Here is a 45144-nt window from a genome sequence, read left to right as displayed (position 1 = left end):
TCGACAACAGCCAGTGTTCAGAGGCCACGAGCCCCTACCCCGCAGGCAGAGACCGCGTGTCGTGCCCGGTCAAGATCGAAGAGCCCCATTGCCAGAACATGCAACGTTTCGCTTAGGTCTAGTCACAGAGCGTCCGGCGGCGTAGCTTCTGTCAGGTCTCCTCGGGTGAAATGCGTCAGGAGGGGTGGGGGGCGTGGCGCACAAGAACCGCGAGTTGGCCGTGCAACTACTTGGCGGCTTTGGTGTCCGGCGTGGCCAAAGGCGACTGAACCTGCGGCCAAGTGCGCGACGATTAGTTGCCCTGCTTGCCGTGGAAGGCGCCTCGGCGCGGAGTGATGTGGCAGCCCGCCTGTTCGAGGATCACACCTTCGAACGGGCCAGCGCCAATCTCCGGACCATTATGTGGCGGGTGCGTAAGGACGCCAGCGGCCTGATCTTTGAAGAGGCAGATGGTTTGTGGATTGATGCAGACTACGTCGACCTTGATGAAGTGCTGCGGTGGAGCCAGGCGACGATTCAACGTGAGGCATCACTGGCTTCTCCGCCTCCACAAATCGGTCGGGAGTTGCTGCCTGGGTGGGGCGAGCCATGGCTCGTCGCTCCACGCGAGCATCTGCACATGCTGCAATTGCACGCCCTGGAGGCTTCGGCCGAGCGTCTCCTGATGGCCGGGCGATTCGGTGAAGCCGCCGCCAACGCGCTATGCGCGGTATCAATGGACAACTTGCGGGAGACCTCGAATCGCCTCCTGATTGAGATACTTATTCGCGAAGGAAATATCGCCGACGGGTTGCGGCGCTACAGGGAATATGAGCGAATGTTCTCCTCCGAGATGAATGCGAAACCCGGAATAGCAATGCAAACGCTTGTAGCGCCATTGCTGGCCGCAGGCTATATCGCCCCAGATCGTCGATAGCCAGCATAAGTAGTACAGCCCTGGCCAGGTCCGAAAACGCAACCTTGCGAGGGTTGCCTGGCGGGCTGGACTCTGCGCCCCGCCTTTGACGGTGTCCGCCTGGCCGAGAGCCCCGTGGCAAGGCAAGTGACTTCTTGCGGTCCGCCGCAGCGGCGATGGTGCTGAGACGCTTCCATGACGTCAGCGTGACGACGGTGAGGCGCGGACTAGTGAACAGCTGAGATTGAATTCTCCATCTGCCGCGACGATTGTGCGCACATCGCTGAGGCGCATGGCTGTGCATGATCAGTAAATCTGCGGGCCACGCCGGCTCGTGGACCACTGACTGGAAGGGCAGAGCGATGAGAGTCCGCAGCGTGTTAGCAGGGATGCTGGGTGCGTTGGCGCTCGTTGTCGGGGTCGCCGGGCCAGCTGCCGCGGCGAACAAGGATGGGGTATGCGAGGCGAGCGAATTTTGCCTCTTCTACCAATATGCCGGGCAGGTTTCCTCATTCCTTGATTTCCGGTACAACGATCCTGACCACAGGAATGATCGCTTCAAAGGCCCCGGTGCCGGCTACAATGCGACCGTAGCCGACAACGTACGGTCCGCGTGGAACCGGCACTCCTCTGCCTACGGGCTAATCAACGAATTGCTGAACTGTTCGCCGTCGGGTGCCTTCGACGTCATCGTCCCCGGGGAACTCGCGAATGTGAATGAAGCGGTGAGGGACAACAACTGGTCGAACTGCTGGACGACCTAATGCGCCACGCGGCCAGGCGGCCTCTTCGACGCCGTCACAGACACCGCATGGTGTCTGTGACAGTGGCTGTTCTGATGGCCGGATGTGGTCTCCAGGAAACTGACCTGCCCGTCCCTGAGCCGACTGTGGGGTCCATTGGCACGCTGGTACATACGAAGGGTCTTCTACTTCCCCTCGACGCTTACATATTCTCGTTCAAAGAGTATCGCCTGCTGGGCGAGGCTCAGCGGCTGCTCCTCCGCCGATGCATGCAACGGTTCGGTATCTCCTACCAGACTCCGGCGACTCCGCCGCTCGCAGGAATTGGAGTCCAGACAAGAAATGAACGTCGATACCTCGTCACTGATACGGCCGAAGCCGGCCGATACGGGTATCGCGTCCCTACATTCAGCGATCGTGAGCCGCCGCGGTCGCCTCAGGATGACGACCCGAGAGTCGTAGCCGTTCTGACCGGCGAGGGCGGTGGCACGTCGCACAACACTAGCCTTGTGCCATCCGGCGGCTGCGTAGGTGAGTCCCAGCGCTTGTTGCGCCGAGGCGCATCAGACTCCGCGAGCGAGGACATTGCAGAGCCCATGGCGATGCGGAGCTGGGAACAGTCTGCAAGAGATTCGCGAGTCCAGGAAGTATTCGCACGGTGGTCGGAATGCATGGAGCGCGCCGGCTTCCGCTATGGGACGCCGCTCGAGCCTGCTCGAGACCCGCAATTGCAGAGGAGCTTGTCTCCCGCTCAGATCAATACGGCGGTGGCGGACACGATCTGCAAGAAGCGCCACAACGTCATCGGTGTCTGGGCAGCCGTCGAGGCTGCCTATCAGCAGCGTCTCATCGAGGCGAACAAGCCGGCGCTCGAGGCGCTCCGGGCGGCGAACGCGGCACGACTCAGGACGGCTTCTGCTGTTGTGGGCCACGAATAGGTGTGAGTCGTCGCCCCCAGTGCTTGGCAAGCCAGCGCACCGTTCGGGCTCGGTGGTTAGCGTCGATGATGCGGACAAGAGGACGTAACGTGGATACACAAGCCCGCCGGTGGGAGGGGACCTTGCCTCAACGACATCGGGTTGTTGCCCAACTGATCCGCCGCAGCGTCGCTGGAGGCGAGTTTGGTCTTGGCGGCGATCTGCCCTCCGCGGCCGAGCTCGCTGAGCGCTACCGCGCCTCGCCGGACGAAGTGCGGCTGGCCCTCAGGCATTTGGCATCCGAGGGACTGATCGTGTGCGATGACGACCAGCGCGCCGCCGTGCGGCAAATGCCAATACAGGCACACACCATGTCGACCTCGGCCGGCCTTCAGAAGCCGCCACGTAGCCGGGAAGACCAGTTCGATGCTGAGGCAAGGGAAGTCGGCCTCACCGCCACCCATCGAACCGAGACAAGTGTCAGTCACTCGTTTCCAGAGGCTGCCGATCGGCTTGGGGTCGAAAGCGGACAGAACGTTTTCCACCGGCGAACCGTGCGGCTCACAAACGAGGAACCTTCGGTTCTGGAAGACGCTTACTACCCCGACGACCTCGCGACGTACACCGAAGGCAGCGTCGCCGACATCGAGCAGCATCTCCACGCCCTCGGATACCGCCAAGTGGCGTGGACAGACGGAATCGAAGCACGGTCGGCGACTCCGGAAGAGGCAGAACTCCTCCGGCTGGAACGTGACCAACCGGTGGTCGAGCACACTCGAGTCCTGCACTCGATGAAGATCGGCGAACGGCAGGTCCGTCCGGTGAGCTACATTCGGTCGGTCTTCGCCGGGGATCGTAATCGGCTGATCTACCGGCACAAACAGACGGATGTGCCGCTGATGGACGAGCCTGGATCCACCGTCGACTGACGATCGCACGACGATCGTTTTCTCGACACTCCCTCGGTGGTCCTCCTGGTGTGAATGTCCGAACTCGTCTGCGCTGGTGGCCGGGTAGTTGGGGTGTGTTTGCAGGCGGCTTTGGAACGTCGGCGTGTCGCGAACTCGTCTGCACCGGGGTGCGTTCTGCTCGTACTGGTGTTCACGACGGTGGGGATTGCGGAATGGCCGACGACCAGGCGGTGGTGGAACGGGGTGTGCTGAGCGCGGATGCGGCTCGGTGGGAGCTGGCGGTCCGGCGTGCCGGAGTGATCGGCCGGCTTGCTCAGCGGGATCGGGTGAGTGTGGCGGCTGCCGATGAGGCCGCCGCCGAGTTGGGGGTGTCGCGGCGGCAGGTGTATGTGCTGGTGAAGCGCTGGCGGGCCGGCGAGGGGCTGGCGTCGGATCTGCTGCCAGGCAAGTCGAGTGGGGGCCGGGGTGGTGAGCGGCTTGCCGACGAGGTGGAGGCGGTGGTCCGGAGTGTGCTGCGGACGCGGTATCTGACCAGGCAGCGCCGGTCGGTGGCGTCGATCTGCCGGGAGATCTCGTGGGAGTGCAAGGCGCGGGGGGTGCGTCCCCCCTCGCGGGGCGCGGTACAGCGGCGGATCGCGAGGCTGGAGCCGGTGAAGGCCACGACCGCGCGGGAGGGTCGGGACGTGGCTCGGGCCCGTCAGTCGGCCGGTGGGGCTCCCCCGCCGGTGACGGGTGTGCTGGAGCGGGTGCAGATCGACCACACGCCGGCGGATGTGATCGTGGTCGACGAGCGGCACCGGATGCCGATCGGCCGCCCGTATGTGACGGCGGCGATCGACGAGGCGAGCCGGTGTGTGCCCGGGCTGGTGGTGACGTTGGAGGCGCCGTCGGCGACCTCGGTCGGGTTGTGCCTGGCGCATATGGCGATCGACAAGCGGGCCTGGCTGGAAGGGCTCGGGGTGGATGCGGTGTGGCCGATGAGTGGCAAGCCCGGTGAGCTGTATGTGGACAATGCCGCGGAGTTCAAGAGCGAGGCGCTGCGCCGCGGCTGTGACCAACACGGGATCCGGATCAACTACCGGCCACCGGGCCGGCCGCACTTCGGTGGGATCGTGGAGCGGTTGATCGGCACGATGATGCGGATGCTGCACGAGTTGCCGGGCACCACGTTCTCCAACACCGGTGAGCGCGGCGACTACGACAGCGACGCGAAGGCCGTTCTGACACTGCGGGAACTGCAGCGCTGGCTCGCGTTGGCCACAGCCTGCTACCACGGCGAGCCCCACGAGGGCCTGGGCGGAAGGACTCCGGCCGGGGTGTGGGCGGAGCGGGTCGCCGAGGCCGGGCCGGCCATCACGGTGACGAACGAGACCGCGTTCCTGGTCGACTTCCTGCCGGTGCTCCGCAGATCGCTGACCCGGACCGGTTTTCAGATCGATCACGTGCAGTACTACTGCGACGCGCTCAAGCCGTGGATCGCCCGCCGGGAGCGGCTGGGGAGGTTCGTGCTGCGCCGCGACCCGCGCGACATCTCCCGGATCTGGGCGCTGGACCCCGAGGGCACGACGTACGTGGAGGTGCCGTACCGGACGTGGTCGCGGCCGGCGATCAGCGTGTGGGAGCAGCAGGCCGCCGTCGCCCGGTTACGGGAGCTGGGCCGCGCCGAGGTCGACGAGAACGCCCTGTTCGCAATGGTGGGCCGGATGCGAGAGATCACCGAGGAAGCCGCAACCACCAGTCGCAAGGCTCGCCGCAACACCGAACGCCGCAGATCGAACCCGCCCAGGAGCCACACCACGGCCCCGGTGCCGGATCCACCGAAGTCCGATCCCGGCGTTGTCGCCGCGGCGCCGTTCGAGGTGATCGAACAGTGGTGACCAGCATGGACGCTGAGGACGGATCCGTGGAGCTGTCGCACCTGCGTCCGTCGGCGCAGCGGATCGCGTGGCTGCCCGATGAGGAACGGCTGCGGTACGTGCGGGCGGACCGGTGGATCGGTTACCCACGCGCGACCGAGGCGCTGAGGCGGCTGGAGACGATGCTGACCTGGCCGGCCAAGCAGCGGATGCCGAACCTGTTGCTGATCGGGCCGACCAACAACGGCAAGTCGATGATCATCGAGAAGTTCCGCCGCTCTCACCCGCTGGTGTCGCGCCCGGACCGGGAGGAGATCCCGGTGCTGGCGGTGCAGATGCCGTCCGAGCCGTCGGTAGGCCGCTTCTATACCGCGCTGCTGGCCGCAACCGGCGCACCGCTGCGGCCCCGGCAACGGGTGCCCGAGCAGGAGCAGCTCGCGCTGGGTCTGCTTCGGGCGGTCGGCGTTCGTGTCCTGGTGATCGACGAGCTGCACAACGTCCTGGCCGGGCGCGGCGAGGCTCGCCGGGAGTTTCTGAACCTGCTTCGGTTCCTGGGCAATGAGCTGCGGATCCCGCTGGTCGGTGTCGGCACCCGGGACGCCTACCTGGCGATCCGCTCCGATGACCAGTTGGAGAACCGGTTCCAGCCGTTTACGCTGCCGCGCTGGGAGCCCGACGAGGACGCCTGCTCGCTGCTGGCCAGCTTCGCCGCCGCGTTCCCGCTGCGCCGGCACTCGCCAATCGCGACCAGCGAGATGGCCGGCTATCTGCTCACTCGCAGCGAGGGCACCATCGGCGAGCTGGCGCACCTACTAACCGACGCCGCGGTCGCCGCGATCGAGTCCGGCGAGGAGGCCATCAACCAGCGCACCCTGCTGATGGCCGACTACGCCGGCCCCAGCGAGCGGCGCCGGCTGTTCGAGCGCGAACTGGCGTGAGCACACACCGCCACGGTGGGAAGCGGTGGCCGCTGCACCCGCGTCCCGAACCGGGCGAGGCGTTGTCGTCCTGGTTGGAGCGGACCGCCCGGCTCTACGGCATGTCGGTGGCGGTCCTGCTGCGGCACAACCTTGGCTCGGCCTCGGCACTGCTGGGCGATGCCGAAGCGGCGAGCCTGGACTGGGATCCGCCCACCGCGGTGCTCACGGCGCTGGGCGAGCGCACCGGCGTGCCGCCGGGCGAGCTGCGGCGGATGACGATGGCCGGATGGGTGCCCTGGCTGACCGACACGCTCGACGCCGGCGACCATCGCCAGGCGGTGTTCGACACCTACGTCCGCCAGGACTCCGTGCTCCTGGCCCCCGGCGAAGCAGGGTGCAACACAGCGCAGCGATTCAGGACGTGGCGCGGCCCCTGGCTGCCCGCGCACCCGCTGCGCCGGGTCTGCCCGGAGTGCGCGAAGGATCCACAGCGCGGCACCGCGCTGATGTGGCGGCTGCCGATCATGACCGGCTGCGCAACGCACGCCTGCCGGCTCGAGCCCGAACGCGACGTCAACCTGGCCGCGCATGGCTTGGCCCCGCTGATACCGGCATCGGTGGATCCGCTTGTCGTCGAGCTCGACCGCCGCACGCACGAGGGCGTGACCACCGGCATGGTCACGCTGCCCGGCCGCGCGGTGCACGTTGGCGTGTGGTTCCGGCTGCTGCGCACTCTGTTGGACGAGGTGAGCATGTCGCTGTCGCGGGTCGGCGTCCGTTCCCGCCTCACCCTGGAGCGCGTCTGGCAGGCCACCGGTCGTCCCGTACGCGCTGGTCTGACCGTGTGGCGCCCGTACGAACAGCTCGACTGGCCGCTCCAGGAGGCGATGCTGCACGCCGCCGCGGTCGCGCTGCGACTGGCCGCCGACCGGCGCATCGCCCCACGGGGGACCCTCGGCTCGGCGCTGGCCGAACCGCCGCACGAGCGCGTCTACGACGGCGACGACCCCCGCCCCCGGATGGCCGTGCCGGACCTCACCACGGCCGTCGACGCCTGGCTCGCCACGGCCCGCACCGGCCCCGAACCCGCTGGCCACCTGCTGCGGCTCCTCACCGCGTTCGACCCCAGCCCCGCCAACTTCGCCAAACAGCTCCACTTCCTGATCAGCCAGGCTGGCATCCCTGCGGAGTTCCTCCGCCCGGAGCGACTCAGCCAGTGACAGCCGTGACACCTGCGGCGCCTGCGGTCCGCAGGTAGCTGTAGACGGTTTCGCGGCTGATGCCGAATTCCTTGGCCAGCGCGGATTTCCGCTCACCGGCGGCGGCGCGCTCACGCAACTGGCCCGCCTGCTCGGGGGTGAGGGCGGGTTTGCGGCCGGTGTAGACGCCGCGCTGTCTGGCCGCGGCGATGCCCTCGCGCTGGCGTTCGAGGATCAGGGCGCGCTCGAACTCGGCGAAGGCGCCCATCACCGACAGCAGCAGCGTCGCCATCGGCGAGTCCTCGCCGGTGAAGGTGAGGCTCTCCTTGACGAACTCCACCCGCACCCCCTTGCCCGTCAGGGTGCGTACGATGCGGCGCAGATCGTCGAGGTTGCGCGCGAGCCGATCCATCGAGTGCACGATCACCGTGTCGCCGGCGCGGACGAACGCCAGCATCTCGTCCAGCTTCGGCCGGGCGGCGTCCTTCCCGGACGCCTTGTCGGTAAACGTCCGCTCGACCTCGATCCCGTCGAGCTGCCGCACGGTGTTCTGGTCGACGCCGCTGACCCTGATATAGCCGACTCGCATGCTCCGGTTCCCTTCGCATCCCGAAATGTCAGGATGGACTCTAAGAACTCAGCAGACATGCGTCAAGAAAGTCGACTTAGGACTCTATCCTGACGCTCCTCGGTCCCCAGCACGTGTGGTGCTGGGGCGTACCCCAACCGGACACGGCTTCTTATGTCTGTGGCCGTCGCACCGGGTGGCGAGAAGTGAAGCCCAAGACGGTCGGGCTGACGCGGCCGCCCAGACGCGACAAGCGATCCCCGTCGGCTGCCTCAACCCCACGAGCAAGCGTGGCCGGGTGCACCTCGACATGCTCGAGCGGAGGGTAGACCGCATCGGCGGCGTAGCCCGACGTGATGGTGGCACCCGGGCACGCCAAACACCGGTGCGCCCTGCCGCACTGGAAAGCAGCGTAGCCCAGCTCACCAGGCAGGCGACCAGCAACTGGGCAGCGAAGCGGAGCAGGTCACTGCCGGTTGTCCCTCGTTGAGATCCAGTGGGAAAAGGCCTCACGAATGGAGTCAACGGCCCTCGATATGTCGTCGCTGGGCTGAGAGGTCGCCAGGGCTGCGTCGAGAGCCATCACCGTGTCGACGTCGAGGTGGAGGGTAAGGAACGAATCAGGGTCAAGCGGCGATTGCTGACGTCGCCAGCCCGAGCCGCTCCACCTCCTCAATGATCGCGGATGCCTTCTGTTCATCGACTCCGAGGAAATCGATCGACCAGTACTCGTCTTCAGAGTTCACAGTCATCTCCCGATCACGTTGAGAAGCGCGTCGGTCGTCGCCGTGCGCGTGTTCTTGGAGCCCAGCTCCTTGACCGACGTCGCGATCTTCCACACCCCGCCACTGTGGGCTGTGGTGTCCTGGACAATGTAGGAGCCGCCACGCTGGAAAACGCGCTCTCCCTTGACGACGTAGATTGCTCCGCGAGGACCCGAGGTCTTGGCCAGGTCTGCTGCTTGGGACGTCGTCAAAGGCGTCGTCTTGCCTGTCACCTGGCTCGACAGGGGGATGTTGCAGGTGTTGTGGACGAGGATGGCGTCGTCGCACCGTCTTCCGCATGTGGAACAACCAGATCTCCGATTGACTGATTGCCTGCCGCGGCGGGGGGCGCTAGCCAGTTGTCGCGGATGGTGGCGACTTGACTGCCAGAACGGGTACGTCGGCCTCGAGCAAGACTCGCTGGGCATGGCTGCCCAGGAGGAGTTTGCCGACCGGGCTGCGATGGCGTAACCCGATGACGATCAACGAAGCCGAGTGCTCTTGGGCTGCCTGCAGGACATTCTCGGCCGGATCGGGCAGCCGCGCCTCGTGCAGCTGATACTCGATGCCACCGTGGTCCAGTTGCCGCAAGGCGTCCGAGTCAGAGCCAGTCGTGGGTGTGGCATCTACCACCACGAGGCGCTGGCCGTGATTCTGCGCTTCCATTGCGCCGTGGTGGAGCGCGGCTTTGCCCTCCGGGCCGCCGAAGTATCCGATAACCACTGTCATGGATGTTCCTCGTCTCAGAACGACGGCAGGATGCCGGTCGGCAGGTGGACTGGCAGGAGTAACGGCAGCACCGCCACCAATGCCGCGGTCACCAGCGTGTAGACCACTACGACACGTATACGCGCGCGGGCGACGTACAGCAGAAAGGCCGGAACGAACAGCAGAAGCGCCGCGACGTAGCCGCCGAGTGTCACCAGCAGGAGGAAGGTGGCCATCCAGGCGAAGGTTCTCGCCGCGACCTTGACGTCGGGAGCAAGTTTGGGCACTTCCTCCGCGGGCTGCCTGGCTGGCCGGCGTGTTCGACGGCGCAGCTCCCGCCAGACCAGGTAGGCACCGACCAACAGGCCGAGTGTGCAGATGAGGCGTGGCACCAGGCGCGCCTCTGCGGAGAACGAACCAGCGGTGAGGAAGCCGATCGCGAACACCGCCAGCGCGCCGAACGCGGTGAACAGCGACCACGTCGAGTCCGCGAGTTCGCCTTCCTCCTCGGCCGGCGGCTGACGATCCTCGTCGTCGTGGTCCAGGTTGCGTCGCGCGCGGACGGCGCGCACGAGACGCAGCACGGCGGGCGCCAGCAGCACGGCAAGGAAGACCAGGACCCATGGCCTGAGGAGCCACCCGAAGCCGTCGTTGAGGGTGTCGGTCAGGAAGTAGTAGCGCTCCAGCGGGACCGCGAGGACGAAGCCGATCAGGAACGGAGCTCGCGGGAACCCGGTCGACTTCAGCAGCCAGCCGAAAACGCCAAGCGCCAGCATCACCCACAGGTCACCCAGTTGACCGCCCTCCTGGAACGCTCCGAGCAGCATGACCACGACGAGGCCAGGACCGAGCACAGCGAAGGGAACCAGGGAGATCCGGGCCAGACCACGAGTGCTCAGGAAGCAGAGCAGGGCGCCCAGCACGCTCGCGATGGCGAACGACCAGACGATCAGGTACAGCAGATCCAGATGGTCGGTCACAATCGACGGTCCTGGCTGCACGCCGTATGTCAGCAGCATGCCCATCAGCATCGCCGCCGGCACGCCGCCCGGAATGCCGAACAGAAGTGTCGGGATGAGGTCACCCGCCTCGACCGAGTTGTTGGCGCTCTCTGGGCCGACGATGCCCCGAGGATCACCTTTGCCGAACTCCTTCTTGTCCTTGGCGGTCGCCACGGCCTGGCCGTAGGCGAGCCACGTGCCGGCGGTTGCCCCGATACCTGGCAGCACCCCTGCCCAGATACCGATGAGCGCACCTCGCAGTACATGGGTCCAATGCGACAGCCACTCCCGTACGCCGTCCAGCCAGCCGCCGCCGACCTTGACGATCTGCTCGGGTTTCCCGCGCTGCCCAACCCGTGACGCGATCTCAGCCAGCCCGAAGACGCCGAGGGCGACCGCGACAAGCGACAGCCCGTCGCCGAGGAAGAGGCTGCCGAAGGTGAACCGGTACTCCGCCGTCGTCGGCGAGGTGCCGACCATGCCCAGCAGGAGTCCAAGCAGTCCGGCAGTCAATCCCTTCGCTACGTTGCCACGCGACAGCACGGCGGCCAGTGCGACGCCGAGCACGGTCAGCATGAACAGTTCAGGACTCCCGAAGGACAGCACCAATGGCCGCGCCAGCGGAATCGCGAGCGTGAGACCGACAGCCCCGAGCAGCCCGCCAGCCATCGACGACAGGAAGGCCAGCGTCAGGGCTCGGCCGGCTTGTCCCTTCTTCGCCATCGCATAGCCGTCCAGCATGGTGACACTGGCCGATGCTGATCCTGGAGCCCCCAGCAGTACGGCGGCGACAGTGTCGGAGGTGTGAACGACCGCGAGAGCACCGATCAGCAGGGCCAACGCTTGAGGTGCGTCCATGCCGAAGGTGAGTGGCATGAGCACGGCGACCGCCCCAGTACCACCAAGTCCGGGGATGAGGCCGATCACCAGGCCGGCCACAACACCCACGAGCAACATGACGAGCAGAGACGGATCGGTCAGCGATGCCAGGGCCGACAAGGCAGCTTCGCCCATGGGAATGCTCCTTCTTTCAGCCCAGCTTCACGTTGTACTGGGTTCTGAGCAGGTCGAGGATGTAGCCGCGGACGCTCTCGTCCACGGTGTAGGCGTTGCGGACCCGGTCGGCCAACGCCTCGTCGGCTTCGAGCGGGTAACCGCCGAGCACCTTGTCGGCCTTCTTGCGGAAGCCGGGATCCTGTCCTACTTCCGCTGCGGCGGCCCGTAGTGTGTGGACGGCCTCGACCGGAGTATCGGCCGGGACCCACATCGCCTTCTGGTAGGTGTAGGTCAGCCCCAGTAGCGTCTTGTACGCCTCAAACGCCGGGCCCGTGGGTGCTGAGCCCCGCAGTTGCCGGTAGACCTCCGGGACTGTCGGCAGCTTGGGGAAGTTGGGATCCCGCACCACCTCGCCGTTCGCGTCCAGTTGCCCGAACGACATCAGGGGCACCGCCGTACCATCCTGAATGATCGACTTGACCGCGGACGGCCAGGCTGACGTGGTCTGGTAGTCCAAATCCACCTCGCCGCGCTGGAGGGCCAGGTTGACCGGTCCGCGGCCCTCGAAGCCGAACACCGCCTTCACCCTGACGCCCAGGAGGTCGAAGGCGACCAAGGTCGTCAGATCCAGGCCGGTAGCGCTGATCCCACCGAAGGTGAGCGGGTGATCCCTGTTGATCAGGTCCCGGACTCCCCGTACGCCGGCTGCGGAGCGGGCGTAGACCGCGCCACCGGTGCCGTTGGCAACGAGTGGGACCAGGGAGTTGAAGTCGTACTTCACCTCAGTCCGTCGCAGGACCCAAGGAACGACGGTGGTCGCGGTGCTGACGAGCACCTCGGTGCCATCCTTGGGCGCCGATCTCGCGAACCTGTTGGTGCCGATGATCCCTTCGCCGCCCTCGTCGTTGACCGGCGCGAAGCCGGGCTGACCAGGCACGGCGCGCATCATCTCCTGACCCACGAAGCGGGCCCAGGTGTCAGTCCCGCCGCCGGCCGCCAGCGGAATCATCACTTCCACCGTCTCGCCGGTGAAATCACCGTCGGTTGTTGACGGCTTCCGGTTGAACTGGTCGCTGCCGACCAGGGCCGCCGCGACGGCCAGAGCCAGGAACACTGCCATCACGGCGATCGCTGCCGATCGGCGTGGAGCCCCAGGCTCCGCAGCCGTCTCGGTCACGGGGCTTTCGACTACATTGCTCATCGGCACGTCACCTCCTCATCGTGCAGTTGGGTGCCGGCGGTCACCAGAGTCGGCCCCGGCAACTCGTCGCCGGGAAGGACCAAGGTGGCTTCGGCCAGCCGCCGGGCCGTCCGTGTCACCGCCACCGCGAGGTGCCCGTCGTGCTGACCGGTCCAGGTGCTGACGACACCCGCAGGCGTGCTCAGGTCGAAACGGTCGGTTGGGAGGTCACCGGCCAGGTCGTGGATCACTGTGCCGACCGTGCGCGCAGCGAGGGTCAGCCCAACACTGCCGGTGATCGCCAGTGCGGGATGCACGCGTCCCATCGACAGCATCCGAACCACAAGCTGGGCTCGCCCATCCGCGGGAGGCGCCACCAGGGCCAGCTTCGGCACAGCTCGAGCGGCTGCGGCCGGCGTAGCGGCCATGCCCATGGCGACCGCGGCCGCGCGTCGGACATCCTCGATCTTGCTCAACAGGGCCGGCCGCGCATCGATGTCGGCAGGGCTCTCGTGGCCGGTCAACCCGAAGGCGGTCGCAGGCACGATCACGACCGGCGCGCCGGCATCGACCATCGTCGCCTGGTAACTGTCTGGTCCAACCTGCAGCGGATCGGCGTGTTGCCCCGTCGGAAACAGTCGCCCGGTCGTGCGTCCGGCAGGATCCACGAACCACATCTTGATGCCGGTACCGGGAAACGGCACTCCAGCGATCCAATCCGTCGCGATCTCGTCAAGCGACCCACCGGAGGTCGGCACTTGCTGCACGATGAGTTGGTCCGTGTTGGTGTTCCGCACGCGCACCGTGCTCACTTCGTCGCCTACCGTCACCCAGCCACGGCGTACGGCGTACGGACCGACGACCGCGGAGCAGTTGCCGCAGTTGCTGCCCCAGTCCACGACTGCCTGCTCGATTCCGACTTGGGCGAAGGTGTAATCGACGTCCGCTGCGTCGTCAGTCGAACGACTGAGGATGACTGCTTTGCTGGTCGTCGATGTCCCGCCCCCGACACCGTCGATCTGCCGTGGGTCCGGGCTACCGAACAACCGCAGCAAGACCTCGTCAAGGCTGCGGCCGTCCACGTCGAGACTGTCTCGCTCGAAGACCCAACACTTGCTCGTTCCGCCACGCATCCACGTGGCCACAACCTCCGGCACGGCTCGCCTCCTCAGCTGTCTCGTGCCGACGATCATGCGGCGAGGGCAGCCTGAAGCACCATCACTAGAATCTGCATACCCATTTAGTGATACTTAAGGCTCTCGGAGGAGTCATGCTCGACGTACGACGCTTGGCCCTGCTCGCGAAGGTGCTGGATACGGGATCGATGACTGCTGCCGCCGAGGAGCTCAACTACACCCCGTCCGCGATATCGCAGCAGCTGCGGAGGCTAGAGATCGAGGTCGGGCAGCCGCTGCTGCAGCGGCTGCCGCGCGGTGTTCGGGCCACCGAGGCGGGCTCCGTACTGGCCGCTCATGCTCGACGGATACAGGCTCAGTTGTCAGCCGCCGAGGCAGACCTTGCCGAGGTGGCAGGCCTACATCGCGGGCAGCTGGACATCGGTACCTTTCCGACGGTCGGAAGCTCGTTCCTGCCGCTGGTGGTCCGGCGTTTCAAGGAAAACCACCCACAGCTGAAACTCGCCGTGCACAGTGCGCGTCTGGATCGGCTGACCGAGATGCTCGCCAACGGCGAGATCGGCCTGTCCCTGCTGTGGGACTACGAATGGAGCCGTGTCTCGCCCGACGACTTCGCACTCACACACCTGCTGGATGACCCCACGGCCCTGGTTGTCGCATCCGACCATCGACTGGCCCGCCGCAAGCACATCAAGATGTCCGAACTCGCCGACGAGGAGTGGATCGTCCGGGAAACGGACCACCCCGTCGCCGAAGTACTCGAGCGAAGCTGTCGCCAGGCTGGGTTCAAGCCCAGGATCGCGTTCCACGCCAACGATTACCAAGAAGCACAGGCGATGGTGAGTGTGGGCCTCGGCATCGCTCTCGCGCCCCGGACCGCGGTCGCGAACCGGCACCCCGACGTACGCGTGATCTCGCTCGGCAGCACAGCGCCACCACGGCGAATCCTCGTCGCACGACGCCGTGACCGGGTCAACGCTCCCAGCGAGATCGCCATGCTAACCGTCATGAAGGCGGTTGCTGGTAGCTACCGGCCCAACTCCTGAGGTTCCCCTTTGGCCGGACCCGTCCAGCCGGTCTCGCGGAGGAACCGGCGCTGCAGGTTGACCAGCTTCTGGTCGTCCAGGAGCAGGATCCGGATCTGGCCGCCCTTGCCGTGGACCAGGACGTGCTCGTTGCCCGGGGTGAGGTCGAGATCCTCGACGTACACGCCGAGGGCCATTCGCCGCCCTCGGCGTCGCAACCGCAGACGGCCTCTACGCCCTCATCGCCACGGCCGGCGGTCAGCCCTTGCCCCACTCATCGAACCGATCACAGTCCCCCTGAAGTGGGCATCGGTCCTGGTGCTACTCGCCCTCGCCACCCGCGGCGCCACCACCCAACACCGCCGACTCCACTCACGGGAAGCCTCAACCACCAGTCCACCAAACCCATGCCGCGCGTACTTCGCCTGCTCGCCATGACAATGCTCAACCCCACCACCGTCATCTACTTCACCGCCTTGGTCCTGGGCAGCCAAGACGCCACAACCCCAACCTCATTAAACAGTCAGCCTTCGTCCTGGCCGCCTTCGCAGCTTCAGCCTCCTGGCAACTGGCCCTGGCCACCGGTGGCGCCCTTCTAGGCCGCCTACTGACCACACCCACCGCCCGCCTACTGACAGCCCTACTGTCCAGCCTGCTGATCACAGCCCTGGCCCTACACCTACTCCTGGCCACCCTGCAATTGAACAACCACCATGCCCACAGCAGCCCCGCACGGCACATCCAGGCCGTGTGGGGGTGCTGAGGTAGAGCACCGCGACCGCCGGCGGCCGGCAGGCCGGATCGATCCGGCAGTACGGCCGGCCAGGTCGATACGCGCAGCGCAACCAAGTGAGCGGTGCGCAGCTGCTCGATCAGGGGTCCATCGAGCGGGGTGGCCGGCCCGCCCGGTAGCAGAACTCAGGTGTGCAGGGGTGGGGCGGTAGATGAGCTGTTGGGTGTGGCCGTCGAGTGTGTGGCTCTCGATCAGCTCCAGGTCGAAGTCGGCCGTGTCCTCGAAGATCCGGTCCTTTCCGCTTTGGCTTCGGCTGTTGATCACCGGGAAGATCGTCACCTGGACGCGATCGATCAGGCCGGCGGCCAGCAGCGCCCGGTTCAGCGTCAGGCTGCCGTGCGAGCGCAGCGGCAGGTCCGACTCCTCTTTGAGCCGGGGCGACGGCCTCGACGGGGTTGCCGCTCAGAACGGTCGCATCCGGCCAGTCGAGCGGTCCTTGCAGCGTGTTCGACACCACCGTCGTCGGCAGGTTCCTCATCCGGGTGACCCACGGGTCATGCACCTCGGCCCCCGTCGGGGCTCGAGGCCAGCATCGACGCGAACAGCCGATAGGTGTTGGCGCCGAGGACCAGCCGCTGCTCCTCGCCGTACTGGGCGAAGCGGTGATCAAGGAACTCCGGGCCCTGCTTCCCCCAGTAGCCACCATACGTGCCGCTGGGGGAGCCGTAGCCGTCAAAGCTGGAAAAAATGTCGAAGGTAAAGGGGCTCTTCGCAGTTGAGGGTGTAGCGCGGGTCGGCGCGGCGGTGCCGGGATAGACGTCGAGGTCTGCCGATGATGCCGGTTCCTACGCCAGCCACCCGAAAGACCTCGACGTGTACAACTTTATGAATCGCCCCGGGTTCCGTGGAGGCCCTGGTCCTTTCGGTGATCCGTCAACCGTTTGCTCAGACGGGAAGTTCGGTGATGCTGAGGGCGAAGTCCAAGTTCCCCACCCCGTGGTTGGCGAGGCCCACCGTGACCACGCCCGCTCCTTCCAGCCAGTGCGCCATTTTCAGGCCGCCAACGTCCAGCGGGCGCAGCCCGAGGCTCTCGATGAACCCCTCCACATTTGCCTTGGCCTGCGGATTATCGCCAGCGAGGAAGACGTTGGGCCGGCCCTTCTCCAGGACATGACGGAAGACGGTGTTGAACGCCTTCACCACGCTGGCGCTGGCCGGGGCCGCCTTGGCGACTTCCTGCGCGATCGAGGTCTCCTCGCGGTGAGCTAGCCCGTCGAACGTGGAATTGAAGGGATTGCTGATGTCGACAATAACCTTGCCCGCGAGAGCGTCTCCGTACTGGGCAACGACCGGCACGACACGTCGTAAAGCAGAGCCAGGATCACAATGTCCCCGGCCGGGGCGGTGCCCCATTCTCCCGTCGTGGTGCGGCCGCCGAGCGTCTTGGCGAGGGCGTCGGCCTTGGACTGATCGCGGCCCATGACCTCGACGGTGTTGCCGCCCGCTACCGCCCGCGCGCCGATGGTGCCGGCCATGTTCCCGGCGCCAATGATGCTGATGTTGCTCATGAGACGTCCTGCCCTAGTCGTTGGTTGGTCGGTTCAGAGGGCGGTGGTGCCGCCGTCGGCGACGAGTTCCATGCCGTTGACGTAGCTGGAGTCGTCGGAGGCGAGGAAGAGAGCGGCGACGGCGATCTCCTCGGGGCGGCCCATCTGGCCACGGGGGATGAGGGACTCGAACTGCGCCTTCGCCTCCGCGTCCATCACCTCCTCCATCATCGGCGTGGCGACCTGGCCGGGAGTGAGGACGTTGACGCGGATGCGGCGGTCCTTGAGCTCGTTGAGCCAGACGCGGGCCCAGGCCTGCTGGACGGCCTTGCTGCCGGCGTAGACGCTCCAGCCGGGGAAGGCGCCGAGGGAGGCGTTGGAGCCGGTCATGAGGATGGAGCCGCCGTCGTTGAAGAGTGGGAGGGCCTTCTGGACGGTGAACAGGGTGCCGCGGGCGTTGAGCCCGAACCATGTGTCGAACTGGGCCTCGGTGATCTCGCCGAGCAGGGCGGGCTCGCCCCCGCCGGCGCTGGCCCACAGCACGTCGATGCTGCCCTTCTCCCGCTTGACCGTGTCGACCAGGCGATCCAGGTCGTCCAGGTTAGCGGCGTCGCCCTGGACGCCGGTGACGTTGCGGCCGATCTGCTTCACGGCCTCGTCCAGGGCGTCCTGCCGACGGCCGGTGATGAAGACGTACGCTCCCTCGTCGACGAACCGCTTCGCGCCAGCCAGCGCCAAGCCGGTCGTGCCGCCGGTGATGACCGCGACCTTGCCGTCAAGCTTTCCCATGTTGCTCCTCTTGGGTTGGTGGTGCCGTGCGCACCTGGACGTTACGGTGTTATGTAAACCGCTCTGTGTGCTTACGCTACCAGACTATGTACACCGGTCGTTACCAATCCCGGGTACTATGGACCCATGACGGAGTTGGAGAAGGGCCCCAAGGGCCGCCGCCGCGGCCGAGGCGCCCGCGAGCGCCTCCTCAGCGCGTCCCAGCAACTGTTCCGCGAGCAGGGGATCAACCGCACCGGCATGGACCAGCTCTGCGCAGCGGCCGAGGTCTCCAAGCGCACGGCCTACCAGCACTTCACCGGCAAGGACGAACTCGTCACCGAGTGCCTGCGCCAGTTCGACCCCTCCGTTCTGTCCCACGTGTTCGACCGCACCGACCTCACGCCGCGCGAGAAGCTCCTCTCCGCCTTCGACATCCCGCCCACCACGCCGCTGTGCCCCTACATCGCCACTGCCGTCGAACTCCACGACCCCAAGCACCCCGCATCCGAGTACGCATGCGACTACAAGAAGGCCGTCGCCGCGCGGCTCGCCACAGCCGCCCGCGAAGCCGGCGCCACCGACCCTGAACAGCTCGGCGAGCAACTCGCACTGCTCCTCGATGGCGCCGCGGCCCGCACCCGCGTCCTCAACGATGACGCCTTCCCTACTGCCGCCGCCATCGCCGCCGTCCTCATCGACAACGCAATCCCCACCACAGCCAGCGATGACCGGCGACGGGAGGAAGTGTCAAGTGTGCCGGGATAGACGTCGAGGTCTCCCGATGATGGCGGTTCCTACGCCAGCCACCCGAAAGACCTCGACGTGTACGACGCCACCTCTCCTGCCGGCTTCACCTGTCCCGACCTGAACAAGTTCGCTCGCCTTGACGAGCTCGGCCTCGAGGTCACCGGCCAGCGACTCGAGCCCGATCGCGCGGTGCTCGCGTGCCGCGTGGTGGAGCCTGACCAGTGGTGCCGTCGCTGCGGCTGCGAGGGCCGGGCCCGCGACACCGTGACCCGGCGGCTCGCGCACGAGCCGCTCGGTTGGCGACCGACCATGCTCGTGGTCACGGTCCGCCGCTACCGGTGCACCGGCTGCGGGCATGTGTGGCGCCAAGACACCAGCCTCGCGGCCGAGCCGCGTGCCAAGTTGTCGCGCCGCGGTCTGCGCTGGGCACTGGAGGCGATCGTGTGCCAACACCTGACCGTCGCCCGGGTCGCCGAGGGACTCGACGTCGCGTGGAACACCGCCAACGACGCCGTCCTCGCCGAGGGCAAGCGGGTCCTGATCAACGACACCACCCGCCTCGACAGGGTGAGGGTAATCGGGGTCGACGAGCACCTGTGGCGCCACACCCGGCGCGGCGACAAGTACGTCACCGTGATCATCGACCTCACCGCGATTCGTGAGGGCACCGGCACAGCCCGCCTGCTCGACATGATCCAGGGCCGTTCCAAGCAGGCGTTCAAGACCTGGCTCGCCGAGCGGCCAGAGGCCTGGCGCGAGCGGGTCGAGGTGGTCGCGATGGACGGCTTCACCGGCTTCAAGACCGCCGCCAGCGAAGAGCTGCCCGACGCGGTCGCGGTGATGGACCCCTTCCACGTCGTCCGCCTCGCAGGCGACGCACTCCACCGCTGCCGACGCCGGGTCCAGCAGGCCATCCACGGCAACCGCGGCCGCAAGGAGGACCCGCTCTACCGAGCACGACGGACCCTGCACACCGGCGCCGACCTGCTCACCGGCAAGCAGACCGATCGGCTCACCGCATTGTTCGCCGACGAGCAGCACGTCGAGGTCGAAGCGACCTGGGGGATCTACCAGCGGATGATCGCCGCCTACCGCGAACAGGACCGGCGGCGCGGACGTGAGCTGATGGTCAACCTCATCGAGTCGGTCAGCCACGGAGTGCCGAAGACACTCACCGAGATCATCACGCTGGGCCGCACCCTGAAGAAGCGCGAGGACGATCTTCTGGCCTACTTCGACCGCCCCGGCACCAGCAACGGGCCCACCGAGGCCATCAACGGCCGACTCGAGCACCTACGCGGCTCCGCACTCGGGTTCCGCAACCTGACCAACTACGTCGCCAGGTCCCTCCTTGAGGCCGGCGGCTTCAGGCCCCCACTACACCCTCGGTCGTGAAGAGCCGGTAAAGGTGGCGCTCATGATGGTCTCCTCGGGTTCAGTGGGCGCCGTCGGCGGCGGCCCTTCACCCCTACTACGAACACATCGACTCCGATCCGACACTGCCCCAAATCAGGTGTTGATGGCTGATCGACGAGTCGACACCTCGGCGGCCCCGGGCTGGCGCTGGGCCCGATTCTCGAACCGCGCGGCTGGATCACATGCCACAGCTTCAAGCAACTCCAGCATCTGTCCGCGTCGGCCGATGTCGCGGACGCAGTTGCTCAACTACTTCAGCCACCAAACCCACCGCCGCCGAAACGGCACCCGGACACCTCAGTGCAGACGAGTTCGAACAGCCGTGCAGCCGACTTCAAACATCGACAATCGGCGTGCACAGATGCCGAGTCGGTGTCGCGAAAACGTGTCGAGAAGTCGGAGTGTCGAACAACTTGCCCTAGGCCCTTTCTCGTACAGTCCAGGGCATGACGACCGTCGCGGACCTCGCCCAGCTGGAGCTCGACGGTGATCCGATCGACCCGATCGGCGGCGGAGGCGCGCTGATCGGGTACGCCCGGGTCTCGACCCGCGACCAGAAGCTCCACCGCCAGGTCGACGCCCTCACCGCGGCCGGGTGCCACCGGATCTTCGAGGAGAAGCTCAGCGGCAAGAACATCGACCGGCCCGAGCTCGCCAAGTGCCTGGACTACCTGCGGCCCGGGGACACGATCGTCGTCCTCGAACTGTGGCGTCTCGGCCGCAGCCTGCAGGACCTGATCTCCATCGTCGGCGAACTGCGCCGCCGCGGCATCGGGTTCAAGTCCCTGCACGAAGCACTCGACACCACCACCCCCGGCGGCCGGCTCGTCTTCCATGTCTTCGCCGCCCTGGCCGAGTTCATCCGCGAACTCATCGTCGAGGGCACCAACGAAGGCCTCGCCGCCGCGCGAGCCAGAGGTGTGCGGCTCGGCCGGCCACCGGCGATGACCCTGGAGCAGATCCAGTCCGCCCGCACCCTGCTCACCCAGCCCGAGAACAGCGTGTCCTCGATCGCCAAGCTGCTCGGTGTGAGTCGGTCGACGATCTACAAGTACGTGCCGGATCTCACCAAACAGCCCACGCTTCCGCTCGAGGCCGAGCAGCAGCCTGAGGCGGCCGCGATCATCGAGGCACCGCAGCCGGCTCAGCCGGCGAGTGAGCCCGTACCGACTGGCCGAGGGCCAGCATGTCCGACCTGCGACTACCGGCCGACCGACTCGCGCGAGCTCGAGCTGCACCGCGACGATCTCGCCACCGTCTGGCTGACCCTCGACCCCGACGATCCCGGGCGAATCATCGAGCGGAGACACTGCGAACGTTGCCAGCCACACCGGGCGCGCATCGTCATGTGCGGGCTGTTCGACACCACCGTCATGCTCGGCGACGACCTGGCCGTCCCCGAACCCTCTCCCCTCCCCCAGCCAGCCGTGCAGTGGCTCGCCACGAACGCCTGGCGTCAGCACGACGGCGACTGGTACTGCGGCAAGCACACGGACGGCGCCGGATGAGCACCGATGACAGAAAGTTCGACAAACACCGGATCCTGCCGCTGGCTCAGGAAGCGGAGTCCGCGGCCTCTTTGCTTGCTCACGGCATCGACCTGGTCCGCCGAATAGGCGCTATCGAGCCCTCGCCCATGTTCGCGTGCCTCGCGATGGGGGCGGAGAAACTCCTCAAACTGAGCATCGGGCTCTTGTCCTGGGAGACGACCGGTGCGTGGCCAACCCAATCCGAGATGCGTAACCGCCTGCGCCACGGCATCGGCACAATGCACGCCCGCACCTTGAACGAACTAGGTGATCGGCTCTCCGATCCCAGCACCGCAGGCAGCGCACGCAAGGCCATCTCGGCCCTTCGACAGGAGGTTATCGACGACCCGATCGCCACGTTCGCACTGATGGCTCTGTCGGACTACGCCCAGCAAGGCCGCTTCTACAACCTCGACATCCTCGCGGGAGCCGACCCCCTCGCACCGTCGCCCAGCGACCGGTGGAACCAACTCGAGAAGGACGTCCTCACTCTCAACCCAACCATCGCCGCGATGATCGGCACCGACAGATGGATCGCCGAAGGTCAGCCGCTCATCAACAATCAGATCGCAGACTCGCTGCTTCGATGGTGGCGGTTGCACCAACGATCCTGGAACACAGGAGCACTCGGTCGCCAGGCCCAGCTCTGGTCGACGCGCCTCGGCAACCCCTGACAACGAAACTGCCTCCCACACGGACCGAAGAACCAAGGCTGCCCCGGCACCGCCCGCCCGGGCAGCCCGAAAGCTGCTGCTCCCTACGATCAGTGCCGCCCAGCACGGTTGTGATCGAGGTCGACCCAGCCCATGACGGTCCGGTCGCCGCGCATCACCGGTTCGAGATCGTGGTCGCGGGTGACATCGTGCGGGTCGATAGCGTGGGTGATCGCGAGCATCACGCCGCCTTCGTTCTCGACCAGGTCCCGGGCTTGCTGGTTGAGGGTGACGTCGTACGGGCCGAGCATCCGATTGTCGAACACCGCGCTCAGCGTCTTCCCGTGCAGAACCGCGGACACCCCGGCGACTGGGGAGTCCATTGCGACCGGCGGCGGCTTCAGCCCGGCGTCGCTGAACCCGCCGTTGGGGATGACCTTCCACTGGCCCAGCGGGCCCCGGTCGAGGAACACCTGCTCCAGGCCGGGGTTGACCAGCAGGAACGGTTTCAGCACGGGCTCAGTGGCGTCAGCGATCACGATGGGGAGCAGGAGGCACGCCGTGTGGTGAGACAGTGTCGAGTGCGGGCTCATCGGCACCAGTACGTCGTCGTTCCAGCGCGATGGCCGGCACTTTGATGTGGTGCAGGCTGGCCGACGCGAAGGTCATCATGTCGTCCACGCTCAGCGCGGGCTGATGGCCAGTCAGGGACCGATTGCAGGTCTGGCAGTCCATCGTCCACAGACTCGCCAGCACGTCCCCCAGCGCCTCGCCGAGCCGCTCCCGGACCTCCGGCCCCACCACCACGTCTTCACGTACCGTCATGCGCTGTCCCCTCCCAATAGCTGGTCAGCTGGGACAGTAGCCGCCGCTGGCGACAGTTCGCGCCGGGCGCGTGTCGCCATGCAGGAAGTTCCGGGCCTCAACAGTTGGTCGAAGAACGTTGCGCCATCCGCTCCCCCACTGTGGAGGGATCTTGTTCGCCGCGCCTGATCGCAACTTCGCTCGGCATAGCCGATTCTGAGTGCAGCATCCCACCACCAGGAGAACCTGCAATGGTCCAGCGCACCGAGATCCAGCTCATCGACGACCTGGACGGCAAGGAGATCCCCACAGGCAAAGGCGAAACTGTCCCCTTCGCGCTCGACGGGACGTCGTACGAGATTGACCTGCGAGCAAAGAACGCGGCCGCACTACGCAAGACGCTCATGGCGTACGTCGCCGCGGCGCGGCCAGTGAAGTCCCCACGTGCTGCCCGCCGGCGACGGGCTACAGATCCGGATGCTCGCCAGATCAAAGCCTGGGCACGCGAGAACGGATACGAGGTCGCCGACCGTGGCCGCGTTCCCGGCCATATCCAGGACGCATACCACGCGGCACACTGACGCCCCGGTAGAGACCCCAGAGCGGCCTACCTTGCGGCTGGGGACAGCTTCGGGAGTTCTCGGCCAACAACGGCAGGTCCAGGCAGGAGAAGAGGCCGGCAGCCAGCTCCGGAGACTCAGGAACTCGTCGACTGTTGGTTACCCGAATACCTGGCTGGCCAGCCACGGCTGGCGTAACGCTGACGGTCGTTGGCTGCGCCACGCACACAACCTCTGACCTCGAACGAGTGGCGCATGCTCGCTTCTGCCGGTCAACCTGCTGCTGCTCGCAGCTGCCGCGCGAGCAGGCGAGCTGACCGGTAGGTGAAGGCTTCCTCGGCCTGGGTGATGATCCGCAGCTGGGCGAGGCGGCGGCGCAGCAGGGGCCGGATCCAGATGTAGCGGCGCCACCCGACCCGGTACTGAATCGTGGTGGAGAACAGTTGCACGACCAGCCACTCGGCCGGCACGATCCCCGACGTACGAACTGGTTCCTCGTCGTAGGTCCCTTCGCGGCCGATGTTCATCGCGGCCGGCGCTGTGGCCGGCGGGCTGGCCCAGGCCTCCCGGGCGTGGATGGTCACCTCGGTTCGCAGAAGCTCGAACGAGCCGGTTGTAGATCCGGCCGAGCTCGGTGCTCTCGGCACCGACCCAATCGGTGGCGTAGGCGAGAGCCTCCTGGATCTCGGCACCGAGCGCCTCGAGTCGCTCCAAGGTCTGCGGCTCGTCGTTCACCCTCCGCCGCACCCGAAGCGGAACCTGCCCCAGGCGTTCAAGGCCTTCGCCGCGTCGGCGTAGCCAGCCCGGATCGTGTCCGTGCGCGCCCCGCTGCGATCGAGGAGTTTGGTGGCCAGCGTCCCGATGACCGACAACCCGAAGGCGACTGTCACCATGGTCGACCAGGCGGCCGCACTGGCTGGATCCGGCATCGGTCACTCCGAAGGGTCGACTGCGTCGACCTCAGCCATTGTCAGCCGCGGTGGCCCAATGCGAGCGTGGCGGAACGGACCTGTGGTCGAGGTCAGCAGGCAGCGTCGGAGGCCCATCGCCGTGCCACGACTTGACCAGGGCCTGAGCCTGGCGGGCTCGGTTCACCATGTCGATGTGGACGGGATCGAACCACCAATGACCCAGGTCGTCGCGGGTGGCAGGGAGCCGGCCGCAGCGGCGAGCTGACGAGTGCGGGAGGACTCAGGCCGAGGCGATTCGCGGCCGATCTGGTGTTGATGTACCCCGCCGGCCCGGTCCGCGGCCGCGGACTCTGTGGGCGAGCAGGGAGGGCGGCGGCGAGCGCCCGTACGTCGGAGGGGTAGACCAAGCGTTTTGAACCGGGCCACGAGGGGCAGCTTGCCCTCGGCAACCATCTCGCGGACGGCAGCGACAGGGCGGTGCAATCGCTGAGCGGCCTGGCCGAACCTGATCGGCTCGCCCTTGGCGTGCACGTCGCGTACCTCGGAGAGCAGCAGCCCGCGGGAGGTGTTCGGTGCGCCGTGTCATCGTAGTCTGCCGCGGGTATCGGCCTTGGTGCCGGCGATCATCAGCAGTGGACGCGGCGCGAGCCAGCTGTTGTTGCGGTACGGCTCGAATTGCGCGATCAGATCAAACCGCGCCGCGCCCCAGCCGGTGGAACGGGGATGGTGACCGATCGGGGTGCGGTATTAGCCATAGCTCGCTCCGAACATGCTGCCGGCCGGGAGCGAAGTCTGCCTCAGCCTGGGTCGAGGGCAGCAGGTTGGCGGCAGCAGCGGCCGCCAAACAGCAATCCCCGAGGATCGCAAGCACATACGCAAGTGGCAAGGGTTCTCTGAAAGGCTCTCGAGGGAGTCGACGCGGCGCCGTTCAGTCGGCCGTCAGATCGACCGGACCCTGGGCAGACTGAGAGGCGCCGTTCGATAACCGATCAAATTTCGCGTCTGGTCCAAAAGTTCGTCACTCGAAGCCGCTTGACAGTCGGTGAGGTTGTGCTTACGGTCTCGTGGTTGACGGCTCAGTACAGGAAGGAGAAGATTATGTCAAGCGTTCGTCTCACAAAGAGAGACAAGCTCACGACTGAAGAGGACCGTAAGCGCTCCTATCAGGCGACTTTCGAGACGCCTAGTGGCCAGTTCACGTTGACACGCTCCTACCAGAGCGACCCCAAGCCTGTTCAAACGCTGGGGCACAGCAAGTAGCGAGCAATCGCCGTTGCATCGACGGTCCGGTCACCAAGGGCCAGTCATCACGGGCCGGCCCTTGGGGCCATCAAATGTCGCAGCGTCGCGAAAGGCCGCCGCCTGCGATCTCTGATGTGAGTTAGCCAGTGCTGCGCTTGGAGGGTGCAAGCACCATGACCCGAGCAGATACCCTCGCCCCAGCGGAAGTCGCGGCAGAGGGGGCCACAGCAGATACGTTTGAGCTCTCACCTCTTTTTCGCGCCGAAAGACGATCGACTGACGGCGGTTGCTTTGCCGTCGCGGCGGGTCAGGGCGCGACTCGTCAGATCTACGATATCGATGGCGACGATTCGGGAGGCATCCTCACGTGGCTGCTGTCGGTGTCGGCTGCGCCGCTGGACGACCTGGAGAGATCCGTTGCCCATCGACTTGAAGTAGAGCCGTCACGTGCGCACGAGCTGTGCGAACTCTTGATAGCGGCCCAAATCCTGGTGAGTGGGGCAGATGCTGCTAGGCTCCGCGAGGCGGGCCGACGTTGGGAAGCCTGGGGCTGGCGAGATGCGTTCGACTTCCACGCGTCCTTTCATGGCGACAGCTTCATGGCCTACGGCACCGAGCAATTCCGCGACTTGATCGATGAACTCGTCGCGGACGCCCAAAACATTGGTCCGCAGCCGTCGCCGTACAAGGAGTACGAGGGACGGGAAACGATTCCGCTGAGCGGGCTCCGGGAACTGTCCGGTCATGGTGTGACGCTCGAGAAGGCGCTCCTGGACAACTGGCCGGTTGCCTACTTCAACCATTCTGGCGTCGAGCTGAACGACGTTGCGCAGCTCCTCGTCGCAGCGTTCGGTGTCCTGCATGAGGTGAATGATGCCTTCCTCGGGCCGCACCTCCTCAAGGCCTATCCATCTGGCGGAGCTCGGCACCCAATCGAGGTCTACCTTGCCGCAAGGGATGTCCACGGGCTCGCACCGGGGATCTATCACTACAGCCCCGGCTCGCATGTTCTGGTTCCTGTCAACGGCGCCTCCGCACTTGATCCCATGAACGACGCATGTTTCCAGAAGCCAGGCATCGAGACGGCGTCAGCAGTTCTCTTCATGACTGTTCGCTGGTTCCGCCACAGCTGGAAGTACCGGTACCCCCGCTCGTATCGCATGGTGCTGATCGAGGTCGGCCACGCGATCCAAACTGCCTGCCTCGCCGGAGCTTTGACGAACGCGCAGGTCTATTCGTCGTACGCGATCAATGACGCTGCGATCTCCGACATGCTGGCCCTGTCCGACGATTGCGAGGAGCTTCCAGTGATGGCCTTGGCTCTGGGGATGGGAGGTGTTGTCTGATGGGTACCGCAGTCGAGGAGTCCGTCCGCTTTCGATGAGCTGGCTGAGTCCTGGCTAGTCGTTGATCCCGAGTTGCTCGTGCGGCCATCGCTCGAGGTGCCTGGTCAACTGCAGCTTGTCTGGGGTGAAGGTTCCCGGCGCGAGGAGTTCATGACGGATTCGTCGGCACTCGCTCAATGGGTGATGACCCTGCCATCTCCGATCCAAGGCGCGACGTTCGTTGCGAACGCGGCTGAGAGGCTGGCGCTGACTCCACACGATGCGAGCCGCCTGCTTGACGTCTTCGTGCGTTATGGCCTGCTGTCGCCGGAGCACCGTTCGCCAACGGCAGCGGAGGAAGCCTGGCGACGGCTCGGCTGGGGAGATGCGCTGACCTTTCATCGCGCAACACGCGGTTTGCGGTGGCGGCACGTGTATCCAGAAGGGGCAGAGGTCTACACCTTCTACCACGTCGACAAGCTCGTCGTACCGGACGAGCCGCGGCCGGGCGTCGAAGATCCGGAGCATCCACAGGAGGTGATCTTGCCAGCTCCCGCACGGCAGTTCAGCACCACGGAGCTCCGCGACGTATTGCAGGCACGGAGAACCTGCCGTAACTTCGCGCGCACATCGATCGACCTTGACGAGCTGTCGACGATCCTCCATTGGTCGTTCCGTCGTATCGCAGTTGTCGACTCAGCGCGGTACTACGCAACGCGCGTCGCGTCCGAATCGGGCAAGGTCGGCGACGCCTATCCGTTCCTCACCGTGCATGTGGTCTTCGATCCAGTTCAAGCGTCGGCAGCGGGTCTGGGCGGTCGGTGGCTTTACCGGTACAGCCCCCAACGTCATGCGCTGGTACCGGTAGGGCAACCTGAATCCCCATTGAAGTCCGTGTCCGAACTCCTGTGGGGTGTCGACTTTGCCGATGGGGCGCCGGCAGTGTTGATCCTGTCCATCAACTGGGCTCAGTACATGTGGAAGTACCGGACCTCGCACTTCTATCGGATGGCTCACTACGATGTCGGAGGGTTCGCGCAGACCGCACTCCTCGTAGCGACTGCCATGGGACTGCGATCCTTCGTCACGCCGGCCATCGACGACGACCGTCTCGTTAACCTCCTTCACGTGACACCCAGCGAGCAAGATCCTACGTACCTGATTGCCGTCGGAGGTCCCCGGTCGCGGCACCGCGCGCCGGGCCCTGAGCCAGCAGGTCACGAACCTGAGGAACTCTCATGACCGTATTGACCGAAGAGACACAACTAGGCTCGGTACTGTGCAGTTTCGCTGAGCATGATGAGTTTGGCTACTCGCCGTCGATCGTTTCGCGAGCCCTCGCAGTCTTGGCCTCGGGCGTGCAATCGCTGAGCGGCTACCTCGACCCTCCACTGCAGGATCGAGTTTCCAGGCTCCCGTTGGATTGGTTGTGCATCCTCGAGCGCGATCCGGTCGTGAGGAGCGCAACGGAGCAAGCCCTCTCGGATGAGGCCCATGCTGGCACGGTTGCCCCGGACTGCGCACTCTCTGAGCTTCTCACCGAGATTCTCGATTCGCTTGCGCGTAGGTCAGACCAGCACTCAACAGGCGAGGCCATGCCGCAGCTTCCCACCGTCGCGGCGATGACCGGGACGTGGCGGATTGGTCCGCCGGCTATCTCCGATGCTGTGCATGTTCTCAGCCCGAACATGGAGGATTCGCCTGTGTCCTCGACTTTCTGGCGCATGTTCCGTGAGTTCATTCACGACAGCGAGCATCCTGAGGACGAGCTGCTAAGCCCCGCGCCAAAGCACGTCGACGTGCTGCAGACGGCGTTGAACACGCTCTGCGAGGTCGTCCCTGAACTTGCGTCTGGTGTGTTCGCCCACGCGCCGACCTTGTGCATCGTGACAGACGATTGCACGTTCAAGAGTATGAGCCATCGACAGTTTCCTGGAACGATCTTCCTGTCTGAGCGGTCTCTCGATTCCGTGTGGACGACCGCGGATGCGTTGCTGCACGAGGCTCTGCATCACAAACTCCTCGACCTCCACCTCATCTCCTCGATGGTGCGCGCCGAGGTCGCTGGCGACGACTTCCCGATGGTCGTCTCACCCTGGAACGCGCCACCCAATGAATGGATTCTGGGGCGAGCACTCTTTGCCTTCCATGTTTACGCTCACCTGACAGCGTTCGCCGCATGTGCCCGAGTCCGCAGGTCTGACAGCAGTCCGTCGGTGAGCGAGCTAGCCCAGATGCAGTCTGTGGCGGGCAGGCGAGCGCACTATCTCGGCTCGCGTGTTGTGGAAGTCGGTGAGCCGGTGCTCAGTCCACGAGGCCATCGACTGTGTCAATGGTTGATGCACCAAACGATGGCGCTCGACGACGGGAGCTTTGCTCTTGGTCCGATCTGATTCTGAACTGAGTCAGGCTCTACTCCGCATCGAAGGGGTGTGCACGGTGGAAGTTTCGGCGGAAAAGACCGAGACGGCGCTGGCGTCGGTGAGCCACATGACCGATGACCGCTGGTGCCGATGGTGGACGCATGACCGCCTCGGCGGCGACCAGACCGCCGAGCGGCGGAGTTCTGCTGCGCTGGTACCAATCCGGGAACGGCTTCTCGATCGTGCGCGCCTCCGGCCGGCCGATGTGGTCTTGGACATCGGCACTGGGACCGGTTTCGTTGGATTCGGAGCGCTGAAGCGACTGGGCGAGGAAGGTCGGGTCATCTTCAACGACTTGTCTTCCGGTCTCATCGACACGTGTGTACGGCGAAGCGAGCAGCTTGGAGTAACGGACAGGTGTTCATTCGTCGTGGCCGACGCTCAAGACCTGGCGGGTGTGGAGAGCGAGTCCGCGGATGTCGCGACCGCCCGGTCGGTCCTTTGCTATGTCGCAGACCAAGCTGCTGCATTCGCTGCTATTGCTCGCGTGCTGCGACCGGGTGGGCGTCTATCTCTCTTCGAGACGATTCACGTGCGGCAATTGGCGGTTGGCGCACCGACCATGTTCGGTTACGTCGTTCCGGGTCTCGACAGGGCAGCGGCCTCCGTCGAGGCGTGGTTGCGAACCTCGACAGAGGGAGGCTCAGACCAACCAACATTCGACGAGATCGATCTCCTGGTCTGGGCCGACATGGCTGGCCTGGCCGACGCCATCGTCGACGTAGACCTTCGATTCACGACTAGCGCTGCTGTCCTGACGGATTGGTCCGCGTTCCTCGCGTCGCGGCCGCGCCCTTGGAGTCCGACGATCCGCGAAATCATGTCTGGCGCACTCGATGCCCAAGACATGACGAATGTCGAGGACCGGCTCCGGCCGATGGTCGAGCGTGGTGAGGTGCCCAGGCGTATCCAGTCGTTTGCCTACCTCACGGCCGTGAAGGCAGCGTGAGGGCGGCGGCTTGAGGCCGCGGCCATGGAGGCTGAGACAGTGCCGACGCCACAAACCGCGAGAAGCAGAGCTCGCCGTCTGCTGAGCCGGTTGTGGAAGCCGACAGAGGCGACGAGCCTGACGACGCTGCTTCGCCGGCGCGAGTTCCGACTCCTCTTCAATGCAAGACTGATCACCTATATTGGTGACTCGGTGTCGCCGATCGCGGTCGCCTTCGCAGTTCTGGAGGCTGACGGCTCGTCCGCCGATGTCGGTTTTGCCCTGACGGCTCGGATCATCCCTCTTATCCTGCTGGTACTCCTCGGAGGCATTCTCGCCGATCGAGCGTCTCCCATCTCGGTGATGATGTTCTCCGACCTCGTCCAGGGCGTGGCTCAGGCCGGACTGGCTGCGCTGCTACTGACGCAGCACGCATCGATCGGTTTGATTGTGGTCAGCCAGATCCTGTACGGCGTCGGATACGCCCTCCAGATGCCGTCGCTTGACGCACTTATCCCCAGGACTGTCGACAAAGAACAGTTACAAGCCGCGAACTCGGCGTTGTTCCTGGCACTTGGTATTGCTTTCATCGGCGCTCCTGCAGTTGGCGGATTCGCCATTGCGAGCGTCGGAGCCGGTGTCGTCGTCGCCATCGATGCCGCGACGTTTGTAGTCAGCTTTGCCCTTCTCTGGTCACTGCACAGGGTTCTACCGATCAGTCGTGTACCTGCGGAGCCTGGCCTGCTGCACAGCTTCAGCGAAGGCTGGGCTGAACTCCGAGCCCGCCCATCGATTGGGATCGGCATTATCTTTGGCGGGACGTATGGCGCTGCATTCGTCGCGTGCATCTCGGTCGTTGGGCCTGTCAGCGCCGTCGAGTGGCTCGGCGGAAGCGCGGGATGGGGCCTCGTGATGTCCTGCGTCGGGCTAGGACTGATTGGCGGCGCGGCGATGGCCATGAGGCTGGAGTTCGTCCACCCGCTGCGCGTCGGGTTCTTGATCCTCGTGCTTTCAACACCCCTCATGTTCACGATCGGCCTGCGCGCTCCGCATTGGCTCGTTCTCGCTGCCGCAGTCATCGCCGGCGTATCCATACAGTGGTTCAACGCCCTGTGGAACACTGTGCTCCAGGCGGTCGTGCTGCCCGATTTCCGTGCCCGAGTCAGCTCATACGACTCGCTGGTCTCCTGGTCCCTCCGGACTGTTCTATACTCGGTGGCCGGCCCGATAGCACTTGTCGCCGGCCTGCGCGCGACATGGATGTACGTGGGCGCACTCCTCATCGCCCTGTGCCTGCTACCGCTGCTCTCGCTCGAGGTACGAAACCTACGACTCTCGGCTGAGGAGCGACCGCCGCCGACAACAGCCGAATGAGCCCGACGCGCCAGATCGCGCCGACGCCAAGCCCGCCAGCGTTGCCGCAATTGCCTGGGTTTGCGGTCGTCACGGACTTCACCACCGAGTCCCAGATGCTTTGGTCGGCATCCGCCAGGGAGCTTGATCGCCGCGGGCGACTAGCGCGCTAAGCTGCGAACTATGCCTCCAAAGTGCGGGCCGATGGCACCTCGCAGGCGTCAAAGTTGCACCTTCGCGGGTCAGTGCGCGGGCCTGACCTTTGCCCGCATCCAGGACGGAATGTACGGGTCGGTCCTAGGGAACTCGGTCAGGTCGTCGGCCTAGGTCTGTGGGTCGACGGGGATTGACCAGTCGGCAGCCAGCCGAGCCAGCCCTCAGCGTGCGACACCCGCCCGGCCGCGTCGGCAGCGTAGAGGTAGCGGTCGTCGACGAGGTATACCGAGGACGGCTCCGGCGCCATCAAGTGGTCATACCACGGACCAGCTCGGCCCGAGTCCTCGTTGTGCAGCGGCAGGTCGGCGTACTGCTCCAGCACCCGCACCGGCTCATCAGGCCCGTAACCAGCGGCTGGCATGTCAGCCGGATCGGCCCGTTGCTCCGGCCGGGGAACGCTCATTGGGGCGATCAACCACGGCAATCACCGTAAACAGCTGAACGGCTCAGCACTGCGACTGCGGCCATCCCGACAGCAGGTGTCCATGTCGGCGGCAGTGGCCGTTCAATCGCTCGCCAAATCGGGGTCTGGATCGGGCTCGGGCCGATGGGCGGTGCGGGTGCAGCCGAGGCGTGAGGTCCATTCTCTGAGGCGGCGCATCGCTGGTTCTAGGTCGCGGTGGAAGGTGATGGGGTCCGAGGGGGATGCGTCGTCGAGGTAGCAGGCCTCCCAGAGGGTGCGGAGGGCGGAGAGTTCTTCGACCAGGGAGCCGTGTTCGGACCAGCAGGGTGGGAAGACCTTGTGGTCGAGCCGGTAGCGGGTGTGCAGCCAGTCGACCCAGTTGCGGAGGCGTTCGAGTTCCTCGGTTGTCGCGTCTGGGTCTAGGTCTTTCCAGCGGACGACGAGCGGATCTGCGAGATCGCCGGCGTTCAGGCTGAGTGCTCGGATGAGGTCGTGCTCGGTGGTCATTCTGTCGGTCCGCCGTGGGTCGTGGCTTGGGTGATGCTGCGGTGGATCTGGTCGGCGTCGAGGCGGTCGGTCCATGGCGTCATCTGGAGCAGGATCGGTGGGGCGGTGCGGGCCAGGAGAATGCCGGTGCCGAAGGGCAGGGTCCGGATGACGTCGGGCGGCAGGATGGGGATACGGCGAGTGCTGGTGGAGATGGTGCGGCCGCCGTCTGCACCGCGGCTCCAGTTGCGGATCTCGTCGTCTCGTTCTCCGCAGACGGCGGAGAGGTCTTGGAGGTCTCGGGGTTGGGCTGAGCCGCCGAGGATGAGGCGGAGGGTGGCGGCGTCCCACATGGCTGCGGCTGCTTGGTCGCCCCAGCGTTCTCTGGCCTGGGCGAGGGACTGGATCACTACCAGGGTTGAGATGCCGGAGCCTCCGCCGTCTGCCATCAGCGATGGGAGGGAGGGTACGGCGCAGAGGTTGGCGATCTCGTCGAGGACCAGGGCGAGTGGTGGTTCCATCCGGCCGCCTGGGTTGCGTGCGGCGATTTGGCGGGCGGATTCGGTGATGTCTTCCAGGAGGGCTGCGATGAAGGAGGAGGTGGCGCTGGCGCCGACTCCGGTGCCGAGGAGGTAGATGGTGCCTCGTTCGGCGAGGAAGGTCTTCGGGTCGAGGCCGGTGCCGGGTGGTGGGTCGAAGGCTTTGCGTACGGCGGGGTCGGCGAGTGCGGACAGGGAGGACCTGACGCCGGCCCAGATGGCGTCGCGGGTTCGGCCGTCCATGCGGACGATGCCGTCGAGGGTGTCGCCCCAGCCCTCGGCGGCTTCGGGTGCTCGGTTGAGGATGGTGACGGCTTCGATGGCGGAGGCTGGTTCGAGGCCCCAGCGGTAGAGCTGGCTGGTGCCGGAGCCGTCGATGGCTGCGGCGTGGAGCAGGCCACGCAGGGCCATCTCGGTTTGGCCGTGCCAGAACGCTCCGTCGGAGACTCCGCCCTTGGTGAAGCCGGCACCGGCTGCGAGGCCGCTGGCGTGCACGATTGCGGTGGTTGGGTTTTCGCAGCCGCGGACCGGGGACCAGCGGATGCCTTCTCGACCACCGAGTCCTTGCGGGTCGAAGATCGCGACCGGCCCGATCTGTCGACGGAGTGTGAGGGTGGCGGCGAGGTTGTCTGGGCGGGTCGAGGTTGTCACGACGGCGCCGGGGGCGTCCAGGATCGCGCCGATGATCTGGTGCAGGCCCTTGCCGGATCGTGGCGGTCCGAGGTGGATCTGGGAGTCTTCGACGCTGGCCCAGCATTCGCGGCCTCGCGACTGGCCGAGCTTGACGCCGACTTCGTCCGGTACCCCGCTGGGTGCAAGCGGTCGTGCGGCGCGGCCGCGTCGCAGTACTTGCCGGCGACCGACCGCCAGTTCGACTTCGGCACGGGTGGCGAGGCCACGCCGGGCGGCCAGTGACCTCATGCGGCTGGTGGTTCGGGCCTGGTGGTGCTGGGCCCAGCGCCGCGCAACCTCGATACCGGCCAGCGGCACCGCGGCCAACGAAGCGACGACAACCCAGTACAGGACGGCCGGCAGGCGACGGGGATCGAGGTTGAAGGCCGTCGCTGGGTGCGCCGGGTCGATCAGCACCTTGATCGCCGCGGTCCAGTCGGTTCGGACCCACTCCCCTGCCACCAAGGCGCTGCTGATGCCGCCGGCGGTGTAGAGCACGAGAGTTGCTGCCAGCAACAGTCCGGCACCGACGAGAGCGAAGTCGGCGAGGCCGTCGGAGTGCTTGCTTGTGCCGAGGTTCATCGGCGTCACATCCTCGCGTCGGTGTCGAACAGCTCAGCCTCCCGGGCATGCCGGACGAGCTGGACGACGAACGACCTGTTCGGCAGCCGCCACAACGCCCGTCCCTTCGGCAGCTTCGCGATGGTCGCGATCTCGACATCGGTCAGTCCGAGGAGCGTGGCGGTCCGGGCGAGCTGGTCGGGTTCTTGCCGGAGCATGATCCTGGTCGAGCAGTCGGCCAGCAGCCCCTCAGCCAACGCGCGTGCCTCGGACCCGAGATCGCCGACCGCGGCCAGGTCGGACAGCCGGTGAACGATCAGCACATTGGCGACGCCCCAGGCGCGGGACAGCTTCCACTGTTCCTGCATGCGGCGCAGCAGCGCTGGATCCCGCATCACGCGCCAGCCCTCGTCGTACACGATGAACCGCTGCCCACCCGCGGGATCGGAGACGGCGGCCTCCATCCAGGACGACGCGCACGCAAGGGTCAAGCGCAGCGCCAGGTCGTTGCCTCCAGCCCCGATCCAGGACGAGTCCAGCGTCACCATCGGCAGCGACGCATCGAACTGGGTCGTCGACGGCCCATCGAACATGCCGGCCAGGTCCCCATGCACCATCCGTCGAATCGCATGGGACACCTCACGCCCTTCCGTGGTGAGAATCCGCACGCTCGTGCCGACCGCGGCCGCCCGATCAGCGTCAGGTTCGAACAGCGCCACCACGACGTCGGGGATCGTCGGTTCCGCCGACGTGGTGACCGAATCCAGCGAGAGGTCCAGGCAGGTGTGCTCGATTGCGGACAAGGGCCGACCCAGCGTGGATTCGGCCAGGGTTCCGAGTAGCGCACGTCTGCGTGATCGCACGACACGTTGCCACTCGCCGACCGGTACTGCGCTGGGTCGTGTCCCCGCGTCGAGCGGGTTCAGCCTGGTCGGCAGACCGGGGCCGAGCTTGATCGCTGCTCCGCCGAACGCCTCGGACACCGAGCTCCACTCCCCCTTCGGGTCACACGGGACGTAGGCCTTGTGGCCGAGCGCGATGGACCGGGTGATCAGGGCCTTCGCGGTCGAGGACTTGCCGCTGCCGATGACGCCGGCGAGCAACAGGTTGGGGTTCGTGATGACGCGGGCCTGGTAGAGGACCCAGGGGTCGTAGACGAACGAGCCACCGCTGAAGACGTCGGAGCCGATGTAGGTGCCGTCCGATCCGAGCCCGCCTTCGGCCAGGAACGGATAGGCGACCCGCAGCACCCTGGTGGTCGCCCGGTGCGGGTCCACCAGCAGCGGCAGCCGCCGATTGGCCGAATACGGCGCACTGGTCCGTGGCGCACCCGCCGTCAGCGGGTCGCTCTGTGGCTGGTCCTGCTCGGAGCGACGGCCATTCGTGCGCGCGGCCTGCAGCGCGCGGCGGTTCGCTGCGCGCCGCTTCCGGCCTGCTCCGGCGGGCTCATAGAGGACCGCGTCCAGTGGCCGCCGGGTCATCCGAGTCCCACCCCGAACGGAAGCGCGGCCGCGAGGAATCCCTCGACCTGCTGCCCAACGAGACGACGCAGGTCCAGCAGGGCTTGTGAGGCCGCGATCTCGATCTCGGCACAGGCCTCGTCGAGTCGTTCCGCGTCGTCGGCCGACACGACCAGCAGACCGAGCCAGCGGAGGTCGCCGTGTCCTGCGGCCAGGTCCTTCTCGCGCTGCGCGACGTCGGCATCGACCTGGCGGTCCTCTTCGGTCTCCAGCTGCCCGATCCGTGCCCGGGTGGTGCGGTCGGTGATGCGTTCAACGCGGTGCCGCCGCGCGTCGCGTAGCGCCTTGCTGATCGGGATGGGCTGCAACACCAGGGTGAACGTGCGGCGGATCCCCGGCTTCAGGAGCAGCGGACTCAGGAACGACGGTGTGGCCCGGACGCGCGGCCACTCGGAGATGACGTAGACCCGGTGCAGCGACGAGTCCGTCCGCAGGTGATCCCACTCCGCGTCGATGGCCAGCGGTCCCGCGCCGGCGGGGTCGAAGTTCTCCGTGCTCGGGATCGTCCGGGTCGCCGCAGGATCGAACGCCACCCGAAGGCTCATCGCGAGTTCCTGCGCGTTGAGCCAGCAGCCCGCCACCCCAGCGGCCGCGAACGAGGTCTGGAACGCTCGCGCCTCGGACTCGAGCACGGCCATCGCCCCGGAGATGCCGCCACCGTGCTTGCGGACATCGCGGGAGATCGCATCGAGGTTGAGCGCGAACGCGAACAGGGTCTCGTGCTTGGCCACGGCCGGAGCGGCGCGCTGCAGCAGATCGTGGTAGATCGCGCCGCCGGGGTTTCCGCGATCAAGTCCACGTTCGCGGGCCCACTCACCGAGCCCGTCGCCAGAGTCGGGAAGGGTGCGTTCGAGGATCTGTGCCCGGGCGATCCGCCCGCCCTGGCACAGGCCGGCGATCAGGCGACCGTACGCCGCGACCCGGCGATCCTGCTCGTCGGAGTTCTGGAGCAGGTGCGCCGGTCCCTCGATCTTCGCCACCGCGATCAACCTGCGCCTGTGTGGATCGTGGACCGCGGCGACCGACGATGCCGCGTCCAGGATCCGCAGCTCGGCGGCCTGGCCGGGCAGCCGCAGCGATCCGTGATGAGTCGGCGCCAGCAGGCTGGCCCGGTAGGACTGCTGCCTGAACAACGACCGCACGAGGTGCGCACCCCGAAGCACGATCCACCGGTACGCCGGTAACGCCTCGACTCGGGCAAAGGACACGGCGAAGCACGCAACCACCGTTGCCAGACCCGCGATCCGCAGCGGCGGCTCCCAGCCAGCGAAGGCGGAGAACGCGGCGGTCAGTACGGCGATCGCGACCAAGCCAACCTGGACCGGGTGAAGGCCGAGGAGCACCGATTTGCGTTCTGGTCGTGGGAAGCGGGTGGAGATTGCTGGTGTCGTCACCGGTGATCCTCTTGGGTTGAGTCCGAGCCGTTGTCGGGCGAGCTGTCCGGGTTCTGGCCGCCGGGCGAAGACGCGTCGACCGAGGCATGACTGCTCGCGATGGCCACAGCGGACGAACTGTCCGAGCCCGAGCCTGCGGCTGGTGGTTGGGCGGGTTGCGATGATGCCGGTGTGTCGTCGTAGGACGAACGACCGGTCGACGACTCGACAGTGCTGTCGCCGGACGAGGCTGAATCAGTCGTGGAGTCGGCATCGTCGAGATCACCGCTGTCGTTCAGGCCTGGATCGGTGTCGCTGTCACCGTCCACCATCGGGTCTTCGTCGTCGGAGCCGCCGAAGTGATCGGCACGCCACTGCTGGGCCTGCTCGACCTGATCACGTGCCGCGACCGCACCGGAGGTCCCCTGCTGCAAGGCGTGCGTCATCGCGTGGCCTTGATCCCCTGCCCAGTGGATGAAGGAGAACGTCGCGAAGGGAGCGAAGGCGGCCATCGCGACCAGGAGGACCCCGGCCAGGAAGGTTCCGAGGTTCGAAGCGTTGCCTTGCCCGCCGGCGCCGGTGGCTGACAGTCCGAGGGTGAAGATGACCGCCATCGCGACCTTGGAGAACAGCAGCGCCCCGACCACTTCGACCCATCGGCGCAGCCAGTGCCGCGTTGCCGACCAGGTCCAGCTCGCCATCGCGATCGGCGCGAACACGACGAACGCAACCAGAGCGACCTCACGAACCAGCATCACGAAGTACAAAGAAAACAGCGCAAGGAGCGCGAGGAGGACTGCCAGGAGCAGGAATCCGCCAAGTGTTCCGGCCGCCAGGAGAGCACTGATGTCGGTCATCCTCTTCAGGCCCTCTGCAGTGGCCGACGTTCCGAGGACTGCGGTCGAGATCTCGTCGACGGCCGTGCCGCAGGTTGCCGTGATGCCTACCGCCATAGGAACGCCGGCGGTGCCGATCAGCGCGCCCAGCAGTGCCTGTGCGAGACGCGCTGGTTCTCGCCGGACGACTGCGGACATGCACTGCAGCACGACGACCGCCACCAGGACCGGCAGCGAGACCGTCACCATGAGGTCGAGGTTGTCTCGCCACCATTCCTCGTCGAACCGGGGTGCCGTGCTGGTGCTGAACGCGTTGAACACCGTCGCCGACAGGTCGGCCAAACCGGTGGCCGACCAGCGCAGGAAAGACTCCCATGCCGAGTTCGCGGCTGTGTCTCCGACACTGGAGGCCACACAGCTGACGGGGTTGAGGAGGCAATCGGTCCACGCCATGACGTCCCCACCCTGCCTAGGCGATGCTGATGCCGCTGAAGAACTTGATCAGCGCATTCGCCGAGCCGATGACGATCGCAGCGCCCGCGGAGACCAGGCAGCCGACCTTTCCCTTCCCGGCGTAGTGGGCGTTGTTGTTGTGACTGCCGATCGCCCAGGCGGCCGCCGAGACGACCATCCCGGCCACACAGATGACAAGCCCGAACGTCACCAACGCGCCGACCATCTGCCGCAGCGCGGGCAGGCCGGGCAAACCGTCGGCGTTCGGGGTGATCCCGGGGTCCTGTGCGTCGATCAGCGTGGTCAGCGCCCGCTCGCGAGCACCGACGATGAAGCTGGACATGTGATGCCTTCCTTGACTTGGGGCGCCGGTCAGGCGCCGGAGTAGATCGGCGGAGACCAGCCGAGATAGGTGGCGCTCCAGCCGGCCTCGATCGCGCCGACCTCGACCAGGTAGACCCCGCCGATTCCGAGGGCTCGGTCTTCGATGTCGTTGGAGACGATGCGGCCGTCACCGACATAAACGGCGACATGCCCGTACGGACCGCCGGTCGCCCAGAACAGGAGCGCGCCTGTGGGAGGTTGCCGATCGTTCGGGTGTGCATTGCCGGTGGCAACCATTTGCGTCCATTGCTCAGCGGCGGAGGTGTAGCCGGACTGGGCCAGGCCCCAGATGTTCGCGGCGAGACGAGCGCAGAGCTGGTAGTAGCCATCGCTTCCCACCAGCGCAAGAGCACGGGACACGGCAGCCTCCGCTCCCGGGAGCGCGCCGCTCTCGACGACAGGCCAGCCCTCGCATCCACCGGGGGCCGCAGAAACCAGCCGGGTAGCGAGGTCGTAGTTCCTGCGGTAGTTCCCGCCGTCGCTGAAGGCTGAGCGTTGTACTGCCTGCGCGGCCTCCCACGGCTCCATCGACGCCCACCCCGGGGTGTTCGCCAGCGCCATGAAGAACAGCCGCGACGCACCGCGCGGGTCCATCCTGACCTTGAGCGGCCCCCAGCCGGTGCGCTGCTGAAACAACCCGCGGGAATCCGGCCCGGCCTGATCGCCGTGGTCGAGATTGCGCAGCGATGACTCGGTCAGAGCGGTCATCACTCCGATGATCTGTCCGGCGCGGCCTACTCCGGTTCGCGCGCCAACATCCAGGACGGCACCGAGGTTGGCGCGCTGCTCCTCGTCGAGCGATCCCCCGTCGCCCGCTGGCACCGTCGTGCAGGCGCCGGCCGGGCGCGCCGCGATCGCGATCGGCGCGACCAGGCAGGCACCGACGACCAGGACCACGACGGCCGCCACAGCCGTCTTGACGATCACCGCGGCCCCTCGGCGGTCGCCGACCAGAACTTGCAGCGTGGCAGGCAGACGACGCCCACGGTGACCTGCCGCTGCGCGACCGACACTTGGTCGTCGACCACGCTGGTCTGCGTCCCGCGGACCACGTAGCCATGCCAACCCGCCGGAGCGCGCGGGTCACGCTCCAGCACCTTCAACTCGGGCGTGCTGTCGGCCGTGATCGACGTGACCTCAGCTCGGCCGTTGTGCAGCTTCAACTGCTCCCACTGCTCGGCGTACGGCAGCATGCTGCGCGCGATCCTCGGGCCCTCCGGCGGATCGGTCGGGTCGGCGAAGACGCTTACCGCGTCACGCCACTCGTAGTACCCGTGGACCGAGGTGTTGTAAGTCCAGATCGCCCTGCTGTAGGCGAGCGCGAACTCCCGCGGATCGGTCGTCGCCGGGCGCGTCCACGCCTCAAGGCCGCCGAACGATTCCTCGGAGACCTCACCGCCGGCTGGGGTCTCGGCCGCCTGGGCGATGGCCGAATCGCTGGGCGGAGCCTGCCACCGGATGAGCAGCGCCAGAATCAGCACGCACAGCAGGATCAGGATCACGATGGGATAGACCAGCTTCGATCGGAGGAGCTGCCGCATGTCAGAGTCCCCTCTCGATGTGATGGCTGATCCGGGCGCTTAGTGACGCTTCGATGGACGGGGGGAGGACACGCGTCGCCCGAAGGACCCGCAGGTAGAAGCGGGCCTGCTTGCCGTAGTACCGGGTCAGCCAGTTCCTGTGGCGACGCGGCTTCAGGTGTGGATTCATGGCGACTCAACGTCTGCCGTCAGGCCGCTTTGCAGGTACGCCGGGAAGGGCCCAGTGTGACCCTGCTCACACCCGCGCGGCCGCCGGTGAACAACGGGTCACGGCCGGCGGCAGCAACGACCCAGCGGCGTACAACTTGATCCGAGAAGACCTCGCGAGGCGACTCTCCCGACGCCAGCCGCGCCAACGCCGACGGGTTCGCCGCACCACCGCGCAGCAACCACGCCAGCGCCTCCGCCTGCGGCTGCGGCGCACCCGCGTCCACCAGGCGCGGCGCCATCGCAGCCCGGGTGAAGAACGGACCTTCAGCGGCGACTAAGATCAACCGACGAGCCGCCCGAATCTCTAGCCCGGCTCGGACAAGCTCGTCGATGATCTGGTCCAGCATCGGCCCCAGGTCCAGCAGGCTGCCTTGCTGATCCCGCTCGGGCACGAACCCGAGTGCAGGATGGCGCCGACGCCGCCGCGCTTCCGACCGGACCGTGTCCGAAAGGCGCCAGCGGACGACGTTCGCCAGATACCCCCAGGTCACGCCGCCCGCCGGTGAACGCACTGCGAGCCGCCGGCAACTCTCCCAAGCCACCGCCCGCGCCTGCTGCTTCGCCTCGTCGTTGCCCAATGCACTTCGCAAACGGCTGGGCATCGGGTCGACGATGCGCTCCTCGATCGCCTCAGCCAGACGCCTCGACGGTTCCACTGCCCAGTCCGAATCAGCCGCATCAGCGAGAAGTACGTGCAGCTCACCACTCATCGGATACTCCCTGTCCGCTGACCGGACCGTGCTCACGGTCCTTGATGGATTGGTGCTTGCGGCATCCATCTGACGGTCGATGAGCTGGGTGGAAGAACCCTGATTCCCGGAACGGGGAGTCCTGGAAATCGGTGCCGGACGGCCTCAGAACGAAGGGGCGGGCGGATCGACAGAACCAGGCGAGTCGTCCGGGTGACGAGTGACCCGAAGGACCGGCGCATGCAGCGCCTGGACGAACTCGCGCACGATGATCGCTTCCTCAAGCTCCAGCAGCTGCGACAACTTGCCGAGCGTGCCGGCGACCTGATCCTGCGGAAGGCGGGCAACCAACGGGGCCACCGCGCGAAGCGCATTCACCCGCCCACTGATGTGATCCAGCACCCTCGACCAGCGAGCCAGCTCAGCCTCAATCGCCACCTCGGCCAACGGCCGCGGATACCTCAGCGCCGCGTGCAGCTGATCAGGTTCGCCGGCCTTGATCAACGACGCCGGGTCATGGCCGCTCGGCAACTCGGCAGCATGCACGTGCCTGAAGAAGTGCGTGAGATCGTCCATGCAACGCACGGCCCCGCGTCGCCCACCGGAATCGTCATCGAAGGCGACGATGACGGTGTCCGATGATGAGAAGTGCGCGAGCACCGCAGCCTGCTTGAACGAAACCGCTGTGCCGCAGGCCGACACCCCGGCCCAGGCGCCCTCCGTCAGGCGACTGATCTTGTCCACCGCGGCCGCATCCATCGGACCCTCAACGAGCACCGGGATTGCGCCCTTCTCCAGCAGATCTCGCTGCTCCACGAGCCCGACAAGAGCATCCGACTTCTGATAGATCGGTGTCGTCGGCGAGTTGAGGTACTTCACCGACCCGCCCCTGGCGCGCCCGGTGAACCCGACCAGCTCCCGATCCGAACTCCAGGCCGGGAACATCAATCGGTCGCGGAACCGATCGATGACATACCCGCTCTGGGTCGTTGTCGCCAGCCCCGCCGATAGGAGAGTCCGTTCGTCGAAGCCCTGACTCTTCAGATGATCCACCAGACGCGCCCACCCATCCGGCGCGTACCCGACCTTGAATGCCGACTCAGTCGACAGCAGATTATGCAGACCGCGCTCGATCAGATGGTCCGCCGGCCAACTGTTGTGCGCGCGCAACAGCTCACGCCGATAGAACCGAGCCGCCGCCACATGCGCCTCGACCATCCGCCCACGCTCAACCACGCCTTGTTCTCCGCGCACGTCCACGAGCAACCTCCAAGCTGGGAAAGAGACATCCGTCCCTCCCAAGCTCGGCGGCCCACGTGACCCATCAAACCCGGATCACGGAATCCAGGACTCCTGGGCTTCCATTCGCACGCCAACTCGCACCGCTATGGCGGATTGCTCTCGCAGCGGCTGGGAGCATCCAGAGGCTTGCATGGCCGGCGATCTCATGGGGTTCGAAGGTATTCCGGCGAATCGGGGTCAATTGCCGATGGCTGGGTACTGATCGGTTCGCGCCTACCAGTAGGGGAACGGGTGCGTCGCGTCGGCTCGTGTCGTGCTGAGGGCTCATCCGCCATCAAGTCTGCCGAACGAGCCAATTGCGCGCCCATGGCATCGATCGCCTCGTCCAGCAGTTCGATCGCCCTACGGATTGACCAGCGCATGCCATCTTCCTGTTCCATCGCATTCCCTCCGCCTCGTTGCCGAACTCAACGGCTGCGGGACAGACCCATCGACATCTCGACGCCGATCAAGGAGTCCTGGAATGGCGGTTCGTAAGGGAACGCCTCGACAAGGCGGACGCCGTCAGGCGACTTGAAGCTGGCGGCCCAAGCGACGTTGGGTGGACGACGAACGCCCAAGTACGACGCAGGGGCGGCAACCGGGACCACTCCGGGCCTACCCCAATGAGCGCCGAGAGTTCGTGACCGCCGATCAAGGCTCCGGCGATAGAGCAGGCGGATTCGGATTGGCAGCAGGCAATCGGATCGGTGGCCGTCGCCGCTTTCGAGGCTGCCGATAATCCGACAGAGGTCGAGTCACCAGCAGCGAGTCGTGCAAGAGCTGCCGACTCTTTTCGGAGGTAATCAACGTGCTCGCCGAGTGCCCGGAGGGCAGCTCAACCGCCCAGACACGGGCGAAGAAGCGGGACAAGTCGTCCAAGTATCCGACGGCCGCCCGCTGTCCCTCACTGGAGTCCGCGAGCACGACGATCGCCGTGTCGGTGGCGGCGTACCGCCCGAGAATCCGCGCCTGCTCGGCCGACAGAAGCGTGTCACACAGCGGGATCCCGGCCCATCTGCCGACGGACAGCCTGCTGATCCGCTCGATCGCCACGGCATCCAGTGGATCGTTCACCAGCACCGGAGCGGCACCTTCGGACAGGAGATCATGCTGTTCTGCAACGCCCACCAAGGCGTTGGAGCGCCGGTGTATCTGCGTCGCCGGCGAGGCGACGTAGTACGGCTTGGCCCCTCTACCAACGCCGAAGTACCCCACGGTCTCCAGCCGGTCGTTCCACGACGGGAACATCACCTGGTCTCGGAATCTGTCGACCATTCGCCCCTCAGGGCTCAACAGTCCCAGCCCGGCGTTCCTCACGGTCTCCATGCCGAGGCCCCGCGCCCTCAAGTGATCCACCAATCCCGACCGCGAGTTGGGCGCATAACCGACTGTCCACGTTGAATCCGAGGTCAGCAGCACGCGGGCACCACCGCTCACCAGGTACTCATCAGCCCAACTCTTCCGCCGAAGCAGCTCCCGCCGGAAGAAACTGGGTAGCCGCTCGGTGTACCGCGAGCAGCCGCCGCCGCTCCGCGATCGTGGGCACAGAGTTCGCGTCAGGCGGGCGCCGGTTCACGCTGCCGCCGCCGAAGCCAAAGGACAGATCATAGAATCGACGGTCGTTCGACCCGCTGAAAGTCAGAACCCCGTAACGAACATCCAGGACTCCGCGATGGTCCAGTCCCACGGCGCTATACCGACCAGCTGCATTGCCATCGCAGGCCGTGAACCACTGCGAGCCGTAGGTACCACGGCTGAAGCCGCTGGCCGACTGCCGCTCAGACAACGGGACCGAGGTCTGCGGGATCGGAAGTCAAACCATCGTGGCCGCCAATCGCCGCGGTACGGGACAGGACATTGAGCCGCGGTGCAACTCGGCGATGAGTTTGGCTGGGAGTGATTGCTCCTCTGTTTGTTCTCGCAAGGACATCCTCTGCGGCTTCAACTCGCCGCACGTGAAGCGTGGGACGCTGCCGCCAGCCGGGGCCACGATCGACAAGGTTGCGACAGGCCGCTGGGATCGCTGCGGCTATCGAGTATCTAGATCGGCGCCATTACACCTTTGGGCCGAAGGCGCCCCGGATGACACCTGCGCTGGGTCTTGCCTGCCTCCTTTGCCCATCCATTGCCGGCTCTTCAAACTTGACCGGGCAGCGATTCTGGTCTGGCTGTGCTCCGGCGTGATTGCCGGGTGCAGAAGTACCGTACTCGGCGGC

Annotated in this window: 46 protein-coding genes; 18 read left to right on the top strand and 28 right to left on the bottom strand. The window is 66.3% G+C overall.

The genetic code is table 11. The features are described from left to right. Positions 1-193 precede the first annotated feature (193 nt). From EV643_RS41395 to EV643_RS41370, 7 genes are all read left to right on the top strand, one after another. Complete coding sequence (locus tag EV643_RS41395; RefSeq protein WP_133805713.1) at positions 194-916, top strand: AfsR/SARP family transcriptional regulator; 723 nt, start codon at positions 194-196, stop codon at positions 914-916. Between the two features lie 356 nt (positions 917-1272). Continuing rightward, positions 1273-1659, top strand: a complete 387-nt coding sequence (locus EV643_RS41390) for a peptidase inhibitor family I36 protein (RefSeq protein WP_166665778.1) — start codon at positions 1273-1275, stop codon at positions 1657-1659. A 650-nt stretch (positions 1660-2309) separates the two neighbouring features. Then, a complete protein-coding gene (locus EV643_RS44550) occupies positions 2310-2576 on the top strand; it encodes a hypothetical protein (protein ID WP_166665777.1) in 267 nt (88 codons plus the stop codon). 89 nt (positions 2577-2665) lie between these two features. Beyond that, a complete protein-coding gene (locus EV643_RS41385; RefSeq protein ID WP_166665776.1) occupies positions 2666-3484 on the top strand; it encodes a GntR family transcriptional regulator in 819 nt (272 codons plus the stop codon). A 194-nt stretch (positions 3485-3678) separates the two neighbouring features. After that, on the top strand, positions 3679-5343 hold the full coding sequence (locus EV643_RS41380) for a TnsB C-terminal domain-containing protein (protein WP_133805710.1): 1665 nt from the start codon (positions 3679-3681) through the stop codon (positions 5341-5343). A gap of 5 nt (positions 5344-5348) precedes the next feature. After that, entirely contained in the window at positions 5349-6260 is a 912-nt protein-coding gene (locus tag EV643_RS41375) for a TniB family NTP-binding protein (protein ID WP_133805709.1), read from the top strand. Continuing rightward, positions 6257-7462: a TniQ family protein gene (locus tag EV643_RS41370; RefSeq protein WP_202870021.1), complete on the top strand. Its 1206-nt coding sequence runs from the start codon at positions 6257-6259 to the stop codon at positions 7460-7462. Before EV643_RS41375 ends, EV643_RS41370 begins: the two co-directional genes overlap by 4 nt. Here EV643_RS41370 and EV643_RS41365 read toward each other — a convergent pair. The 7 genes from EV643_RS41365 to EV643_RS41340 form a co-directional block, all read right to left on the bottom strand. Continuing rightward, positions 7452-8030, bottom strand: a complete 579-nt coding sequence (locus EV643_RS41365) for a recombinase family protein (protein WP_133805708.1) — start codon at positions 8028-8030, stop codon at positions 7452-7454. The two genes, EV643_RS41370 and EV643_RS41365, sit on opposite strands and share 11 nt — an antisense overlap. 605 nt (positions 8031-8635) lie before the next feature. After that, on the bottom strand, positions 8636-8761 hold the full coding sequence (locus EV643_RS46615) for a hypothetical protein (RefSeq protein WP_255513095.1): 126 nt from the start codon (positions 8759-8761) through the stop codon (positions 8636-8638). After that, positions 8758-9006: a toxin C-terminal domain-containing protein gene (locus EV643_RS45235; RefSeq protein ID WP_202870020.1), complete on the bottom strand. Its 249-nt coding sequence runs from the start codon at positions 9004-9006 to the stop codon at positions 8758-8760. The genes EV643_RS46615 and EV643_RS45235 overlap by 4 nt, the downstream gene beginning before the upstream one ends. 118 nt (positions 9007-9124) lie before the next feature. Continuing rightward, positions 9125-9502 carry a universal stress protein gene (locus EV643_RS41355; RefSeq protein ID WP_133805706.1) on the bottom strand — a complete coding sequence of 126 codons (378 nt, stop codon included), beginning with the start codon at positions 9500-9502 and terminating at the stop codon, positions 9125-9127. A gap of 14 nt (positions 9503-9516) precedes the next feature. Further along, positions 9517-11496 carry a tripartite tricarboxylate transporter permease gene (locus tag EV643_RS41350; RefSeq protein WP_133805705.1) on the bottom strand — a complete coding sequence of 660 codons (1980 nt, stop codon included), beginning with the start codon at positions 11494-11496 and terminating at the stop codon, positions 9517-9519. A gap of 16 nt (positions 11497-11512) precedes the next feature. Next, positions 11513-12679: a Bug family tripartite tricarboxylate transporter substrate binding protein gene (locus EV643_RS41345; protein ID WP_133805704.1), complete on the bottom strand. Its 1167-nt coding sequence runs from the start codon at positions 12677-12679 to the stop codon at positions 11513-11515. Next, positions 12676-13815, bottom strand: coding sequence for a PrpF domain-containing protein (locus EV643_RS41340; RefSeq protein ID WP_133805703.1), 1140 nt, complete (start codon positions 13813-13815; stop codon positions 12676-12678). Before EV643_RS41340 ends, EV643_RS41345 begins: the two co-directional genes overlap by 4 nt. Before the next feature lie 113 nt (positions 13816-13928). Here EV643_RS41340 and EV643_RS41335 point away from each other — a divergent pair, with 113 nt between their 5' ends. After that, the gene (locus tag EV643_RS41335) at positions 13929-14840 is read left to right on the top strand and encodes a LysR family transcriptional regulator (RefSeq protein ID WP_133805702.1); all 912 of its coding nucleotides are present in this window, start codon (positions 13929-13931) and stop codon (positions 14838-14840) included. Here EV643_RS41335 and EV643_RS41330 read toward each other — a convergent pair. From EV643_RS41330 to EV643_RS41310, 5 genes are all read right to left on the bottom strand, one after another. Then, complete coding sequence (locus EV643_RS41330) at positions 14822-15016, bottom strand: hypothetical protein (protein ID WP_133805701.1); 195 nt, start codon at positions 15014-15016, stop codon at positions 14822-14824. The two genes, EV643_RS41335 and EV643_RS41330, sit on opposite strands and share 19 nt — an antisense overlap. Positions 15017-15498: 482 nt before the next feature. After that, positions 15499-15936 carry a dihydrofolate reductase family protein gene (locus EV643_RS46260; RefSeq protein ID WP_238166165.1) on the bottom strand — a complete coding sequence of 146 codons (438 nt, stop codon included), beginning with the start codon at positions 15934-15936 and terminating at the stop codon, positions 15499-15501. Positions 15937-16497: 561 nt separating this feature from the next. Next, positions 16498-16908, bottom strand: coding sequence for an NADPH-dependent F420 reductase (locus EV643_RS41315; RefSeq protein WP_238166164.1), 411 nt, complete (start codon positions 16906-16908; stop codon positions 16498-16500). Beyond that, on the bottom strand, positions 16818-17120 hold the full coding sequence (locus EV643_RS46255) for an NAD(P)-binding domain-containing protein (RefSeq protein ID WP_238166163.1): 303 nt from the start codon (positions 17118-17120) through the stop codon (positions 16818-16820). Before EV643_RS46255 ends, EV643_RS41315 begins: the two co-directional genes overlap by 91 nt. Before the next feature lie 33 nt (positions 17121-17153). Next, entirely contained in the window at positions 17154-17888 is a 735-nt protein-coding gene (locus EV643_RS41310) for an SDR family NAD(P)-dependent oxidoreductase (RefSeq protein ID WP_133805700.1), read from the bottom strand. A gap of 126 nt (positions 17889-18014) precedes the next feature. Here EV643_RS41310 and EV643_RS41305 point away from each other — a divergent pair, with 126 nt between their 5' ends. The 4 genes from EV643_RS41305 (at position 18015) to EV643_RS41290 (ending at position 22236) form a co-directional block, all read left to right on the top strand. Continuing rightward, positions 18015-18635 carry a TetR/AcrR family transcriptional regulator gene (locus tag EV643_RS41305; protein ID WP_133805699.1) on the top strand — a complete coding sequence of 207 codons (621 nt, stop codon included), beginning with the start codon at positions 18015-18017 and terminating at the stop codon, positions 18633-18635. Positions 18636-18692: 57 nt separating this feature from the next. Next, positions 18693-20012 (top strand): ISL3 family transposase, encoded by a 1320-nt coding sequence (locus tag EV643_RS41300; protein WP_133805698.1) that lies wholly within the window; start codon positions 18693-18695, stop codon positions 20010-20012. Positions 20013-20479: 467 nt separating this feature from the next. Beyond that, positions 20480-21541: a recombinase family protein gene (locus EV643_RS41295; RefSeq protein WP_133805697.1), complete on the top strand. Its 1062-nt coding sequence runs from the start codon at positions 20480-20482 to the stop codon at positions 21539-21541. Further along, a complete protein-coding gene (locus tag EV643_RS41290; protein WP_133805696.1) occupies positions 21538-22236 on the top strand; it encodes a hypothetical protein in 699 nt (232 codons plus the stop codon). Before EV643_RS41295 ends, EV643_RS41290 begins: the two co-directional genes overlap by 4 nt. An 89-nt stretch (positions 22237-22325) precedes the next feature. On the opposite strand, the gene EV643_RS41285 is transcribed toward EV643_RS41290, so the two are convergent. Together EV643_RS41285 and EV643_RS41280 are read right to left on the bottom strand one after the other, a co-directional pair. After that, complete coding sequence (locus tag EV643_RS41285; protein WP_133805695.1) at positions 22326-22754, bottom strand: hypothetical protein; 429 nt, start codon at positions 22752-22754, stop codon at positions 22326-22328. Beyond that, positions 22744-23040, bottom strand: coding sequence for a hypothetical protein (locus EV643_RS41280; protein WP_133805694.1), 297 nt, complete (start codon positions 23038-23040; stop codon positions 22744-22746). The genes EV643_RS41285 and EV643_RS41280 overlap by 11 nt, the downstream gene beginning before the upstream one ends. Before the next feature lie 230 nt (positions 23041-23270). On the opposite strand from EV643_RS41280, the gene EV643_RS41275 reads away from it, so the two are divergent. Then, positions 23271-23600, top strand: a complete 330-nt coding sequence (locus EV643_RS41275) for a histone-like nucleoid-structuring protein Lsr2 (RefSeq protein WP_133805693.1) — start codon at positions 23271-23273, stop codon at positions 23598-23600. Between the two features lie 251 nt (positions 23601-23851). Here EV643_RS41275 and EV643_RS41270 read toward each other — a convergent pair whose 3' ends face one another. Further along, entirely contained in the window at positions 23852-24226 is a 375-nt protein-coding gene (locus EV643_RS41270) for a hypothetical protein (protein ID WP_133805692.1), read from the bottom strand. Between the two features lie 84 nt (positions 24227-24310). Continuing rightward, positions 24311-24508 (bottom strand): hypothetical protein, encoded by a 198-nt coding sequence (locus EV643_RS41265; RefSeq protein ID WP_133805691.1) that lies wholly within the window; start codon positions 24506-24508, stop codon positions 24311-24313. A gap of 1397 nt (positions 24509-25905) precedes the next feature. Here EV643_RS41265 and EV643_RS41260 point away from each other — a divergent pair. The 5 genes from EV643_RS41260 to EV643_RS41240 all read left to right on the top strand — a co-directional run bounded on the left by EV643_RS41260 (position 25906) and on the right by EV643_RS41240 (position 31782). After that, positions 25906-27078: a SagB/ThcOx family dehydrogenase gene (locus EV643_RS41260; protein ID WP_133805690.1), complete on the top strand. Its 1173-nt coding sequence runs from the start codon at positions 25906-25908 to the stop codon at positions 27076-27078. Positions 27079-27228: 150 nt separating this feature from the next. Next, positions 27229-28299, top strand: a complete 1071-nt coding sequence (locus EV643_RS41255; protein WP_133805689.1) for a SagB/ThcOx family dehydrogenase — start codon at positions 27229-27231, stop codon at positions 28297-28299. Beyond that, entirely contained in the window at positions 28296-29450 is a 1155-nt protein-coding gene (locus EV643_RS41250) for an aKG-HExxH-type peptide beta-hydroxylase (protein WP_133805688.1), read from the top strand. Before EV643_RS41255 ends, EV643_RS41250 begins: the two co-directional genes overlap by 4 nt. Before the next feature lie 46 nt (positions 29451-29496). After that, positions 29497-30429, top strand: a complete 933-nt coding sequence (locus EV643_RS41245) for a class I SAM-dependent methyltransferase (protein WP_133805687.1) — start codon at positions 29497-29499, stop codon at positions 30427-30429. A 24-nt stretch (positions 30430-30453) separates the two neighbouring features. Then, positions 30454-31782, top strand: a complete 1329-nt coding sequence (locus EV643_RS41240) for an MFS transporter (protein WP_133805686.1) — start codon at positions 30454-30456, stop codon at positions 31780-31782. A 289-nt stretch (positions 31783-32071) separates the two neighbouring features. On the opposite strand, the gene EV643_RS41235 is transcribed toward EV643_RS41240, so the two are convergent. From EV643_RS41235 to EV643_RS41180, 12 genes are all read right to left on the bottom strand, one after another. After that, positions 32072-32380, bottom strand: a complete 309-nt coding sequence (locus tag EV643_RS41235) for a hypothetical protein (RefSeq protein ID WP_133805685.1) — start codon at positions 32378-32380, stop codon at positions 32072-32074. Between the two features lie 102 nt (positions 32381-32482). Further along, positions 32483-32887: a hypothetical protein gene (locus EV643_RS41230; protein ID WP_133805684.1), complete on the bottom strand. Its 405-nt coding sequence runs from the start codon at positions 32885-32887 to the stop codon at positions 32483-32485. After that, positions 32884-34659 (bottom strand): type IV secretory system conjugative DNA transfer family protein, encoded by a 1776-nt coding sequence (locus tag EV643_RS41225; RefSeq protein ID WP_133805683.1) that lies wholly within the window; start codon positions 34657-34659, stop codon positions 32884-32886. Before EV643_RS41225 ends, EV643_RS41230 begins: the two co-directional genes overlap by 4 nt. 5 nt (positions 34660-34664) lie before the next feature. Then, a complete protein-coding gene (locus EV643_RS41220; protein ID WP_238166162.1) occupies positions 34665-36119 on the bottom strand; it encodes a putative type IV secretion/conjugal transfer ATPase in 1455 nt (484 codons plus the stop codon). Next, a complete protein-coding gene (locus tag EV643_RS41215; protein WP_133805682.1) occupies positions 36116-37552 on the bottom strand; it encodes an SCO6880 family protein in 1437 nt (478 codons plus the stop codon). Before EV643_RS41215 ends, EV643_RS41220 begins: the two co-directional genes overlap by 4 nt. Continuing rightward, positions 37549-38820: a TrbL/VirB6 family protein gene (locus EV643_RS41210; RefSeq protein ID WP_133805681.1), complete on the bottom strand. Its 1272-nt coding sequence runs from the start codon at positions 38818-38820 to the stop codon at positions 37549-37551. Before EV643_RS41210 ends, EV643_RS41215 begins: the two co-directional genes overlap by 4 nt. Positions 38821-38836: 16 nt before the next feature. Next, positions 38837-39163 (bottom strand): DUF6112 family protein, encoded by a 327-nt coding sequence (locus tag EV643_RS41205; RefSeq protein WP_202870019.1) that lies wholly within the window; start codon positions 39161-39163, stop codon positions 38837-38839. Positions 39164-39192: 29 nt separating this feature from the next. After that, on the bottom strand, positions 39193-40131 hold the full coding sequence (locus EV643_RS41200; RefSeq protein WP_133805680.1) for a CHAP domain-containing protein: 939 nt from the start codon (positions 40129-40131) through the stop codon (positions 39193-39195). After that, positions 40128-40745: a hypothetical protein gene (locus tag EV643_RS41195; RefSeq protein ID WP_133805679.1), complete on the bottom strand. Its 618-nt coding sequence runs from the start codon at positions 40743-40745 to the stop codon at positions 40128-40130. The genes EV643_RS41200 and EV643_RS41195 overlap by 4 nt, the downstream gene beginning before the upstream one ends. 188 nt (positions 40746-40933) lie before the next feature. Next, positions 40934-41665 (bottom strand): hypothetical protein, encoded by a 732-nt coding sequence (locus EV643_RS41190; protein WP_133805678.1) that lies wholly within the window; start codon positions 41663-41665, stop codon positions 40934-40936. A 144-nt stretch (positions 41666-41809) separates the two neighbouring features. Continuing rightward, positions 41810-42904 (bottom strand): toprim domain-containing protein, encoded by a 1095-nt coding sequence (locus EV643_RS41185; RefSeq protein ID WP_133805677.1) that lies wholly within the window; start codon positions 42902-42904, stop codon positions 41810-41812. A gap of 675 nt (positions 42905-43579) precedes the next feature. Beyond that, positions 43580-44401, bottom strand: coding sequence for a DNA primase (locus EV643_RS41180; RefSeq protein ID WP_255513096.1), 822 nt, complete (start codon positions 44399-44401; stop codon positions 43580-43582). Positions 44402-45144 lie beyond the last annotated feature (743 nt).

The sequence above is a fragment of the Kribbella caucasensis genome, assembly GCF_004361855.1.
GTDB lineage: Bacteria > Actinomycetota > Actinomycetes > Propionibacteriales > Kribbellaceae > Kribbella > Kribbella caucasensis.
This window is presented reverse-complemented; position numbering and strand designations above follow the sequence as displayed.

Bases quoted from the DNA above. Each gene is read 5' to 3' on its own strand.
- EV643_RS46255 (WP_238166163.1), bottom strand. From the start codon at position 17,120: ATGAGCAACATCAGCATCATTGGCGCCGGGAACATGGCCGGCACCATC.
- EV643_RS41295 (WP_133805697.1), top strand. From the start codon at position 20,480: ATGACGACCGTCGCGGACCTCGCCCAGCTGGAGCTCGACGGTGATCCG.
- EV643_RS41290 (WP_133805696.1), top strand. From the start codon at position 21,538: ATGAGCACCGATGACAGAAAGTTCGACAAACACCGGATCCTGCCGCTG.
- EV643_RS44550 (WP_166665777.1), top strand. From the start codon at position 2,310: ATGGAGCGCGCCGGCTTCCGCTATGGGACGCCGCTCGAGCCTGCTCGA.
- EV643_RS41235 (WP_133805685.1), bottom strand. From the start codon at position 32,380: ATGAGCGTTCCCCGGCCGGAGCAACGGGCCGATCCGGCTGACATGCCA.
- EV643_RS41380 (WP_133805710.1), top strand. From the start codon at position 3,679: ATGGCCGACGACCAGGCGGTGGTGGAACGGGGTGTGCTGAGCGCGGAT.
- EV643_RS41190 (WP_133805678.1), bottom strand. From the start codon at position 41,665: ATGAGTGGTGAGCTGCACGTACTTCTCGCTGATGCGGCTGATTCGGAC.
- EV643_RS41210 (WP_133805681.1), bottom strand. From the start codon at position 38,820: ATGGCGTGGACCGATTGCCTCCTCAACCCCGTCAGCTGTGTGGCCTCC.
- EV643_RS41240 (WP_133805686.1), top strand. From the start codon at position 30,454: ATGGAGGCTGAGACAGTGCCGACGCCACAAACCGCGAGAAGCAGAGCT.
- EV643_RS41345 (WP_133805704.1), bottom strand. From the start codon at position 12,679: ATGAGCAATGTAGTCGAAAGCCCCGTGACCGAGACGGCTGCGGAGCCT.
- EV643_RS41195 (WP_133805679.1), bottom strand. From the start codon at position 40,745: ATGCGGCAGCTCCTCCGATCGAAGCTGGTCTATCCCATCGTGATCCTG.
- EV643_RS41330 (WP_133805701.1), bottom strand. From the start codon at position 15,016: ATGGCCCTCGGCGTGTACGTCGAGGATCTCGACCTCACCCCGGGCAAC.
- EV643_RS41355 (WP_133805706.1), bottom strand. From the start codon at position 9,502: ATGACAGTGGTTATCGGATACTTCGGCGGCCCGGAGGGCAAAGCCGCG.
- EV643_RS41275 (WP_133805693.1), top strand. From the start codon at position 23,271: ATGGTCCAGCGCACCGAGATCCAGCTCATCGACGACCTGGACGGCAAG.
- EV643_RS41375 (WP_133805709.1), top strand. From the start codon at position 5,349: ATGGACGCTGAGGACGGATCCGTGGAGCTGTCGCACCTGCGTCCGTCG.
- EV643_RS41335 (WP_133805702.1), top strand. From the start codon at position 13,929: ATGCTCGACGTACGACGCTTGGCCCTGCTCGCGAAGGTGCTGGATACG.
- EV643_RS41225 (WP_133805683.1), bottom strand. From the start codon at position 34,659: ATGAACCTCGGCACAAGCAAGCACTCCGACGGCCTCGCCGACTTCGCT.
- EV643_RS41230 (WP_133805684.1), bottom strand. From the start codon at position 32,887: ATGACCACCGAGCACGACCTCATCCGAGCACTCAGCCTGAACGCCGGC.
- EV643_RS41310 (WP_133805700.1), bottom strand. From the start codon at position 17,888: ATGGGAAAGCTTGACGGCAAGGTCGCGGTCATCACCGGCGGCACGACC.
- EV643_RS41350 (WP_133805705.1), bottom strand. From the start codon at position 11,496: ATGGGCGAAGCTGCCTTGTCGGCCCTGGCATCGCTGACCGATCCGTCT.
- EV643_RS41265 (WP_133805691.1), bottom strand. From the start codon at position 24,508: ATGCCGGATCCAGCCAGTGCGGCCGCCTGGTCGACCATGGTGACAGTC.
- EV643_RS41280 (WP_133805694.1), bottom strand. From the start codon at position 23,040: ATGACGGTACGTGAAGACGTGGTGGTGGGGCCGGAGGTCCGGGAGCGG.
- EV643_RS46615 (WP_255513095.1), bottom strand. From the start codon at position 8,761: ATGACTGTGAACTCTGAAGACGAGTACTGGTCGATCGATTTCCTCGGA.
- EV643_RS41305 (WP_133805699.1), top strand. From the start codon at position 18,015: ATGACGGAGTTGGAGAAGGGCCCCAAGGGCCGCCGCCGCGGCCGAGGC.
- EV643_RS41255 (WP_133805689.1), top strand. From the start codon at position 27,229: ATGACGGATTCGTCGGCACTCGCTCAATGGGTGATGACCCTGCCATCT.
- EV643_RS41220 (WP_238166162.1), bottom strand. From the start codon at position 36,119: ATGACCCGGCGGCCACTGGACGCGGTCCTCTATGAGCCCGCCGGAGCA.
- EV643_RS41205 (WP_202870019.1), bottom strand. From the start codon at position 39,163: ATGTCCAGCTTCATCGTCGGTGCTCGCGAGCGGGCGCTGACCACGCTG.
- EV643_RS41260 (WP_133805690.1), top strand. From the start codon at position 25,906: ATGACCCGAGCAGATACCCTCGCCCCAGCGGAAGTCGCGGCAGAGGGG.
- EV643_RS41250 (WP_133805688.1), top strand. From the start codon at position 28,296: ATGACCGTATTGACCGAAGAGACACAACTAGGCTCGGTACTGTGCAGT.
- EV643_RS41365 (WP_133805708.1), bottom strand. From the start codon at position 8,030: ATGCGAGTCGGCTATATCAGGGTCAGCGGCGTCGACCAGAACACCGTG.